The organism is bacterium (genome assembly GCA_022763185.1).
Taxonomy (GTDB): Bacteria; Bdellovibrionota_G; JALEGL01; order JALEGL01; family JALEGL01; genus JALEGL01.
Genome location: JALEGL010000015.1, coordinates 173,014 through 230,684, shown reverse-complemented (window position 1 = coordinate 230,684; position 57,671 = coordinate 173,014). Strand labels below are relative to the sequence as shown.

51 protein-coding genes and 2 pseudogenes (2 of these 53 only partly in view) are annotated in these 57,671 nt (G+C 39.8%); 21 read left to right on the top strand and 32 right to left on the bottom strand.

The genetic code is table 11. The annotated features are described in order from the left end of the window. Together MRY82_10585 and MRY82_10580 are read right to left on the bottom strand one after the other, a co-directional pair. On the bottom strand, positions 1-252 hold the beginning of the coding sequence (locus MRY82_10585) for a ParB/RepB/Spo0J family partition protein (protein ID MCI5073366.1). Its footprint begins 672 nt before the window's first position; 252 of the gene's 924 nt are visible here — the first part of the coding sequence; it begins with the start codon at positions 250-252; its stop codon lies off the left edge, out of view. A gap of 37 nt (positions 253-289) precedes the next feature. Then, a complete protein-coding gene (locus tag MRY82_10580; GenBank protein ID MCI5073365.1) occupies positions 290-1,111 on the bottom strand; it encodes an AAA family ATPase in 822 nt (273 codons plus the stop codon). A 539-nt stretch (positions 1,112-1,650) separates the two neighbouring features. On the opposite strand from MRY82_10580, the gene MRY82_10575 reads away from it, so the two are divergent. After that, complete coding sequence (locus MRY82_10575; GenBank protein MCI5073364.1) at positions 1,651-3,057, top strand: hypothetical protein; 1,407 nt, start codon at positions 1,651-1,653, stop codon at positions 3,055-3,057. 78 nt (positions 3,058-3,135) lie between these two features. Then, the gene (locus MRY82_10570; GenBank protein MCI5073363.1) at positions 3,136-3,435 is read left to right on the top strand and encodes a hypothetical protein; all 300 of its coding nucleotides are present in this window, start codon (positions 3,136-3,138) and stop codon (positions 3,433-3,435) included. 3 nt (positions 3,436-3,438) lie between these two features. Here MRY82_10570 and mnmG read toward each other — a convergent pair whose 3' ends face one another. From mnmG to dnaA, 10 genes are all read right to left on the bottom strand, one after another. Further along, complete coding sequence (gene mnmG, locus MRY82_10565) at positions 3,439-5,307, bottom strand: tRNA uridine-5-carboxymethylaminomethyl(34) synthesis enzyme MnmG (GenBank protein ID MCI5073362.1); 1,869 nt, start codon at positions 5,305-5,307, stop codon at positions 3,439-3,441. Positions 5,308-5,314: 7 nt separating this feature from the next. Beyond that, the gene (locus MRY82_10560; protein MCI5073361.1) at positions 5,315-6,070 is read right to left on the bottom strand and encodes a hypothetical protein; all 756 of its coding nucleotides are present in this window, start codon (positions 6,068-6,070) and stop codon (positions 5,315-5,317) included. Positions 6,071-6,177: 107 nt separating this feature from the next. After that, complete coding sequence (gene mnmE, locus MRY82_10555) at positions 6,178-7,557, bottom strand: tRNA uridine-5-carboxymethylaminomethyl(34) synthesis GTPase MnmE (GenBank protein ID MCI5073360.1); 1,380 nt, start codon at positions 7,555-7,557, stop codon at positions 6,178-6,180. Between the two features lie 56 nt (positions 7,558-7,613). Beyond that, positions 7,614-8,663, bottom strand: coding sequence for a KH domain-containing protein (locus MRY82_10550; GenBank protein ID MCI5073359.1), 1,050 nt, complete (start codon positions 8,661-8,663; stop codon positions 7,614-7,616). Between the two features lie 407 nt (positions 8,664-9,070). Next, complete coding sequence (yidC, locus tag MRY82_10545) at positions 9,071-10,777, bottom strand: membrane protein insertase YidC (protein ID MCI5073358.1); 1,707 nt, start codon at positions 10,775-10,777, stop codon at positions 9,071-9,073. A gap of 43 nt (positions 10,778-10,820) precedes the next feature. After that, positions 10,821-11,045, bottom strand: a complete 225-nt coding sequence (gene yidD / locus MRY82_10540) for a membrane protein insertion efficiency factor YidD (protein ID MCI5073357.1) — start codon at positions 11,043-11,045, stop codon at positions 10,821-10,823. Continuing rightward, positions 11,035-11,403, bottom strand: coding sequence for a ribonuclease P protein component (rnpA, locus tag MRY82_10535; GenBank protein MCI5073356.1), 369 nt, complete (start codon positions 11,401-11,403; stop codon positions 11,035-11,037). Before rnpA ends, yidD begins: the two co-directional genes overlap by 11 nt. Before the next feature lie 17 nt (positions 11,404-11,420). Next, positions 11,421-11,573 carry a 50S ribosomal protein L34 gene (rpmH, locus tag MRY82_10530; GenBank protein ID MCI5073355.1) on the bottom strand — a complete coding sequence of 51 codons (153 nt, stop codon included), beginning with the start codon at positions 11,571-11,573 and terminating at the stop codon, positions 11,421-11,423. Between the two features lie 197 nt (positions 11,574-11,770). Next, positions 11,771-13,117 carry a hypothetical protein gene (locus MRY82_10525; GenBank protein MCI5073354.1) on the bottom strand — a complete coding sequence of 449 codons (1,347 nt, stop codon included), beginning with the start codon at positions 13,115-13,117 and terminating at the stop codon, positions 11,771-11,773. A gap of 140 nt (positions 13,118-13,257) precedes the next feature. Continuing rightward, positions 13,258-14,613, bottom strand: a complete 1,356-nt coding sequence (dnaA, locus tag MRY82_10520; protein MCI5073353.1) for a chromosomal replication initiator protein DnaA — start codon at positions 14,611-14,613, stop codon at positions 13,258-13,260. 746 nt (positions 14,614-15,359) lie between these two features. On the opposite strand from dnaA, the gene dnaN reads away from it, so the two are divergent. Continuing rightward, positions 15,360-16,472: a DNA polymerase III subunit beta gene (gene dnaN / locus MRY82_10515; GenBank protein MCI5073352.1), complete on the top strand. Its 1,113-nt coding sequence runs from the start codon at positions 15,360-15,362 to the stop codon at positions 16,470-16,472. A gap of 272 nt (positions 16,473-16,744) precedes the next feature. Next, positions 16,745-17,089 (top strand): hypothetical protein, encoded by a 345-nt coding sequence (locus MRY82_10510; protein MCI5073351.1) that lies wholly within the window; start codon positions 16,745-16,747, stop codon positions 17,087-17,089. 801 nt (positions 17,090-17,890) lie between these two features. Here the strand turns inward: MRY82_10510 and MRY82_10505 are convergent. After that, a pseudogene (locus tag MRY82_10505) lies at positions 17,891-18,025 on the bottom strand (prepilin-type N-terminal cleavage/methylation domain-containing protein). Between the two features lie 356 nt (positions 18,026-18,381). On the opposite strand from MRY82_10505, the gene MRY82_10500 reads away from it, so the two are divergent. Together MRY82_10500 and MRY82_10495 are read left to right on the top strand one after the other, a co-directional pair. Next, positions 18,382-19,434 carry a lytic murein transglycosylase gene (locus MRY82_10500; GenBank protein MCI5073350.1) on the top strand — a complete coding sequence of 351 codons (1,053 nt, stop codon included), beginning with the start codon at positions 18,382-18,384 and terminating at the stop codon, positions 19,432-19,434. A gap of 88 nt (positions 19,435-19,522) precedes the next feature. After that, positions 19,523-20,014 carry an HIT domain-containing protein gene (locus MRY82_10495; GenBank protein ID MCI5073349.1) on the top strand — a complete coding sequence of 164 codons (492 nt, stop codon included), beginning with the start codon at positions 19,523-19,525 and terminating at the stop codon, positions 20,012-20,014. Here MRY82_10495 and MRY82_10490 read toward each other — a convergent pair. Next, positions 20,011-20,574: a hypothetical protein gene (locus MRY82_10490; GenBank protein MCI5073348.1), complete on the bottom strand. Its 564-nt coding sequence runs from the start codon at positions 20,572-20,574 to the stop codon at positions 20,011-20,013. The genes MRY82_10495 and MRY82_10490 overlap by 4 nt on opposite strands. A gap of 51 nt (positions 20,575-20,625) precedes the next feature. Beyond that, complete coding sequence (locus tag MRY82_10485) at positions 20,626-21,231, bottom strand: biotin transporter BioY (protein ID MCI5073347.1); 606 nt, start codon at positions 21,229-21,231, stop codon at positions 20,626-20,628. A gap of 283 nt (positions 21,232-21,514) precedes the next feature. On the opposite strand from MRY82_10485, the gene MRY82_10480 reads away from it, so the two are divergent. Next, a complete protein-coding gene (locus MRY82_10480; protein MCI5073346.1) occupies positions 21,515-22,141 on the top strand; it encodes a hypothetical protein in 627 nt (208 codons plus the stop codon). 9 nt (positions 22,142-22,150) lie between these two features. On the opposite strand, the gene priA is transcribed toward MRY82_10480, so the two are convergent. The 5 genes from priA to dksA all read right to left on the bottom strand — a co-directional run bounded on the left by priA (position 22,151) and on the right by dksA (position 27,462). Further along, positions 22,151-24,577, bottom strand: a complete 2,427-nt coding sequence (gene priA / locus MRY82_10475; protein MCI5073345.1) for a primosomal protein N' — start codon at positions 24,575-24,577, stop codon at positions 22,151-22,153. Between the two features lie 71 nt (positions 24,578-24,648). Then, a complete protein-coding gene (locus MRY82_10470) occupies positions 24,649-25,221 on the bottom strand; it encodes a hypothetical protein (protein ID MCI5073344.1) in 573 nt (190 codons plus the stop codon). A gap of 104 nt (positions 25,222-25,325) precedes the next feature. Further along, positions 25,326-25,892 (bottom strand): hypothetical protein, encoded by a 567-nt coding sequence (locus tag MRY82_10465; protein ID MCI5073343.1) that lies wholly within the window; start codon positions 25,890-25,892, stop codon positions 25,326-25,328. Positions 25,893-26,077: 185 nt separating this feature from the next. Then, complete coding sequence (locus MRY82_10460) at positions 26,078-26,953, bottom strand: UTP--glucose-1-phosphate uridylyltransferase (protein MCI5073342.1); 876 nt, start codon at positions 26,951-26,953, stop codon at positions 26,078-26,080. A 128-nt stretch (positions 26,954-27,081) separates the two neighbouring features. Further along, entirely contained in the window at positions 27,082-27,462 is a 381-nt protein-coding gene (gene dksA, locus MRY82_10455; protein MCI5073341.1) for an RNA polymerase-binding protein DksA, read from the bottom strand. A 257-nt stretch (positions 27,463-27,719) separates the two neighbouring features. Here dksA and bcp point away from each other — a divergent pair, with 257 nt between their 5' ends. Together bcp and MRY82_10445 are read left to right on the top strand one after the other, a co-directional pair. After that, positions 27,720-28,178 (top strand): thioredoxin-dependent thiol peroxidase, encoded by a 459-nt coding sequence (bcp, locus tag MRY82_10450; GenBank protein ID MCI5073340.1) that lies wholly within the window; start codon positions 27,720-27,722, stop codon positions 28,176-28,178. 11 nt (positions 28,179-28,189) lie between these two features. Continuing rightward, positions 28,190-28,699 (top strand): DUF2628 domain-containing protein, encoded by a 510-nt coding sequence (locus tag MRY82_10445; protein MCI5073339.1) that lies wholly within the window; start codon positions 28,190-28,192, stop codon positions 28,697-28,699. Between the two features lie 14 nt (positions 28,700-28,713). Here the strand turns inward: MRY82_10445 and MRY82_10440 are convergent, their stop codons facing one another. Then, positions 28,714-29,616: a hypothetical protein gene (locus tag MRY82_10440; protein MCI5073338.1), complete on the bottom strand. Its 903-nt coding sequence runs from the start codon at positions 29,614-29,616 to the stop codon at positions 28,714-28,716. A gap of 272 nt (positions 29,617-29,888) precedes the next feature. Here MRY82_10440 and MRY82_10435 point away from each other — a divergent pair, with 272 nt between their 5' ends. After that, positions 29,889-31,052, top strand: a complete 1,164-nt coding sequence (locus tag MRY82_10435; protein ID MCI5073337.1) for a metallophosphoesterase — start codon at positions 29,889-29,891, stop codon at positions 31,050-31,052. A 28-nt stretch (positions 31,053-31,080) separates the two neighbouring features. Here the strand turns inward: MRY82_10435 and MRY82_10430 are convergent, their stop codons facing one another. Beyond that, complete coding sequence (locus MRY82_10430; protein MCI5073336.1) at positions 31,081-31,737, bottom strand: hypothetical protein; 657 nt, start codon at positions 31,735-31,737, stop codon at positions 31,081-31,083. Positions 31,738-31,990: 253 nt separating this feature from the next. On the opposite strand from MRY82_10430, the gene MRY82_10425 reads away from it, so the two are divergent. Both MRY82_10425 and MRY82_10420 read left to right on the top strand, forming a co-directional pair. Beyond that, a complete protein-coding gene (locus MRY82_10425; protein ID MCI5073335.1) occupies positions 31,991-32,515 on the top strand; it encodes a hypothetical protein in 525 nt (174 codons plus the stop codon). Positions 32,516-32,554: 39 nt separating this feature from the next. Further along, positions 32,555-33,046 (top strand): DUF2391 family protein, encoded by a 492-nt coding sequence (locus MRY82_10420; GenBank protein ID MCI5073334.1) that lies wholly within the window; start codon positions 32,555-32,557, stop codon positions 33,044-33,046. Between the two features lie 169 nt (positions 33,047-33,215). On the opposite strand, the gene MRY82_10415 is transcribed toward MRY82_10420, so the two are convergent. From MRY82_10415 to MRY82_10405, 3 genes are all read right to left on the bottom strand, one after another. Then, a complete protein-coding gene (locus tag MRY82_10415; protein MCI5073333.1) occupies positions 33,216-33,650 on the bottom strand; it encodes a hypothetical protein in 435 nt (144 codons plus the stop codon). Between the two features lie 127 nt (positions 33,651-33,777). Further along, positions 33,778-33,948 (bottom strand): hypothetical protein, encoded by a 171-nt coding sequence (locus MRY82_10410; protein MCI5073332.1) that lies wholly within the window; start codon positions 33,946-33,948, stop codon positions 33,778-33,780. A 163-nt stretch (positions 33,949-34,111) separates the two neighbouring features. Beyond that, the gene (locus MRY82_10405; GenBank protein ID MCI5073331.1) at positions 34,112-34,309 is read right to left on the bottom strand and encodes a hypothetical protein; all 198 of its coding nucleotides are present in this window, start codon (positions 34,307-34,309) and stop codon (positions 34,112-34,114) included. A 297-nt stretch (positions 34,310-34,606) separates the two neighbouring features. Here MRY82_10405 and MRY82_10400 point away from each other — a divergent pair, with 297 nt between their 5' ends. From MRY82_10400 to MRY82_10380, 5 genes are all read left to right on the top strand, one after another. After that, a complete protein-coding gene (locus MRY82_10400) occupies positions 34,607-35,131 on the top strand; it encodes a hypothetical protein (GenBank protein MCI5073330.1) in 525 nt (174 codons plus the stop codon). Positions 35,132-35,368: 237 nt separating this feature from the next. Further along, a complete protein-coding gene (locus MRY82_10395) occupies positions 35,369-35,509 on the top strand; it encodes a hypothetical protein (GenBank protein ID MCI5073329.1) in 141 nt (46 codons plus the stop codon). Between the two features lie 52 nt (positions 35,510-35,561). Then, the gene (locus tag MRY82_10390; protein MCI5073328.1) at positions 35,562-35,990 is read left to right on the top strand and encodes a hypothetical protein; all 429 of its coding nucleotides are present in this window, start codon (positions 35,562-35,564) and stop codon (positions 35,988-35,990) included. Positions 35,991-36,008: 18 nt separating this feature from the next. Then, positions 36,009-37,352 (top strand): MFS transporter, encoded by a 1,344-nt coding sequence (locus MRY82_10385; GenBank protein ID MCI5073327.1) that lies wholly within the window; start codon positions 36,009-36,011, stop codon positions 37,350-37,352. 47 nt (positions 37,353-37,399) lie between these two features. Further along, positions 37,400-39,538 carry an AMP-binding protein gene (locus MRY82_10380; GenBank protein ID MCI5073326.1) on the top strand — a complete coding sequence of 713 codons (2,139 nt, stop codon included), beginning with the start codon at positions 37,400-37,402 and terminating at the stop codon, positions 39,536-39,538. A gap of 239 nt (positions 39,539-39,777) precedes the next feature. Here the strand turns inward: MRY82_10380 and MRY82_10375 are convergent, their stop codons facing one another. After that, positions 39,778-40,404: a hypothetical protein gene (locus MRY82_10375; GenBank protein MCI5073325.1), complete on the bottom strand. Its 627-nt coding sequence runs from the start codon at positions 40,402-40,404 to the stop codon at positions 39,778-39,780. A 105-nt stretch (positions 40,405-40,509) separates the two neighbouring features. Further along, entirely contained in the window at positions 40,510-40,995 is a 486-nt protein-coding gene (locus MRY82_10370; GenBank protein ID MCI5073324.1) for a hypothetical protein, read from the bottom strand. Between the two features lie 289 nt (positions 40,996-41,284). On the opposite strand from MRY82_10370, the gene MRY82_10365 reads away from it, so the two are divergent. Further along, positions 41,285-44,401 (top strand): efflux RND transporter permease subunit, encoded by a 3,117-nt coding sequence (locus MRY82_10365; GenBank protein ID MCI5073323.1) that lies wholly within the window; start codon positions 41,285-41,287, stop codon positions 44,399-44,401. Next, positions 44,398-45,789: a TolC family protein gene (locus MRY82_10360; protein ID MCI5073322.1), complete on the top strand. Its 1,392-nt coding sequence runs from the start codon at positions 44,398-44,400 to the stop codon at positions 45,787-45,789. Before MRY82_10365 ends, MRY82_10360 begins: the two co-directional genes overlap by 4 nt. Before the next feature lie 728 nt (positions 45,790-46,517). Here the strand turns inward: MRY82_10360 and MRY82_10355 are convergent. From MRY82_10355 to MRY82_10340, 4 genes and pseudogenes are all read right to left on the bottom strand, one after another. After that, positions 46,518-46,643: pseudogene (locus tag MRY82_10355) on the bottom strand (prepilin-type N-terminal cleavage/methylation domain-containing protein). Positions 46,644-46,719: 76 nt separating this feature from the next. Beyond that, the gene (locus MRY82_10350) at positions 46,720-47,568 is read right to left on the bottom strand and encodes an ABC transporter permease (GenBank protein ID MCI5073321.1); all 849 of its coding nucleotides are present in this window, start codon (positions 47,566-47,568) and stop codon (positions 46,720-46,722) included. Further along, on the bottom strand, positions 47,568-48,494 hold the full coding sequence (locus MRY82_10345; GenBank protein ID MCI5073320.1) for an ABC transporter permease: 927 nt from the start codon (positions 48,492-48,494) through the stop codon (positions 47,568-47,570). Before MRY82_10345 ends, MRY82_10350 begins: the two co-directional genes overlap by 1 nt. Positions 48,495-48,554: 60 nt before the next feature. Then, complete coding sequence (locus MRY82_10340) at positions 48,555-50,360, bottom strand: ABC transporter substrate-binding protein (protein MCI5073319.1); 1,806 nt, start codon at positions 50,358-50,360, stop codon at positions 48,555-48,557. A gap of 136 nt (positions 50,361-50,496) precedes the next feature. Here MRY82_10340 and MRY82_10335 point away from each other — a divergent pair, with 136 nt between their 5' ends. After that, the gene (locus tag MRY82_10335) at positions 50,497-51,066 is read left to right on the top strand and encodes a hypothetical protein (GenBank protein MCI5073318.1); all 570 of its coding nucleotides are present in this window, start codon (positions 50,497-50,499) and stop codon (positions 51,064-51,066) included. A 111-nt stretch (positions 51,067-51,177) separates the two neighbouring features. On the opposite strand, the gene MRY82_10330 is transcribed toward MRY82_10335, so the two are convergent. Beyond that, a complete protein-coding gene (locus MRY82_10330) occupies positions 51,178-53,229 on the bottom strand; it encodes a hypothetical protein (protein ID MCI5073317.1) in 2,052 nt (683 codons plus the stop codon). Positions 53,230-53,662: 433 nt separating this feature from the next. On the opposite strand from MRY82_10330, the gene MRY82_10325 reads away from it, so the two are divergent. After that, positions 53,663-57,671, top strand: the 5' portion of a protein-coding gene (locus MRY82_10325) for an OmpA family protein (protein ID MCI5073316.1). The gene runs 5,978 nt beyond the window's last position; 4,009 of the gene's 9,987 nt are visible here — the first part of the coding sequence; the start codon lies at positions 53,663-53,665; the stop codon falls past the right edge of the window.

Here is a 57,671-nt window from a genome sequence, read left to right as displayed (position 1 = left end):
GGATTGTTCAATGGACTGCTTAAGCTCTTCTAAGGCTTGACTGTTGAAATGCCGTCTGGGCTGACGTGGATTGACCTGAATGTCTTTGATGTTAAGTTCAACAAAACCTTTATTATTTTTTATTTCCCCTGTTTGTGCTTTTGCGTTTTTTTGTGTGCTCTCTTTATCTTGGTTTTCCGGAGTAATAACACCAGGATTTTTCCGTATCAATGATGATATGCCTCTACCTAAAGCTTTACGTTGTTGTGCCATACAATGCTCTCCTTAACTTTCAACTGATTCAATTGCTTTAAACACGCTGTGTGTTTATTTTATCGCTTGTTGTTGGTGTTTCTATTTCTTTGCTTTTATACTGTTCAATGCACTCCGCTGCTAGCGCCAAATAACTTTGCGAGCCCACAGAGGTAATATCGTATTGAATGATAGGCTGACCAAAACTAGGGGCCTCACTCAAACGCACATTGCGTGGGATTTTGGTTTCCCAAACCAAGTTGGGAAAGTGGGTATTAATTTCTGTTTCCACCTGGTGGCACAGGTTGTTGCGCTTATCAAACATGGTTAAAACAATGCCTTTGATGTTCAAGCGCGGATTTAAATTCTCTTGTACCAGTTCAATGGTTTCTGTTAATCGACTCAATCCCTCTAGAGCATAATACTCGGCTTGCAAGGGCACCAAAACATCTTTGGCTGCGACCAAAGCATTGATGGTAATCAAACTCAAAGACGGCGGGCAATCAATTAAAATATAATCAAAGTCTTTGTCTAAATTTTGTAAGGCCTTATGCAATAAAAACTCTCGGTCTTGCAGGTCTACGGCTTCAACTTCAAAGCCGGCCAAGTCGGATGTGGCGGGCAATGCCCAAACAAATGGGGTTTTGGCTTTTAAAATACAAGCATTGATATTTTGTTCACCCAACAATACTTCATAGACCGTTTTTTGTTCAGATACTGTTTCGGTTAAGCCAATTCCGCTGGTAGCATTGGCTTGTGGGTCCATGTCAATCAACAAAACTTTTTTTTCTGCGGCTCCCAAAGACGCTGCCAAGTTCACGGACGTTGTGGTTTTTCCCACTCCCCCTTTTTGATTGGCCATGGCAATAATCTGTGTCATAAGCCAACGCTTTTACCACGAACTTCATTGTTTTTAAAGTAATATTATTTTGTTATTTATGTTAAGTGCCTAGAATAATTGAATTAGTTTTTATTTTTTGTCTTGTTTTAGAAAAACTTTCTATGCTTTTCCATTCTGTTTATATTGGTGACGCTTCTGAGATAACATTGTTTTTATGTCTTTGTTTTGATGGCCAAAAAAAGTGCAAGGCAACAAGAAAAAGCCTTGCAGGTATCTAAGCCATCAACCGGCTTGGTTTTTTTTATAAATCTATGATATTATTAATAAATGTGGGGAAAATCTAAGCCATGGTCTTCGTTGCAATGGATGCACGCTCACCATATGAACAAAAAGTTACCGCTTTTACTGCATCTTAGCTACCTAGCCTATGAGAAAGCAAAAAAAATTTTCTTCCTTATTTACCCTATCGTTTTACACAGTCAGGCTTTGCGACCCCAATGACTCTAAAAATCTATATCTTTTCTTATTTTTTGTTTAGCTTTAGCCTTTGTGCTCAACATAAAGCAACAAACCTTAGCTTGATGCCAGAGTACTCGCCGCTTAAACGTCTGGTTCTTCCTTTAAAAAATAGTGTTAGAAGCGGTTCTGACTTTCCTGGTGAAGCCATTTGGCAACAGTTTTTAAGTCGTATTGCTTTTGTCGCGCACAAAAAAAATATTGAGCTCAGTCTCTTGCTTAAAGTTGATACCATGGAGCACTGCCATCCTGAAAACCAAGAGCTTGAATCCGAGTACAAGGCACTTTACCCTCTCGTTCAAGGTTTTGAGCAAAGCCTAAACAAGACCTGCTCTTTAAATGAACAAGACAACTGCTTGGCTACCGTTCGTTACCGATGCGTCAGCAAAAACTATGCTTGGCTGCGTAACAACAGCTATTTAGAAGCTAAAGACCGGCAACAAAACAAAATTTATGTTCAGATGCAAGGTCAAAACCCCATTCTCAAACACGATCTACTGAGCAACACAGACTCTCTTGTCTCCATTCCTTTGCGTTGGAACGGACCGGCGGATATCCTCACCGATAAAGAACAAGGCCACCTTTACATCACCCAACGCATGTTGGACAGCAATAAAAAAACACCTGCAGAGCTTGAAACACACTTAAGGTCTTATCTCAACTTTGATCGCTTGGTCGTTCTCAAAGCCAATCCCTGGGAATTTACTCAAGACACCGATACCATCGTCATGTTTGCCAAACATCCAAAAACACGCAAAGTACACGCTTTTTTAAGCAAGCAGCCTGACATATTTATTAGAAGAGCTTTTCATAACAACGAACCCATCACCACAGACTTTTTGACCTTGGCTACAGCGCTAAGGAGTGAGATTAACGACTGCATCAAAAGTAAAGACCATAAGTACATTGCTTTATTTGCTTTTGGTCAGTGGAATGACCCCTTTGAGTTTATCAACCAAAACAATTGGGTCTCCAATCTTAGCGGGCATGATTCACAACAAGCATTTTTAAATCAAGCCCATGAACTTTTTCCCAACTTTCCCCAAATCATGCGCTGTTTACAAGACTTTGCCAATAAAAAGCATCAACAAGCACAGGCGGCTGACGCCTTTAACTTCGAAGCCTTGAAACAAGCAGGTTATCCAGAATCAAGAATACATTGGCTTGAGGCTGCTGGCATGTACAGTAACTTTTACGATAATGCTGGCTCCTACATGGCCAGCTATATCAATGGAATTGTTCTAGATGACACTTATCTCATGCCCAGTTTTCCAAGCTTTGACCAACCCGACACCTACAGCAACAGAACATCGCTTGAAATAGTAAAAGCCTTTGAGCAGCTGGGACAGCAAGACCTTAAGGCGATAGAACATTTAAAGCCATGGTTTAAAGAAGTTGTTCCCGTGCGCAGCGACTTTCTCCCAGGAGGCGCCCTTCACTGCAGCTCAACCTGTTTTTTTAACCCATAGGCCCTCTTTCTCACCATAGCCTGCAACAGAATTTTTCAACCCTTGACCTTTAATCATGCGTTTGATATTCGCTTGTTCATGTTCAAAAAGACCTTGCTTGCCCTCATAGTATGTTTATCTAGCAGCGCTTTTGCTCAAATTCACCCCTTTGAATTATACAATCTTAATGCCTCCTGGATGCTTAGACCCTACGAAGGCTTTAATGGCAGCTTAATGCCTATGAGCTCAAGTATTGCTGACTATATCTCTGAACTTGATAAAAACGCAGTTTATTCTGGATGTGAGTCCAATATCAAAGCTCTTAGATTAAGCCTTGATGGCAGAATAGTTACCGTCTACCAAATCTTTAGACTCAGTAACTGCAAGAAACAAAATTAACCATTACTTTAATGTTTGTACTTGCATGCTTTTCTTAAGAAAAACATGCAAGATTGATACAGCCGCCGGTGTCATGCCAGATATTCTTGATGCTTGCCCCAAAGTGCTAGGACGAATGTTGTTGAGTTTTTCTCGTACTTCATTGGATAAGCTTGGGACCTGACTGTAATCAAAATCTTCTGGGATTTTGGCATTATCCTCTTTCTCAGCCAAACTCACTTCATTTTGCGCCCGTTTGATATAGCCAGCATATTTAATGCGGATACAGGTCTGAGCAAATGTTTCACGTGAAACATCTTTGAGGCTAGGATCAAGGATTAAAATATCTTCCCAAGACACCTCCGGTCGCCGCAGCAGCTCGGTTAAATCACTTTGTTTTTTTAAGCCTGTGGTCCCTAGATCTTTTAGTTGTTCTTGCATCTGAGGTGTGGGTGATATTTTATGGTTTTTGAGTTTTTGTTCACAGCTTTCAATGGCCTGCATTTTTTGTTCAAACAAGGCAAATGTTTCACGTGAAACAAGTCCTTGCTCAAAAGCCAGAGGCATCAATCGCTCATCTGCGTTATCCTCACGTAGGTGCAAACGGTGCTCTGCCCTGGAAGTGAACATTCGGTATGGCTCTTTCACACCTTTGGTAATCAGATCATCAACCATCACCCCAATATAAGAATTGCTGCGGTTAAGATCTAAACTGTCCTGACCAAGTATGCTTGCAGCTGCGTTAGCACCGGCCAATAATCCTTGGCCCGCTGCTTCTTCATAACCCGTGGTACCGTTGATCTGCCCAGCCAAATACAAATTGGGGACTTGTTTGGTTTCTAAACTGCTTTTAAGCTGGGTTGGATCGGCATAATCATACTCAATGGCATAGCCTGGACGCATCATCTCTACATTTTCCAAACCCTCAATGCTGCGCAAAAACTTGAGCTGTACCGGCAAAGGTAAAGAATTAGATAAACCGTTGGGGTAGATCTCTTGTGTACTTAGGCCTTCGGGTTCAAGAAAAATTTGATGGCGGTCTTTGTCAGCAAAACGCACTACTTTATCTTCTATGCACGGACAGTAGCGGGGACCGGCACCTTGGATATTGCCGCTGTACATCGCCGATTCATGCAAATGGTCTTCAATAATTTTATGGGTTTCTAGATTGGTGTAGGTGATGTGACAGGGCACTTGCTTAACCTGTGTACTTTGTCCATAAAAAGAAAATAGGGGCAAAGGCGTATCGCCTGGCTGCTCTTCTAACTTGCTGTAATCAATGCTTCGTGCATCCAGTCTGGGTACAGTCCCCGTTTTTAAACGACCCAAGCTAAAGCCGGCTTTGATCAACGCATCACTTAAGCCTAAAGCCGGTAAGTCGCCATGACGGCCAGCTGCTTGTTGAAACTGACCAATATGAATCAAACCATTGAGAAAGGTTCCGGTGGTGATGATGGTTTTTTTTGCGCTAAGCGCTTCACCCATTTCAGTGATCACACCCGTACAGGCTTGATCATTGAAACATAAATCCACGGCCATACCCTGTTTAACATGTAGGTTGGGCGTGTTTTCAACCACGTTTTTCATGTAAGCTGCGTACAAGTATTTATCAGCCTGAGCCCTGCTGGCTCGCACTGCCGGTCCTTTTTTGGTGTTCAAGGTTCTAAACTGTATGCCCGTATGATCAATGGCTTTGGCCATTTCACCGCCCAAAGCATCCACTTCCTTTACAATATGACCTTTGCCCACGCCGCCAATGGCTGGATTACAGGACATATGCCCTATTCTATCCAAATTACCCGTCAGCAGGCAGGTTTTAACACCCTTGCGTGCTGCAGCCAAAGCTGCCTCTATGCCGGCATGTCCTGCACCTATGACCAATACATCAAACATTCGTTCTCTACTTAATGAAACTTTTAGCTTTATACAAGCCCTTTTTTACAGCCACGCAGGGATAAACCAAACTTTGCTTGCCCAAAACCACACCGGGATTAAGCACTGTATTACACCCAGTCTGAGAAGTATCTCCCAAAATGGCCCCAAATTTCCTTAAGCCGGTATCCACGGTTTTATCCTCAAACTTAAGTTTGATGTTGCCTGCAATTATTTTTAAATTGGAAAGTTTGGTTCCTGCTCCCAAATTAACCGCATGCCCCAAAACACTATCACCGACGTAGGCAAAGTGTGCTGCTTTGGCATCGTTGGCAAAAATGGAACTTTTTACTTCTGTGCTATGTCCAATCACACAACCCTCACCTGTAATCACGCCACCGCGAACATAGGCTGCATGCCTAACAGTGGTCTTGGGGCCTAAAACGCTTGGGCCCGCTACATAAGCCCCAGCCTCAATCAAGCAACCCGGCATCAGCACAACACCGTCACTGGCAATGATCGCCCCAGCTTTGATGATACTTTTCTCACCTTGTGGATGCTCTAAAACCCTATCTTTTTGCAGCAAACCTGTTGCATCCAGCTCAATACCGCCCAGTTGATGATGGTTTTCATTGGCAATATAGTTTTTTAGCCAAGCCTCTTTGTGTTTGGCGATCAAGACAGCCCACGGATCAGCGTCAGGAAAAACATCCTTAAACCATAAATTTTTTATATTGATATAACTGTTTATATCCAGCGATGTTTCACGTGAAACATGATTCATAACGTCACCCTCTTTTCTCTTCAGTTAAGTTTGCTTTTTTCCTATGTGAAGGCCTTGAGGGCAAAGCCCGATCAGCCGAACATGGAAAAAACAAACCTTCACCCACTTTACTTTCCAACACAAAACTTGGAAAACACCGTATCCAAGATTTCTTCGGTCAAATCCTCTTTTCCCAACAAAACCATCAAAGCCCGCATTCCCTCTCTAAGCTCCAAAGCCACAAATTCCTCTGCCTGACCCCTTAGCCAATTTTTTTTGGCGCTTAAAAACGATTCTAGAGATCGATCGATTAGCCTTTTCTGACGTAGGTTTCCAAGCAAGACTTTTTCATCACTCAGTTCATTTTGGATCAAAGTCTCCAAAGCCTGCAGCAATGTATCCAGCCCTTGCTTGGTTTTTGCTGACACGACAAAAACATTGTCTTGCGGCGCATGTAAGTTCTGTAAGCTGGGATCAAGATCAACCTTATTGATCAAGGTCCAAAGCTTAAAGTTATAAATTTTCTGGGCCGCAAGAATAGCTGCAAACTCAACGGACTCCGCCGAATCCATCAAAACACAAACCAAATCTGCTTTTTCCAGACTTTTCAAACTTAACTTCATCCCGGCTTGTTCAATTTGATCCTCTGTATTTTCACGTAGACCGGCCGTATCGATTAACTTTACAGGACAACCAGAAATAAGCAATTGTTCTTCAATGCGATCACGGGTTGTACCCGCTATATCTGACACCAAAGCCCTGTCTTCTTGCAACAGAGCATTGAATAAAGACGACTTGCCCACATTGGGTTGGCCCAACAAAGCCACATGAAACCCCTCATGCATTTTATGCGTTGCATTATATCCGTGCAGTAGTTTTTGCAAACGGTCAATAACCTGTTCCAGTTTTTTTATAATGTGCGGTTTATCTTCTATGGGTAAGTTTTCATCTGGAAAGTCAATGTCTGCTTCACACTCTGCCAAAACTTCCAAAGCCTGCATGTAAAGTTCTTCTATCTGTTGAGCCAACTGGCCCTGCAGACGAACGCGGGCATAGTGCGACGCCTCAACTGAAGAAGCGTGGATGAACTCTGCCACCGCTTCAGCTTGAGTCAAACTCATTTTTTCATTGAGAAAAGCGCGTTGGGTAAACTCACCAGGTTCAGCCATGCGAGCCTGACCATACTGGCATATTAAATCTGTAATATGGCTTAAGGTCACGGGATTGCCGTGCAAAGAAAATTCAACCGTATCTTCACCGGTGTAGGAATGTGGCGATTTAAAAAACACAAGGTAACCATCGTCTATGGCTTGACCCTCTTGATCAACAACATCGCCATAATACATGCGGTGACTGTGCATCTTTTCTGGTTCTGATCTGAATTTAAAAAATTTTTGGGCTATTTCTAAAGCCTTGTCACCCGATAAACGCAAGACACCCAAACCGCCGCGTGCAGGTCCGGTTGCAGGGGCAACAATGCACTGGCGATGCTTTATTTTTATAGACATATCAATCTAAAACACTAAGCCTTATCCAACATAAAGACAAGGCTTATCCATGTGTATTACTCTTTGTCTTGGCGTGTTACCAATTTTGCTTTGGGCTTATTTTCTTTGTTAGCCACTGCCTCAGTTGGAGTGGAATCCAAATGCGCTTCTAGCTCATGCTCTGGCAATTCTGCAAGCTCATCTATATTGTCTGGAAAGACATCCATATTGGGGGCATGCGGCACATCATAAGAATCATGCATGCGACTTGAACCACTGGCCAAACGCGGTGATTTTTCTCTATCACTTTTGTAGTTACCGTTGTTGTTGCTTCTACGATTGCCATTTCTATCATTGGAGCGACTGTTGCCACTTTTTCTAGCATTTTTAGGAACAATCATCACTTTGCGGCCCAAACCTTCACCCACACTTTTGGTATTGATCTGGCGATTATTGGCCAAAGCCATATGCACAACCCGTCTATCCATGGCACTCATCGGCTCAAGGCTAATAGAGCGACGTTCGCGACTTGCCTTGGACGCCATTTTATAAGCCAAGGATTTTAAACTTTCCTGACGACGCTCTCTGTAACCTTCCGCATCAAGAACCAAACGCTTGTCAGAACTTCTATCAAGGCCGATGCCCTTGGCCACAACATGTTGCAAAGCTTCCAAAGTTTGCCCACGCTTACCAATCACCAAACCTGTGCCTTCACCCAAAACATCCAAGTAAATTTTATTTTCAGTTTCTTTTAGATCTACCTCCACACTGTCATCAATGTAGGATAATATTTTTTCTAAAATAGCCTTGGCATTGTTTCCCATATCCGTTGGGTCAACATATACTTCTTCTACTGCTTGTTCTTCTTCATTGGATTTAGCATGGGTGGTTTTGTCTTGCCGTTTGTTGCCATTTTTGCCCGGCTTGGTTTTTTTCTCATGATGTTGTTGCTCTTCTTCACTTTTGCGTGCGCGCAACTTGGTTTGTTTATCATTTAAAAACTCAAAGTCTAAATAGGCTTTGGTTGTGTTCAGCGCCACACACGCTCTTTCCAAAGCATCCTCTCTATTTTTACCTTCAATTTCCAACCACTCATGGTCTATGTCATGTTCAATTGCTTGATTCATTTATCCTCCTTGTTTTAAGGGGGGATCATCCCCCTCCCGCTTCGCTCTCTTTGTAGACAGTCTCACGACCCTCTCAAAAACAAAAAACGCGGTTTTTGTTTTTTCACTCCCGTGCTTTCAGCCATACTCAATGACTTCACGAAATAATTATTCAGTCCACCCGAGGTCGACATCGATATAAAATCTCGTCTCCTGTGCATTCTATTATTTTTCACTTTCATGCGCTCAGTCATGTAAAATAACTTTGCGGAAATTTTCTCTTTATGCCTGCTCCTTATCTCAAATGAGATTATTCTTTATGATAAGCGATGCCTTGAGGGCTCTTGCCCAATCAGCAGAGGGTTCATCCCACTTCGCTCTCTTTTATAATCTCGACAATCTCTCTCTTTTTCTCTCCTTTTAACAGCTTAGGCTGTTACTGCCGTTGTGCCTTTTTGAATCCAGTACTGCTGAGCTACGCCCCATAAGGTACTGACCAAAATGTATAAATTCAAACCAGCGGGTAAAAAGATCATGAACACGGTAAACATCAATGGAATAAACTTCATCATCTGTTGTTGTGCAGGATCAACACCGGCAGTTGGCGTTAATTTTTGTTGGAAGAACATGCTTATTCCCAACAATACCGGCAAAACAAAGTATGGATCATGCGCAGACAAGTCGGTGATCCAGCCAAAAAACGGGGCATGCCTTAACTCAATAGAGTTGTACAATACACGATACAAGGCAAAAAAGACCGGCATTTGTAAAATCAATAAAAAACATCCAGAAGCTGGGTTAATCCGATGTTCGCGCATATAGCTCATCAATTCTCTGGAGTAAGCTTCTCGATCATCTTTGTACTGTTCTTTTAGAGCATCCATTTGCGGCTTGTGCAAAGACATTTTCTTCATGCTCTTGGCTTGAATTTGCGTTAAAGGGAACATCAACAAACGCACCAACACCGTCAAAACAATAATAGCCACTCCATAATTGGATACAAAATTATGCAAAAATTTTAAAAAACGTAAAATGGGTCTAGCAATAGGCCCCAACCATGAACCCAAATCAATCGCTCGCTCAAGACCGGGTTTGGTTTGCTCTAAAACTTTAATATCTTTGGGCCCAGCATAGATATCTACTGCATAACTTTTTTGCTGACCTGCCGCCAAATTCCATGTGGGATAATAGGCAGAGACCACGCCCTCTTTAACTCCTTCAGCTTGTTCTAGGTTAAGCTTTTCCCAACGGCCTTCTTTGGGTAAGGCAGAAAACAAAAAGTACTGTTTATCAAAACCAATCCACTCTATGCCCCCGGTTGGTATTTTTGCAGGCTCTTCTTGGGTGCCAAATTTATCAATGGTCCAGCGTTCTACATCATCGCCAATATAGGCCACACCACTAAGCTTATTCAATTGCGGTGCAAAAAAGAAGCTGCGTTTTTTCTCAGCTTTTACCGCTTCTTGAGCTGCAAGTTCTATGACTGGCTTAACCGTATACGCCATCTCTCCACTGTTGTTCAACTTTACCGTGTGAGCAATCACGTATCCGTCTTCTTGCCAGGAAAAACTTTTTGTTAAAGACAGACCTTTGGCCAATTCTTGATTGAATTCAACCCGATTCTCACTGGCATTGAAGACCATGTTAAATGGCAGGGTACTGGTATCAATGCTTTGACCGTTGACTTCAAACAGCCAAGACAAGGGTAAAGTCTTATGTTTTGTAGAAGCTAAAAGCACAACACCGTCTTGGCCATCTTTTACTTTCATGTGATCTTTAGACACCGCTTTAAGCAAACCCCCACCTTGGTTGGTAAAGCTTAAGGCAAAGTGCTGGTTTTCAATCTTTTTTTGTTCGGGTTTAATCTGTGGCTTCTGCGGCAAAACTTGCGCAGGTGTTTGAAAAGCTGTGGCTGTTTGAGCTTCGGCTAAGGCACTTTCATCGCTCGTTGCTTGTTGTTGTTTAGACTCTGTTATTTTATCTCTTGTAGAGGCGGACTGCTGCTTAGAAACTTTTTCTTTTGTTGTTGGGCTTGGTTTGGGTGCTAAATAATTGTACCACACAAACAAGAAACCAAAAGTCATGGCCATGGCCAGAAAAAAACGGCCTTCGGGTTTATTTTCTGAATTTTGCATTTTTTATCTATCCTTCTCTTTAATTCTTTTTAAACAAACATCGTTATTCTAAAACATGGTCTTTGCCGCTGTACCAAGGATTGCAACGAACAATGCGCTTAAGCGCTAAAAACGTGCCGTAAACTAGACCTTTTTTTTCTATGGCTTCTAAACAATACTCTGAACAACTGGGATGAAATCGACAGCGGGTTCCCAAAAAAGGGGACACAAAGAGTTTGTAAGCTTTCAAAACAAACTTAAGAGCACTTATAATTAAGCTATGCAACATTGCTTTTATTATCTTTCTCCATCAGATGTTGCTTGAACAACTGTTTAACTTGTAAAGCAACGCTAGTTTTATTCTGCTCTTTGATACTGGGCTTAAGAACAACAACATAATCACTGGCTTGTAGTTTGCTGTGTCTAAACACTTCCCTAACCTGTCTTTTCCACTGATTTCTTAAAACCGCATTGCCGGTTTTTCTGCTGGCAACCACCGCCAGACGTGCAAAGCCACAGGTGTTCTTGGATTTGGCTAAAAACAGATCATGTTGATAAAAACGTTTCCCTGTGGCTTTGGATAAAGCAAAATCTTTTTTATCTGCTATCCGCTGCTTTTTTGGAAAATCATGCTTTTGGGCAAACATGACCAGTGCTCATCCAATTACTTGCTAGCAATACTGACAACCAGTCTTTTTCTGCCTTTGCGACGACGTGCATTCAAAATAGCGCGTCCAGCTTTGGTGCTCATGCGCTCACGAAAACCGTGTTTTCTTTTACGCTTTAAGTTACTTGGTTGATAGGTTCTTTTAGACATACTAATTTCCTTGTTTCCTCTGCCTTAAAGTTTATTTATACCTTTAAGGGCCTAAAATTAATCTGTTTTTTCTTCAGTTTTTTCAAAACTGCAAATTTCAAATACGAAACAGGCCCACAAAAAACCACATTCGCTAAGGCCTGTCAACTGTTTTTAATTGAATTGGACGCTTTAGCCCGCAACACGCATTTTGCTATTTATTCTACAGGAGCTAAAACTTGCACCCAGGTTGTGGAAAAAAGTTGATCAAAATACTCTTGTTGATACTGCTCTGATTTTAAAGGTTTCAATTGAATTTTTACTTCAGAGGCCTTGACCTGTTTTTTTTCCAAGTCTATGTTGTTTAGACTGCTTTCTAGCAATACATTGGTAATGCCTCCATCGCTCAGAAAAACCAGCCAGTCGGGTTTTTTTTCTTGACCAGAAAACTGTTCACTGCGCAGTATGTTTCTCATGCCTTCGTCATGCACCAAATCCTCAGGGTCACTGTGATCCAACTCCATGGTTTGCGCAAAAATCTTTTTTCGAATAGCTCGCCCAATTGATATGGGACAGGCTTTTACAATTTGCTCTATGCTTAAAGAGTTCATGTTGGCTTTCACTTCTTGAACACCGTTGTATTCCTTCTTAATGAACTCCAAGCTAGCTTGAGCTTGTTCTTTAGCTGCTTTTGTTTTTGGATTTTGCGTGTTCGCAAATTCCTCTGTCCAATATTGAAATGATCTTTTTTCCCCTTCATACCTTTGTTCTAACCAAGGTTCATATTCTTCAAAAAAATCCAAAAAAACTTGTTTATCGGTGGTGTATTCACTCAACCTCTCATCCAACCATTGACGAAAAACCGCTATATTTTGATACGATGGGTAAAGGTATTTATCTTTGTTGAGCTCAATGTATTTGCTTTCAACTGAAATTCGGGTCAAGGCAAAGTTAACCTTACTTTGTTTAGGAAGAAATTTTAAATTATCGCGTATAGACTTTAAAGCCCAAAAAAAGTGAGTTTGATCTAAACTGTTTGTTGCTAGCGGCGAGTTGCTGCCATCAACCACAAAAAGAATATTGGCGTCAGGTTTTTGAATTGGGCGAGGATCTATAATTTGCTGATCAATAAATTTTTGTTCAATTTTATCTAAAAAAACCAAGTCTTCAACATAAACCGTCAATTGATCATGAAACATATCGCAACTGTTTACTCTTTTTGAACGTTCGTCGCTGGTTCTTACCGTTTGTATAGACCGGTTTTGTGCGTAACTCGATTTCAATTGAGGAAAATAATGCAGAAAGGATACCAAACGCAACAATGCTTTTCGACTTTCTTGTTCGTTTTTACTCAACACCCGTAAATTGATGTTGTTAAGAATAGAGTAATGATAAAGCGACGCTACCTCCACGTCATCTATAAAACCTTGCTGATTGAGAAAACAACGGCAAACATCTTGCGGACTTTGATAGAGCGAAGCACAGTCAAGCTTCTGTGACAAAACCGGATTAACACCAAGAATGCTGGCCAAGGCCAGCATTGCCAACACTCTTTTTATGAACATACAGATCCAATCCCCCAAAATTTTTTATACACACTTGCCTTCATTCTATTAAACTTAGAGCAAGAAACATACCACATAAAAACACATATAATTCAGATACTTGTGCTTTTGTTGTTGGGCCAGTTTTGGCTATTATGACTTTATTTCAAGGTTTTTTCTATTGCTGCCAAGGTGTGGGCCGTATCGTCTTGCTTGTCTTTTAGCTCTTCAATTTTTTTAACCGCATGCATGATGGTGGTGTGATCCTTGCCGCCAAATTTTTGACCAATCTCAGGAAACGAGTGACGGGTATGTTTGCGGCATAAGTACATGGCCATTTGCCTTGGAAAAGCTATGTTTTTCTTACGACTACTGGATTTTAAATCCGCCACAGACAACATGAAAAAATTAGCCACTTTCTCCATAATGGTTTCTAGCGTAAGCACACTGGCACTGACCTGATCAGAAAACACCCTTTGCGCAAAGGCTTTATCAATATTCAAGTTGGACAAAGTAGCTTGCGCGCTTAAACGAGTTAAAGCCCCTTCTAAAGCCCGTATGTTATTTTGAAATTTTTCTGCCAAGTAAACCAAAACCTCTTGATCAACATCCAAATGAAGATCACTGATTTTTTTCTCTAAAATGGCCACCCGGGTTTCTAAATCTGGCGCTTGAATATCACACATCAATCCCCACTCAAAGCGTGAGCGCAAGCGGTCATCAATGTCCGGAATGTTTTTGGGCAGTTCATCTGAGGTCACCACAATTTGAATGTTTTGTTGGTGTAAAACATTGAAGGTATGAAAAAATTCTTCTTGTGTGCGTTCTTTTTTGGATAAAAATTGAATATCATCCAAAAGCAGCAAGTCGCAGTTTTTACGGTAGCGGTTTCTAAACTGTTCGGTCTTTTGATAGCGAATAGCATTAATCATGCCGTTGGTAAATTGCTCACAGGTCTCATAAATAATTTTAGCGCCCGGATTGATTTGTTTGATTTGATGACCAATGGCACACAAAAGGTGGGTTTTCCCCAAACCTACACCGCCGTATAAAAATAAGGGATTGTATTGTTGCCCCGGTTGACTGGCCACCGATTGAGCGGCAGCATGGGCAAACTGATTACCGGTACCCACCACAAATTGTTCAAAAGTGTATTGGGGGTAAAGGGTGTGGTTTTGCTGAATCTTTTCTTCTTGTTGCTTGCTTTGCGCCAATTTTTGCCTGGTTTTTTCTTGAGATATTTTTTGCAATTGATCATGACTGAACACCGGTGTGTTGCTAGAGACCACAAAAGCCACGTCCATGTTTAAATCTTGACTCAACTCACGCAAGGTTTTTTTAATCATACTAGAATAGGTACTTTGCAAGCGATCACGATAATAGGTATTGGGAACTTCAACAAAAATCTGATTATCCTGTGTATCTTTATAACTTAAGGGTTTAATCCACGTGTTAAAGGCATGCGCAGGTAAACGCTCTTGCAAGTGATGAATCGTTTTTTGCCAAGTTTTCTCCATAGGGACTTTTCAATAAGCCAGAAAAGGGTCTGTGCCGTCAAGCTTATCGGCCAATAAAAATTTACTTTTTTTTAACCTGTGGATAAGTCCCTGGTTTTTCAAGACTTTTAAGTTTTCTTATTTTTTACATTAAGTCTTTGCTTTTGTTATTTTTTTTTGACGCGTTTTATTATTTTTCATCTTTTCAGTATCTTACAAATCACCTACTTTATAAACCTTTATATATAATGGTTTAAAAATAATAGTTAATTTATTAACTTATATTTAATATTTTTTGAGAAGTATATTTTTAACATCTGGCCTAAACTTATCCCCAGAAGAAATAAAACTTTTTTCCAATAAAAAACCAACAATATCAATACAGTAGTTCATGAATCGCATTTTACTGTGGATAAGATGTTTAAAAGCTATGGATAAGTTTGGGATAAATAGGGGATAAGATAGTCATCAAGTTACTTATCCCTTCATTAGGCACAATAATCACATCTTTATTCACAGTAAAATTAGTTAAAAATAAACTTAATTTTAAATACTTAGCAAGAAGAATGAACTTATCCACAAGACTTACTATGATGATGATCTTTTATTTTATATCTATACTATTTAATCATTCACTTGAAACTCTGAAAACAAACTTAAAAAATTCTTAAGCTGAAAGTAAAATAAAACTACAAAAAGCCAAACAAATCATATAAGCAAAATGAATTAGAGCAAATTAATATCAATCAAGTTGAAGGATAACGCTTATGAAATGGACCTGTGAACAACAAAATCTAATGAAAGTCTTGCAATCTGTGGTCAGTGTCACCGAGAAAAAGACCACCATGCCTATTTTATCCAACATCATGTTGGATATCAAAGACAACAGCTTAACCGCTTATGGCACAGATTTAGAAATTTCTGTTGAAAGTTCATGTTCGGTTGACAATGATGTTCCAGGAAAAATCTGCACCTCAGCTCATACTCTAATTGATATTATTAAACAGCTGCCCAACAATACTGTTGAATTAGAAAAAGACGAAAAAGGTTGGTTGAATATTAAAAGCGGCAAAGCTCATTTTAGAGTGGCCAGCGTCGATGCTGCCGAGTTTCCTGAGATGCCGCGCAAAACAGATTTTACCTTTTATAAAGTCAATAAAGATACGTTGCTCAAAGGCATTGAATATACCTCTTACGCCATGAGTACTGATGAAGTGCGTGCCAATCTTAACGGTATTTTATTGGAAATCGGTAGCGACAAAAATTTAAACATGGTGGCCACCGATGGTCATCGACTGTCTTTGTACAAAAGCCCTTTAAGCAGTGAAGAAACCATGCAAATGGAAAAGAAAATTATTCTGCCACGCAAAGGCATTATGGAATTAAAAAAGCTTTTAGCTGAAGGTGAAGGCAGTGCTATCAATGTTTCTATTTCTCCAGCCACATGTGTGTTTAGCAATGACAGCAACACCATTTTTATGAAATTGGTGGTGGGTGATTTTCCGGAATATAACAAAGTCATTCCACAAGGTGACCGTAAGACTGTTATGGTACAAAAGAATGACTTAAAAGAATCGTTGAAACGCGTTTCCTTGTTATCTGAAGGCAAATCCAAATGCGTTAAGATGCAATTTAAAGCCAATGAACTGCATTTGTCTGCCAACTCTCCAGAACTGGGTGAAGCAGAAGAAGACATTGCCGCTGAATTTAACGGCGATGAAATGACCATTGGTTTTAATGCCAAGTATTTATTGGATGCATTATCTGTGGTCCAAACCGATAAGGTTAAACTAGAATTGGATCACAATCAAAGCCCCGGCGTGGTTAAACTTCCAGACACAGACAACTACGTCAGCGTCATCATGCCAATGCGGATTTGATGATATTTTAACATCGACTAGAATGATTTTTGTTTAAAGTATTATTAATGTGTTTTTTTAAAACTAAACCATATGAAAAAAAATATTAATACGAGCTTGGTTGACTCATGGGTCAATGTTATTCATTCTAATCGTCAATTTGAAGCGCTTCATGCTGAAGAAATTCCTGGTCTTCTTAAATCAGGAGATGGGAGTTTAAAAAAATAGATAACCCAAGGCATTATAGTTTTGAAAGTAATCTTTTTTCAAAATTACCCCCACTTTTTTCATACTTGTATTCATCGTATTCTTTTTTAAGTTTTGAAATCAATGAAATATGCTTTTGGGGAAATAGTTTAAATAACCAAGAGTATGATTTAGAAAATAAAATTTTTTCGGATACAATTTTGTATGAATCTTTGAAAAAAAAAGGAATGATTCAAATTGGTAGTTCAAAACATTCTTTTTATAATCCAATATGTTTTGATTTAAAGAACAAAAATAAAAATGGCGATGCGCAAATTATAGAAATAGACCACGAAAGAATTTTGATAAACGACGAGGTTCACATTACAAAAAAGCATTTTAAATCTTTTGAGGATTTACTTGTAAGTACCAACCCGCAAAACAACTTATAACAAAGGAAGTTATTTTTGGGGTTGCAAAGAACTGCAAAATTTTTGTAGAATGAGTAAAATATAGATGTTCTTTATTGGAACATGCCACAATTCTTCACACTGCCCTGGTGTTATAAAAGTTATTGGTGTGTTACTGAAATATTTATTTCATTCTCCCAAATTTTCAGTGTAAATTCCATCGGTACCTTTTATATCGCCGCTAACAGTATCAATATAAATGCCTCGAGTCAGATAGGTAAGTTTATTGCTTCTTGAAAGAGGATCAATAAAATCTGAAATTGCAACTGAATCATCGTTATCCATATTAAAATCTCCATCTAAATCGGAGATTGCCCAAATTGAAGAAGTGGTATGAACACTTCTAATGGATGATGATGCATTTTTTCCTTCAGCGGATAGATCTGCTAACAGCTGATAATCATTAGGGATTAAATGATAAACAAAGGACATCTCACTATTTGTTCTGTAGCGGTAATAATCTTGAAAATAATTACTTAATAAAGAAACACCTATACCATAATCTGAAGGTAAAGGATCCTTTGTAGTTCCACAATTGAATCCAGCATTACTAAAACTAGGACTAGAGCTTACACCCTGGCTGGGCAATAAAACACTATAATCAACATAAGCTTTTACTTTTCCCGGCATGTTTGGATCATTACTGGGCCATCCTGAAATCTTTCCAAATTTGTTTGCTTTGACACATTCTTTAAGTTCACCTGTATCTGAATCTTTAACCATAATGGCAGATGTTTGAGCGTATGTTGCAGCTCCATCAAAAATTTTTCGCACCATTCCATAAGCCTCAGAAACTTTAGAATTTATGATGTATTTTTGATAAGCAGTGATGGATACTGCAGCTAAAATACCAATAATAGCAACTGAAATCATCAGCTCAACAAGCGTAAAACCAATTGTTTTTTTAGGAGAATTTATCATATCTTCTCTCAATTATAACATAGGCTTTTTTGTTCTAAAAATTTTAGAATAAATATCAATAGTTAACCTATAGTATTCCGAAGACAGCTACTTTAATCTAAACCTAATTTGCATAAATTAAATTCAGTCGACTGTCCCCGGAATAAAAAAGAAAAAGAATTTCGTGCCACGAGTTTGGGCCGTTTACGGCCCGCTGTTTGAGTGGGTGGGTAAAAATCTTTTTTTAACTTTTTTAATTATAGTTTTAAAGATAGCTTATTTAAAAATACTATAAAAACTAATTATAGCTATATAAACGTTTTTGCTTTGTTGATTTTGACGACTTGCGCTAAGGATTCTTTATGACGGTGGTGATGAGATTCTTTTTAGGTTTGTGGGTTTGTTTATTTCATGTTCAAGCTGCTTGGTCGCAAGATAGGTCTTCAGACAAGCCAGCCTTTATGCAGTGGACGGAAAATATTCAGATAGATCCAGACTTATGGGCCGAGGCATTAGAAAAAGTTCGTGAAAAACTCAGCAAGAAACGCTCTGGCAACAAGCATGCAAACAACAATGATATTTATGATTTAAGCTGGTTGAATGACATCAATGCTGAAAACTTAGAGTTTCAAAGCTACGCCATTTGGATTGATTTAAGCATTGGGGCTAAGTTTAAAGATAGAAACAGAGGTTTGGACAATGTCTTGGCCCGTTTGCAGTCGGATACGTCGATTCAAGCCACCGAAGCTTTTTTAGAACAGCATTGCTATACTTTATCAGACATGGAGAAAAACTGCGGCGTTGAAGCACCCTTCATTGGCGGAATTGTATCCATTGAGTCTTTTTTTGGCAGTTATGAAGGTGTGGTTAAGTTTCCAACCGTAGCCACCTTAGCCAGCTGGATTGCTCTGCTGGACCAAGATTTTAGAAATCATGTATTGCAGCAGTATTACACCGCAATTGATTTAAATCATGGTTTTGCCAACAACCTGACCGATAAAACCTTTGTTAAAGGCTCTAAGTTTGTAAGCAAAAGCATATGGATTTCACGCGCCAAACGTAGAGGAGAAAAGTCGATTGTTCAGCTGCGTGACTTAATGAACATTGCGCAAGATAAGGACTGGTCTACCACAACCTTCATAACCATAGAGGGTTCATGGGTGGGCGCCTTTACCCCCGTTCAATTCATGCCCTCCACCTTGCGTGGCATCCTTACAGAAGATGATGCCTTTGACCCCAACAACTTAGACGATATGATTCCCTTAGCTGGGCGCTATTTATCCAAGTCCTGGGGAGAAAGCGAAGCAAGAAAAGACTTTGCCATCAAAACCTACAACAGCCCAACCTGGTATCGAGAACACGTGATGACCATAGCCAAAGCGGTGTATGAGCGCTGGCAAGAATTGTCAAAAGAAGATCAAAACTAGCCTGTGCACATTCAGTTTTAGCATTAAAGGTCTTACTCTCTTCAAAAAGCTTATTTATTAAACGCTTAAGATAAGATATAGGCAAACAATGCAACGTTTATTCACCCCTTGGCGTTTGGATTTTATTAAGAACAATCCACACAAACGAAAAAATCATAGCTGTATTTTTTGTGGCATCATTGAAGATGATTCAAAAAACGATGCACAAAACTTGGTCTTGCATCGGGGTGAACACAGTCTTATTATTCTTAATAAATTCCCTTACAGTTGCGGACACACCATGGTTATTCCCTATCAGCATGGCGATGATTATTTAGCTTTATCGCAAGATTGTCATTATGAAATGCAGGATTTTATTGCCCAAAGTATCAAAGCTTTAAAAAATAAAAGCAGCATGGATGGCTGCAATATGGGCATGAACATGGGCAAAGCCGGTGGCGCCGGCATTCCGCAACATTTGCATTATCATGTGGTTCCGCGCTGGGTGGGGGACAGCAACTTTATGCCCATCATTGGCGAAACAAGGGTATTGCCAGAAACCCTAGAGCAGACCTATCAAAAATTAAAGCCAGAATTTTAAACGTTTTGTAAAGGTATGCCATGGCTTTGAGGAACAGGTGCCAAACAGTTGGATTGAAATAAACCCATAGGATGTGTTCCTAAAGCGCCTTCTGGAATAGCTTTTCCAAGTTTATCAAAATGCTCAAGCCAATGCGGGTGAAAGGTTTGTGTGTTTTTATCTTTAAAGGTCATCGGCTGTTGCTTAAAGTACTGTGGAAATAAATATTGGATCAGGCTGCTGCAATAAAAAGCTTTGTCTGTATTTCCTGAAAAATCAAAATCATAGCGTTTTCCAAGTTGTGTGAGAGCTTTTTTTAAAGCCAAGGTCTTTGACCGTGAATTTAAATGCTTTATACGCATCACTTGAACGTTTTGACCAGAACTTAACAAAGCAGACAAAGCAATTTTTTCCACACCGTGTGGGTCTACAGCATGGATCAAATGAGCATCAGATATAAAAAACGCAACATGGTTGAACTCGGCTTCATTTAATACTGAGCGTGAAGCCACAATGGCCTCACCTGTGAGGCCCAAACGTTTTTGAAAAAGCAAGTCAGCAGTTTGAAATACAAGGTTCATGCTACAAAAAAAGTACCCAAAGGTAGCCGGTACCTTTGGGTACTTTAGGGTTTATTTAAAACGTTTGACCAAAGCCCATGTGGGTGACAGTACTGCTAAAATGGCCAAAGTTTTTACGCATAGACCAGGAATAAAAGGAATCAAGCCCCAGCTTAACAAAGGTTGATCAAAACCAAAATACAAGCCCAAGCCCATTAAACCAAAGGCAAAAATGACTGCATGCCCCAAGGTGATGGCCAAGGCCAATTTGATGGGGTGCTTGTCATAGCCTTTTTCTGCAAATAAGCCACTGAGCAAAGAAGCCGCTAAAAATCCAAACAAATAACCACCAGAGGGGGAAAACAAGTGGATAAAGCCACCGGCACCGCCGGCAAAGACGGGTAAACCCAAAGCGCCTTCTGCCAAATAAGTCAAGGTGCTTAAAAATGCCAGACGGCTGCCAAAGCATAAGGAAATTAAAATCACAGCAAAGGTTTGGCCGGTGATGGGCACGGGATAAAAAGGAATTTCAACATAAGCACTGGCAGCCATTAACAAAGATCCCACAACAATCAAAGTCAGCTGACGCAACAAACGCTCGCCTTGAGTAAAGGCATCTGTGTGCCACAGGACATCAATTAAGGGGGTTGACGGTGAAATCGTGGAAGGTTTGTGCATAAAAAAACTCCTTGTTAAAAAGAATGGTTGTTTGCTTGTGTGGCCTATTTTAAAACAGACTTTGTACAAACATGTCAAAAAATTAACTCTATTTTATTAAAGGGACAGCTACCTTTATTCAAAGGAGAGGTGCCTATATTTTCAACGCAATTAAGGTAGCTGTCCCCGTATTAGAGCATTGATCAAGATGTCAGGCCTGAAATAATAAGACAAAATATGTTTTTGACAAAAATTGCTGTTTTGCGTAAATAATAAAAATAAAGTTTTTTAGGGGAGAATACAAATGAAGCATTTAAAATTAAAACTAAGTATTTTGGCTATCTTATGCGCTGTAAGCAATTCTTGGGCGCAGTTGGTTAATCCAAGGTCTGTTGAAAAAATAGAGATCAACGATGTGGATGTTAATTTTTGGACCTTGTTTCATGATGGTCATATTTTTATGCAGCGTCATGATTCACGTCATATTCTTCCAATAAAAGCAGATGGAAAACAAAAACACTCAGAGGAAGTTGTTAAGGTCAGCAACAATGATTATTACATTGATGAAGTGGTTTATTACCGCAGGCGAGCAGCTTATCAAATTAAATATCTAGAGAATATGAGTAAAAAAGCTTTGAATATAGATCTAGATAACTTTTTAAAAGAAGAGATCATTCCTAACACAGAAGCATGTCCAAAAGCTTACGCAAGAGTTTTTGTTTTACCAACGGAGATGATGATGTCCGGTACAGCAGAAAGAGATTTTCCTAGTCGCTTGGTGTTTGAACCGCTTTCTTTTCAGTACAACAGCCAATACGGCTTGATTTTTAAATACAAAAACTATGAGTTACCTTTACAATCCTTTGTTCAAGGACTGAATCAAAACAACATTGTCTTTATTGAATATTATTGTAAAGCCAGAATTAGCTAAGCAGCTTATTTATAAAAAATGATAAGGGTCAATGTCCATATGGAGATTGACCTTTTTATTTTGAGCCAAAGCCAACTTAGCGGCATGGTGCAGTTTTAAAGCAAAGTCGTGCAGGGTGTTCTTGTTTTTGGCTTTGAGCAAAAATTGAAAGCGGTAAACCTTGTTTATTTTTTTTAAAGGGGATGGTGCCGGTCCCAAAAAAGAAAGATCTACGTTTAAATTGCTTTGCCACTGTTGAGCCTGTTTGCCCAACCACTGCGCTGTGTGTTGGCAGAGCTGCTCTTCTTTACTACTGATGTTAAACAATACCATGTGCTCAAAAGGTGGATAAGCCAACTCTTGTCTAAATTGAATTTCTTGTTGATAAAAACCAGGGTAATCTTGTTGCACAGCATGTTTAATGGCGTAATGATCAGGCTGCATGGTTTGAATTAAGGCTTTGCCTTTAAACTGCCCTCTTCCACTGCGGCCAATGACCTGGGTTAACAAAGCAAAGGTGGTTTCTGCCGCTCTAAAATCTGGAAAGTGCAAACTTTGATCGGCCAACAAAACCCCAACCAGCGTTACGTTTTCTATATCCAAACCTTTGGTCACCATTTGTGTGCCCACCAAAATATCAATTTGACCGTAGGCCAATTGTTGCAACAAGTCTTTATGGGCATTTTTCTTTTTTAAAATATCTCGATCCATGCGCGCTATGTTGGCATCTGGAAAGTAGCGCTGCAATTCCAGCTCCACCGCTTCGGTTCCTAGGCCCAAGTGAATGACTTTGCCCTGTTGGCATTGGCCACAGCGGCTTTGTTTGGGTTTGCTAAAGCCACAGTAATGACACTCGTAGCTTTGGCTTTTTTTATGGTAGGTTAAGGCCACACTGCAATGCTGGCATTTTTGGCTTTCACCGCAACTGGTGCATAGAATGATGGGAGCAAAGCCACGCCGGTTAAGAAAAACAACCGACTGCTGACCTTTTTCCAAAGTTTCTTGCAGAGCCGTTTTAAGTTTTTCAGAAATCAAGCCTTTTTCACCAAAAGTTTTAAATTCATGTTTGATGTTAATGATTTCGGTGTCAGCCAGTTGGCTGTTTTGATGGGCACGGTTTTTTAACTCTATGTATTGTACTTGTTCCGATGTACTGGCATAAAAACTTTCCATGCTGGGCGTGGCAGAGCCCATCAGCAAAACGGCATCATGGTCTTTGCCACGCTTTTGCGCCAAATGTTTGCAGTGGTATTTTAAACCTTCGTGCTGTTTGTAAGAGCTGTCATGCTCTTCATCTAAGATAATAAGGCCAATGTTGTCCAAAGGTGAAAACACAGCACTGCGTGCCCCAATGACAACGGTTGCTTCTTTGCGAACAATTCTTTGCCACTGGGTCAAACGTTCACTGGCGTTTAAAGCGCTGTGCAATACGGCGACTTGATCAGCAAAGCGGGCTCTGAATCTTCCAATAAACTGCGGTGTCAACGCGATTTCTGGAACCAAAGCCAATACTGTTTTGCCTTGGGCTAAGGCCGCTTGAGCACAGTTTAAATACACTTCGGTTTTGCCGCTGCCTGTTGGACCATAAAGTAAAAACTCTTCATGAGTATTATTTTTGATCGCTGCGTTGACCTGATCCACGGCTTGCTGCTGATCTTGATTGAGCTGATGCTTGGGGGCATGCATAAAGATATCGTGACTCTTTAAATTCTTAAGCGTTTTTTCTTCATGCAGAATACCTTTTTGAACCAGGTCTTTTGCCGTTTGCATAAGTTTTTTATCCACCTGTGCAAGATCTGTTTTGCTGATGATCACGCTTTCATTTAAAAAAAGGTCCAAGAGTTTTTTTTGATTCTTACCCAAGCGGGGAAAGGCTTTGACCGTTTTGGATAGAGAATAAAAACTTTCATAATGCTCTTTGGCTTTATCGTTTTGCAAAGTTTGCTCAATGCGAATCCAAGCTTCTTTGACCAAGGTATTTAAAGCTTTTTGACTTTTGGGATGTTGACGCAAAAAGTAAGAGTAGTCTAGGTTTTGTCTTCCATAAAGATGCTGCCACACGTTCTGAACATCTGTTTGTGGGTGCACGACGTCCGTATGAAGAACCGTAATTTTACGCTTGCTTTGTTTGAGCAATCCTGGGGGTAAAACGCAGTTTAAACTGTCTCCCAAAGAAGCACCATAGTGCTGACTCAGAAAGTGAACCAACTCTATTTGTTCGGCGCTGAGCATGGCTTCAGGGTCAAGAAAAGAATGAATGCTTTTATAGCGACGCTTGCTCTCTTGATCTTTTTTAGACAGAGCTCGCGCACTGGAAAAGACAAAGCCGGTCAAGGTTCTATTGTGAAAAGGAACCAGCACCCTTTGCCCAAGCTTGGGCTCCAAACCTTCAGGCACGGTATAAGTGTAGGTCTGATCCAAAGGTAGCGTCAGCGCTATGTCAACCAGCTGTGGCACAGTAGGTGTTATATACTAAAAAAGCCCTGCTGTGCAGGGCTTAATGAAGTTTATCAATCAAAAAATTTTGCTTATTGTTTTTCAAAAACGCATGAGATCGTAGGCGCAGTTCTGGAACTGTAAGTGACTTTTAAAGTATCGCTATCTGTAAAGTATTGATACTCTTCTTTGATCTCATCTCCAAACTCATTGATGACACGGGTTAAAATTAAATCTGCTTGATTGAATGATCCCGTGACTTTGTATTTTCCCGTTGTGGTTGCACCGGTCCTACCATCTCTTAAAGGAGGATTATATGTTTCCACCAAAGTCGCGTCGTACTCAACGCTACCCAAGATAGTCTCATCAAGATTAGTACTGTTGTTTTTAGTTAAATCAATTCCTACAATGCGGGTTCCGATATTGGTTTGGCCTACATAGGGTGAAGAGAACACGAAGGTCCTAAACAAAATTTCATTGCAGTCACTTTGAGCTTGATACGTACCGTAGAAATTATTCAAAGCTTGAAGAATGTTTGTGATTGCCGATGAACTGTACATCATTGTAGTTGACGTATATTTTGGATTTTCCAAGTTAAGTGTAGACGTATTCTGTGCAAACACGCTAAAGCTGATCAATATTAATATTAAAACTATTTTTTTCATTTCTTCCCTTTCTACATCGTTGATGTGTTGCAAGCATAACTAAGAGATTAAAATGAAAAAGTCAAGGCTATATAGCGCGACGCATTGACCTTGATGATTTTAAATTAAGGCTGGACAAATCGTTCATAACGGCAGTCAATGCTGCCCAGTTGATTGGAATCATAGACCACGTAAAGGCCTTGATCGGTTAACTTATAGGTTTCTTCAATAAGATGGCCCATCATATCAATGCTCTGCTTCAATGTTGACGCGCTTTGATCATAGCTTCCCTTTGTTGAAAATAAAACCTTACTTGTTGTGGGAATTCCATCTTTATATTCGGTTTTGGTCATATGCTTGGTCACCGTTCCGATGATGGTATTTTCTGAACTGGCCTCAGAGCCTTTGCTTATGCCTATGCTGATAAAAGATTCATTTTTTTCATTGCATTCAATCAAGGCTTTGCTGAAAGTGAGCTGTTGAAAAGCAGCGTTGCACTCGTTGCTGGGTGAATAGGTCCCATGAAAAAGGTTGAGAAACTGCGCCAAGCTGCCTAAGGCGTCATCGCTGAGATTTAGAGTATCTGATGTATAAGTGACGGAGTTAACCTTTAGCTGATAGGGTGCTTGCGGCGCCTGCTGTGCAAAGCACATGCTCCAAGCCAACATCACGGCGATTCCTAAAGCTTTCATGCCCGCTCCTTACTGTAAATTCAACTCGCTTAAAAACTATTCAATTCTTGGCTTAAAGTCAACTGCAAATAAAGTCTTTGTTTTATACAGCTTTACGTTGAATAGAGAATTTAGTTTTTTTTATACTGATGCAGAATTGTCATGTGCTAAAAAATATGTCGTCCTATAACAAGGTATAGATATATTCAAAGCGCGTTCCGAAGATTTTGAATGATATCTTTGACTTGAGCGCTGTAGCCAGAATTTTCTTCTAAAGCATACATGATGTTGGCTTCAATAAAACCATGCGGTTGACCGGTATCCAAGCGTTTGCCAGTAAAACTATAGCCATACAAACCTTGTTCTTTGGCTAGAGTTAATAAAGCATCTGTCAGTTGAATTTCTCCCAAGGCACCTTTGGGCTGGTTTTGGATGTAAGTAAAAATGCGCTTATCCAAAATGTAGCGACCAATGATAGACTCTTGGCTGGGAGCCTCCTCGGCTTTGGGTTTTTCAACCATCTCTTCCACTTTAAAAGTCTTTTCTTCCACCTGTGGCCCAGCAATGATGCCGTATTGATGAACTTTCTCCATGGGCACATGCTCTAAAGCTAAAACCGAGGCTTCATACTTTTCAAAGCAAGCTAACATTTGTCTAAGACATGGTGTGGAATGCAAAACCAAATCATCGGGTAAGGCCACGACAAAATAGTCTTCATTTATTTTTTCCTGGGCACATAAAATAGCATGGCCTAGTCCTTTGGCCTCATGTTGAAACACATGGTCAAAATTGACTTTGCCCTGATAGGCGGTGACAGCCTGCAAGATGTGTTGTTTGTCAGGGCTTTGCAAAGCCTGTTCAATGCGTTCGTTGGCTTTAAAATGATCTAAAATCGCCATTTTGCTTGGGTGTAAAACAAAGATGATTGTTTCTATACCACTGGCCACCAGCTCATCTACGACGTATTCAATGGCGGGTCGATTAACAATGGGCAACAGTTCTTTGGGGGTTTGTTTGGTGGCGGGTAGAAACCGGGTGCCAAGACCCGCAGCAGGAATAACTGCCGTTTTAATCTTTGTCATAGCTAAAGCTTTTACAATGAAAAATGACAATGGTCAAAAGCCTGCTTTAAATTAAGGGAAACAACAGGTTTTAAAGAATTTAGAGAGCCGTTGTAAAGACTCTCTAAAAGGCTTGAATACTTAATGGATTAGCCAACCATTTTGGCTTTGCGTTCCATTTCTTCCATATCGGTTTTGCACTCAATGCATTGTGTGGTTTCTGGACGGGCTAAAAGACGGGCTTCAGCAATAAGGTCACCGCAAAGGTCACACACGCCATAGCTGCCGTCATCTATTTTGGCAATAACCGAGTTGATTTTCATGATCAATTTTCTTTCACGATCACGCACACGCAGCAAAAAATTTCTGTCCATTTCAGCTGAGGCTTGGTCAGTCATATCCGCATAATGTTCCTGCGATTCTGTTAAATCTCCCATGGTCTCAACCGCTTCATTCACCAAAGTCTTCTTTTTTTCTAAAAGTACTTTACGAAACTCTTCTAATTTTTTTTTGCTTAATTTTTTTGCCATTGTTCTTCTCCTCGGACAAATTTACTTGCGGTCTATACATGTACTGCTAAAGCAAGGCAAACATAAAGGGTTTATCTTATGTTTTATCAACCAAATCAGCAATACATCTTAGCATAGAAAGCTCAAACTGTGAGAAAAAAATTGAAAAAAATTATGGTCGCCTGTTATAGTTGAACCAAGTTTCCTTGGACCATGCTTGACCTTAGAAGAAAGAGGAAAATATAGAACTTTAACGGAACAATGAAGAGGTGAAAATCATGCTAGAGGTCGGAAAAAAAGCCCCCAATTTTAAATTACCCAATGAACAGGGAGAAGTGATTGCTTTAAGCCAATATAAAGGTAAAAAAGTTTTATTGTATTTTTATCCCAAAGACAGCACGCCTGGCTGTACCAAAGAAGCGCAAGGCTTTACTCAATTGTACAAGGAGTATCAAAAACTGGGTTACACCATTTTAGGGGTGAGCAAAGATTCACAAGCGTCTCATCAAAAATTTATTGATAAATACGATATTGGCTTTCATTTGTTGGTGGACAAGGACAATGAGTTGGCCAAGAGCTTTGGTGCCTTTGGCGAAAAAAACATGTACGGTAAAAAAGTCATGGGAGTAATTCGCAGCACATTTTTAATTGATGAACAGGGAAAAATAGAAAAAGCCGTTAAAGTCACCCGCGCAGCGGAACATCCGCAAAAATTATTGGATGAACTCAAACAGTAAAGGAAGCAACTATGAAATTTAACTCTAAAGACACCAGCCTATGGATTGACCGTGAGACTTTTGCTTTGTACTGTGGTGAAGGATCAGACAAGTTGCTAGACTTTTATGATAAGGCCAAAGACAATGAGAACATCATGACTTTCAGCGCCAACTGGGGAGCCTTCTTTTTCTTACCCTTCTGGTTAGGTTTTAGAAGACAATGGACCATGTATTTTTCACTACTGGCCGTTTTTTCACTTTTGCCTTTTATTGAGGCCTATTTTGCTTTACGTTCCATTAAAGCAACGGGTGTAACCATAGCTTTGGCTTTTTTTTGCAACGGTTTTTTGTTGAACAGGGCCTGTATACAGTTTTATAAACTTAAAGAAAAACAGTTGAATATTGAAGAAATCCGAGCCCAGCTTAAAAACAAAGCTGCTAAGTCTTGGCCTTTGTCGTTGTTGGCTGGCTTTGGAATGATGGTGGTTATTGTGTTTATGTACGCAGTGGCAGAAAGTTTATTTGGACCCATTCCAGAATAAAGCTTAAAAAATTACTAAAAATCAGCAATATCAATATAGATATCTGGCTTGGTAACTTCTAAATCTTCATCAAAGCTATGGCTTGTGCCTGTAGAGGGCTTTGTTTGAGAAGCTGGTTTATCTCGCTTGCCAAAGTTGTTGCGCATGCTTTGCGCGCCTGTAGGTAAACAGTGGTATACATGGGCCAATTTTTTCATCTCCATCATGCTTTGAGCGCTGATACCGCTAAGCGAGATCAGTTCATCACTTTTGGTTTTACGCACCCAAGTGATGGAGGGAACCCCAATGCCAAAAAATTTTCGGATGTCTTCAGCATGAATACTCGGAGTCCGTTTCATGGCTCGATAAAACTCAACAATGTTTTCAATGGCTTTTCTGTAGCCTCTGTAATCCAGTTGAAAAGTTGTTTGAATATCTTTATAGGCTTCCAAAATAACATTTTTAAGCTGATCAATGGCGTGTTGATCAGACTCACCTAAAATCAAAAACATGAGCGATCTAAAAAAAATCAGCTCTTCAGCGTGTTTGGTCAACTGCGCTTCTTCTAATTTAGGAATCAATGAAGAAATCATCATTTCTATGATTTCAAACACTTCAGCCGATTCTTCACCTTTAGACAAGGCTTTCATGTAACGGGCTAGTGGGTTTAGGTGCACGGATAAAGCCGCCAATAAAGTCTCTTGCATGGCCAGCATGGCTGGAGAAACTGGCGCTTCCATGTTGGCAAAGGTTGGGTGGTAGGTGTCGTGGGGAGGGACCAAGAGCTCTTCATCAAATGTGGTTGGGGACAGTTCATCGGCGAGAGCCTGATCGATGTCATCCCAGAACGCATCTTCTAATTGATCCAATTCTTTAAGTTTGTGATTGTGCTCCATGACCTGATAGGCGTCTTGAGTTGGAATTTTATCTTTAGGCATAAGCACACTCCTTGAAAGGTTTGTTGGGTTTATGCGACATACGGTCTGAGGTGGACTTAGAAAAAGGGCAAAAAAACAGAGCCATGCACAATAAGGTAAAAGCCGCAACAACCACCAGTGTCATTCTAAATTCAACAACTTATATTTGTCAAATAATTATAATCAAGTTTTATGATTTATTATGCATGTGAGGCCTGTAAAGCAGATCATGTTGAATAATTAATTTGCACATAAAGATCGACGAATGCAACATAATGTGAAAATGAACGGCTATGAAACTAAGACTCCCAGCAATTGTATGGGTTTTTATCAGTGTCTTGTTGGCGATTCATGCTTATTTGGCCTGGAAAATTATTTTTGCCCCTAAATTAGGGACTGTTTGGCAATGGACTTTAAGTCTGGCTTTATTGTTCCTGTTTTTGACCATGTTGAGCAGGCTCAGTTTGTACCGGCGTATTCCCAAAAGTTTACACCGTATCCATGCATACCTGGCTTATTGCTGGATGGGCCTGATGTTTTTTTTGTTGGTGGGTTTTATTTTGTGTGATCTGGTTTTTATCTTACCGGTATGGGCAGCAGAAGGAGTTTTTTTAACCGGCTCTGACCAAGCTTATTTTAAAATGATGATTGTGGTCAGTTTGGCTAGTGTGATTAGTCTCTATGCCTATGGGCAAGCCAAGCGGGGCCCAAAAGTTAAACAGCAAAACATTATTTTATCCAAACTGCCCAAAGCTTTGTGTGGCTTTAAGGTTGTACAAATTTCAGATCTGCACATAGGGGATATCATTCAAGAAGCCTATATCAAGCAAACTGTTTCTCTGTGCAATGCACAAAAGCCTGATCTAATCGTAATTACGGGTGACTTGGTGGATGCGCCTGTTGAACAACTTGCACCGCTCGCACAAGAACTAAAACACCTGTCTGCCAAACATGGGGTTTATTTTGTGACCGGCAACCATGAGTATTATGCTGGGGCTCAGGCTTGGATTGATTATTTAAAGACACTGAACATTCACACCTTGCGCAATACGGCTGTTGAAATTGCTGATGGAAAGCATAGTTTTAACTTGGTGGGGATTGATGATGTTTCTGGCGGTAAGTTTATTCCCGGTCATGGACCACAGCTTGCTAAAGCTGTTGAGCATTGTCAAAAAGATAAAGTTAGCATCCTTTTAGCGCATCAGCCTAAATCGATTGTGGATGCGGAGAAACATGGCATTGACTTACAGCTCTCAGGGCATACGCACAATGGTCAAATTTGGCCTTTTCAAATGTTGGTGGCTTTAGATCAACCTTATCTTAAAGGGCTTTACCAGCACGGCAACATGCAAATTTATGTCAATCCGGGTACTGGCTTTTGGGGGCCGCCCATGCGCTTTTATGGCCGTTCAGAGATAACCAGCATTGAGCTCTTGAATAAAACCAGTGCCTATTAGATACGGTTTTTTACTATTGAAAGATCACTTATTCTGAAGCATGCACACTGCTGAAAGCTAGTTTTTTGCCTAGACAATAAAAAGGTGGGGGAATATCAATATCCCCTACTTCAATAAACTCACAGCTGTCTGGCAGTTTTTCCGAGCTCCCACCGTTCCATACCGGAAGATCATCTTCAAAGGAGTTGCATTGGGCTGAGCTTTGACGAACCTGTAAGTATGTCCCAGGCGCATAAGAAAAATCAAAGCTTAAGTGAGTTTTGGTCCAGCTCTGCGTATTTGCTGAATAGCGTGCGACTACACGCGACATGCGTTTAGCATCTTCATCGATGGAACTTTTAACACCGGTCCATACCCGTTGATCAGCATTGTCTTGAGGCAGGTTTTTTTGACCCAAGTAAAAACGGTCTTCGGATGTGGTATCGGTATGAATCTTAAAGACCCCCACTGATTGATTACCCATATGAAATTGCGTGGTATAGGTAATAACAAAAGTATCTCCCAAACTTAAAGGGCAATGCTTATTGGTGTCCGTGTCTATAACTTCATAAGAGCCTGTCAATTGTTTGATAAATTGTTCAGTGGGTACATCCCCTTTAACAAAAGAGGCACGATTTTGGGCAAAGCCTACAAAAGCAAGAGTGCTTAAAGCAAAAAAACAGTTTCTAAAAAGCGTTAAATTCATAAGCTATGACATACTAAGTCATGTTTAGTCTGTCAAAGACAAAAACATAGACTTAAAAATGCTGCTTAGAATTGAACAAACAAAAAAGTATAAACATTTTATTTGCTTCATGCATGTGCTAGCCTAGCATGAATGAATCAACACAAAACCACAGTCTTAAAACAAGAAAGGCTTAAAAAAGTTCAAACGCTCAGTAGCGTAAAAAAAGAAACTGAAGATAAAGAGGCTTCTCAATAATGCATGAAGGTAGACCATGATTGTTTATCAAACTTTATTTTTAGGGCTGACAGTGTTGGTTGCATTGACCAGTTTACTACTGTTTGAAACTGAACTTGGCTTGTCTTTAGACTGGTCATTGAAAAATCTTGCTGGACTTTTAATCATAATCAACTTTATTCTTTTACTTGTGGGTCTTTTTAAAGACGTTAAACAAAACAAACGCAGCCTGGGCCGTGCTTTTTTATTGAGCATGGTCACAGGTTTCATATTTAGTGTAGCTCAGGCCATGTTGGCTTTGGGCTATGCAAGCTTGTACAATGGGTTTTTTTCTTTGGGTCAACAAACACCTTTGATTGGAAAAATTATTAAAAAAGAAAGATCCTTGGTGAGTAATAAAAATGGTGAAAACTATCAGTATACAATGAGCATAAAAACAGATGAAAGAATTGTACAATTCAATGTAAGCAGTCAACAGTGGAACAGGGTTAAGCTTTCTAAGCGATACAACAGCAAGATGTACAAAGGTGCTTTAGGGTTCTATTACAAAAAAAACTTTTAAATGTGTAATGAGCAAGCATAACAGCAAAAGGTTTTTTATATGTCTAAACATAAAACAGAAGTAAAACGCATCAATGGCTATTTAAAAGAAGTGACGACTTTTTTTGATGCCAGTGGCAAACCCATATCGCATGTGATTAATCCTCTCATGGTTGAGCTTAAGCCTCGGGATATTTTACAGCTCTTTGTGGGCTCTTTGTTAATTTCCTCTTCTCTATGTTTTACTGAGGAAGTATGGACTTTAAGCATTGAGTTAAGTCAAGAAAAAGTCATGAGTTTATTTTTGGTCTCGGTGCTGGTGATTACCACCTTTATTTATTACAATTTTTATCGTTTACGTTTGAGAGGCCATATCATTGAATTTTTTAAACGAGTGCTTGCCACCTATTTGATTTGCTTAAGTTCAGTGACTTTTGTTTTGTTTTTGATTGATAAACTGCCCCTAGACCAACCCATCATAGCACTTAAAAGAGTCATCATCATTGCCTTTCCCAGTTTATTTGGTGCGGTTATTTCAGATCAACTCAAGTAATAAGTAATATACGTGTATCAAAACTTTATCTAAATGATAGAACAAGCCAAACACAGTTGAACGTTTAAACAATCTCGCTCAGTTTACTTTAGATTATGGCATCAGCACTGAAGCAGGTGTTTTTAAAAATCAATGTTTGGCTGATGCCCATGCGCAAATTCAATAAATTTTATATTAAACGCTGTTGCTTAAATTTATCAGGGCTTTTAGATTTGATACCCTTGACCATAAGCTTAGTGACTAAAAATACACTTACAATTATAGTTTCGACCATGGTTAGCATATACAAAGCTTTTATGGCCTCATAATGACCTGAGCTGTACTGCACAAGGCTGGTGATATAAAAATAAGCATGAATCAACAAGACTGCAAGAGCAAAACTATTGGCTATTTTTATAGAAGGCTCGCGGCGGATAAACTCATATGAGACCAGTCCTACAGTGCCAATGCAATACAGCCAATACATGGAGAGTGAGAGTCCTAAACTGCTTTTTAAAATATCTTCTGCGTAAAAATTACTCAATAAAAATAAAACTGCCCAAGCGATGAGCCATTGAGTAAAACTTATTTTCTTTTCTTTATATATAGGGATTAAATGTCTCATGCCTAAAGGTTTAACAACCCAGGATGAATAGAAGCTGAATAAAAAAATTAAATGTAGAATAAATATTGGAACACTGGCTTTAAATGTTGCTCAGAAAATCAGGTCGTATAGAACAAGGTATTAAAGCTTAACAACGGTCTCTAGGAGCATAGCCTTTTCTTTTTTCAATTTCTTTATCGGTTTTGCTGTTTCCTAGATTTTCACGCTGCTGTTCATCAACAATGCCCGGCTTTTCATTGGGCAGTTGATCTTCTTCATCGTTATTGTCAGTGTAAGGTTTTTGTGAATGTTCATTCATATATAACTCCTTGTCTGGATTAAAAGTGCAAAAGCTTGCAATAATATAGGCTTGATTTGAACTTAAGATAGATTGTTTTATGAAAGCTTGTCCAATCGGGCTTAAGCGCTCAGTTCTTTAGTTTTATATAAAAAAACCTGTCTTTATACAATGCTAAGCACCATCAATTCAGACGATTTTTTTCTTTTAAAACCGTTAAATAAAAGCGCTGTATTTGGGTGGGTTTTTTAAAGGCAGCACTCTTTTTTATATCAAGAGAATCAGTCTCCTTAGCCTCTGAGTGTTGTGAATTGTTTTCCAGTTTATGGGCTAGTTTTAATTGTCTGTTGTAACGGTATTTTAGTTCATTGCATGCTTTCATTATAAACCTCCTTGTTTATTTAATAAACAACGTACGCAGGATAAGACAATTAAAATACAAACTTTAGTTAGGCCTAAAAAAGCTTAGGCTACTATTTTATATCGATGACAAACGGTCTAACCGGTCACATTCAGATTCAAAAGCACGTAAGGACCGTAATTTTAATGCAGCGTTAAAACTAAGTTATTTTAAATTCTCAAAAAATCATAAAAAATATTTATTTTATAATAACTATTATTAACTTTTATAATGTTTGGTTGTGGTGTATGAAAAATTTCTAAACTTGAAAGGGGTTTTATGAAAACATTAAAATTATTAATTGTTATGGGAGTTTGTTTCGGTTCTTTAAATCTATACGCGCAGATTGCGGCTAAAATGGACGTATTGTATCCTGTTGACGGGCGTGAAGCTTCTAAAACTACTAAATTTTCAGAAGAGTCAACAAACAGCTCTATGCTTGAAACAAGTCTCCAATTGGCGTCTGATACTGTCAATGTAGATTTAACTGTTTTTACCGACCAAGGTTTTTTGTACAACGACTACTATTTGTCGGGCACTATAAATTTCAATCAAATCAGTAGCAGTATTGAACAAACATACATTGAAAATGGTACTGAAATTGAAATGCCAAATGGTCTTGTGATGTACGTTGAAATATTAGATAATTTCAAAGGTACAGCAAAAATAACTCGTGATAGACGAGAGTTAGACAGGACAATCCCTGCAGGCTACCATAAAGACGGCAAGAAAATTTCAATTAAGATTATTGATAGCATTGAAAGAATTGTTTTAACTGGAAGTAAAAAAATCAACGGTTCTTGATATTTAAAACCAAAGAGTTCCAATAAAAAGGTAAGCAGGAATACCTTTTATTTAGAAGTGACTTGAAATAAACACAAAAGGCCCACGTTTAACCGTGGGCCTTTTTTTTGCTAGAATTTAAAAGATATTAAACGTTTGAAAAGCAAAACAATACCTTGACTTAAATTATCCTCAGCTCCATAATTTGACATTGTTCAATTAATTTTGAATGCGAAGAATGTTTCATAATGAGAAGAAATGATCATACATGGCATTTGTCAACTGGGACTTACTGGCAAACTCGAAGCCGTGGGGGCTGAATCCATTGGTCAAATGACCGATCTATTGATCAATCAAATCTTGCTTGGTCTTAAACATTTAAATGAGGAGAAGTGCTAAAAGGCAGCCGCTACCTTTTAGTGTAGCATTAAAAATTTGATGCTGAATTATTATGATTAAAAATACATGGATCAAAATTATGCCTTTTATACGGTGGGTCAGCCTTTGGCTTATTCCTACCCTTGGAGTCATCTTATACGCAAAAATATCTCTTGGAGAAGAGTGGGCAAATATTTTTATTGTAAATGTATTATTTTCAATTGTTACGCTTGGAGTGATGTCTTATGTATGGATCATTAAAGAATCATCGAAGCTTATAAGAGTCACTTTTTCATGTCTGATTATCACCATTCACTACGTATTATGTATGCTGAGCTTTGCAGGCTATTGGTACTCATTGAATGATGCAATCATTGGGCTTTATATTTATACATTTATAGAGGGTTTAATTTTAGCAATTTTAATAGTAGCCAAGCTATTCAAGCCATGGGTAGAAAGAAATATAATTAACGAGTATAAACGGAGTACCTTTTCTTTTTGATTAATTCAAGGACCAAGAATGAAAAACTTAAATCATCTTTTGTATACCAAGCGATTTTTACCCTTGTTCATCACCCAGTTTTTTGGTGCCTTCAATGACAATGCCTTTAAAAATGCCTTTTTGATTTGGTTCACCTATGACATGGCCAGCAAAAGTAGCATGCAACCGGCAACACTGGTGAGCCTGGCGGCGGGTTTGTTTATTCTCCCATTTTTTTTGTTTTCTGCCATGGCCGGACAGATTGCCGATAAATATGAAAGAAGCAAGTTAACCCAAATTATAAAGATGATTGAAATCGCTTTGATGTGCGCCTGTGCGCTTTGTTTTTATGTGCAAAGTGTTGAGGGCTTGCTGATTGTTTTATTTTTTATGGGAATGCAGTCCACTTTTTTTGGCCCCATCAAATACAGCTTATTGCCAGAACATTTGCATAAAGATGAGTTGTTGGCTGGCAATGGCTTGATAGAAATGGGTACCTTTTTAGCCATTTTGTTGGGCACCCTGTTTGGCGGTTTGGTGGTAAGGACTGACAATGGTTTGATCTGGATTTCTATTTTTGTCATTGTGTTTGCAGTAACAGGCTGGTGGTCAAGTAGGAGCATTCCAAAAGCTCCAGTGGGCGATGAAAAACTAAACATTAACATCAACATCATCAAAGCCACCTGGTCCATCATGCAGTACGCCAAGCATGAGCGCACGGTGTGGCTGTCTGTTTTAGGTGTGTCTTGGTTTTGGTTTATTGGCTCTGTGGTGTTAACGCAATTGCCCACCTATGCCAAAGATGTGATTGGTGGCAATGAGCATACGGTCACCTTGTTTTTAACTTTGTTTTCAATTGGCATTGGCTTAGGGTCAGCCTGGTGCAACAAACTGCTCAAAGGAGAAGTCGATGGTAAGCTGGTTCCTTATGGTTCTGTGGGCTTGAGTTTGTCTATTGTGGCTTTTGTCATCAGCTCTTTGTTTTTTGCTGTAGAGCGCATGCATTACTTGGAGCGGGTGCTTGAGTATCAAGATAAACTGTTGAGTTTGTCAGAGTTTTTTGCTGTCGGTTTAAGCAGCTGGGGTATTGTATTGAGTTTGTTGAGTTTGGCGATATGCGCTGGCCTGTACATTGTTCCCTTGTATGCGATTATGCAGGACAGAACAGAAGAAACGTTCATGGCCAGAGTCATTGCCGCTAATAATGTGGTCAACGCTTTGTTTATGGTCATGGCCAGCGTGTTGATGCTGATTTTGTTTGCGTTGAAGGTTAGTTTACTTCAGCTGTTTTTAATTTTGGCTGTGACCAACATTCCAGTGTACTTTTTGATTAGAGACATCGTTAAAAAAAGACTGAAACAAGAAGGTGATAGCAAAAAATAAGCCACACAAAAGGTAGGCCGTAGCTTTTGGACAACAAAGGAGACTTTATGTTGAAATTATTTTTAAAAACCCTGTTTAAATTGATTTATCGGGTGGAAGTCACGGGGATAGAAAATTTTCATAGGGCAGGTTCGCGAGTATTGATTGTGGCCAACCATCTATCTTTCCTCGATGCCATGTTGATCGCTTTGTATTTACCAGAAAAACCCATGTTTGCCATCAACAGTCAGGTGGCCAATGTTTGGTATTTTAAACCCTTAATCAACCTGGTTAAAGTTTTTCCCATTGATCCCAGCAGTGCCATGGCCACACGCAGTATGATTAAGGAACTTAAGAAAGATGAAAAGTGTGTTATTTTTCCAGAAGGAAGAATCACAGTCACCGGCTCTTTGATGAAAATTTACAATGGACCCGGCATGATTGCCGATAAATCTGGGGCCATGATTTTACCGATCAGAATCAACGGTGCGCAGTACACCCTATTTTCTAAACTTAAAGGCAAAGTTCGCAGACGATGGTTTCAAAAAATCACATTGAATATTCTTGAACCTTGCACCCTAGACATTGATGAAAATATCAGAGGTAGAAAACGCCGACAATTTGCAGCCATCAAATTGTACGACATCATGAGCAGAATGGTCTTTGAAACATCCGATTATGAAAAAACTTTGTTTGAATCCTTGATTGATCAAGTTAAATTGCATGGCCGTAAAAAAATTATAGCAGAAGACATCAATCGAAAACCCATGAGCAACGGCAGTTTTTTAGCAAGAAGTTTTATTTTGGCTGAGGCTCTAGAACAACCCTTACACAATGATATTTATGTGGGTTTGATGATGCCCAACATGGTGGCTACAGCGGTGAGCTTTTTTGCCATGCAGGTCAACAACAAAATTCCAGCCATGATTAATTTTTCTACCGGTGTTCATAACGTACTATCCACCTGTGATACCGCGCAAATAAAAACCGTCATCAGCTCTCGCAAGTTCATAGAGCAAGCCAAACTTAGCTCATTAATAGAAGCCATAGAAGAGCACGGTATCAAGATGCTTTACTTGGAAGATGTAGCTCAAAGCATTGGCATGATTAAAAAATTAAAAGGCTTGTTAAAAAGCTTTTTTGCAGCATCTTTTTACCATTGGAACAATGTTCACCATGCGGATGATGCTGCCGTGGTTTTATTCACCTCTGGTTCAGAAGGAACGCCCAAAGGCGTTGTTTTGTCGCATAAGAACATTCAGGCCAATCGTTTTCAAATGTCTTCACGGGTAGATTTTGGTCCGGATGATTTGGTGTTCAATGCCCTGCCCATGTTTCACTCTTTTGGTTTGACTGGAGGTACCTTGATGACCATGCTCAGTGGCGTAAGAATTTTTTTCTATCCTTCGCCTTTACATTACAGAATTATACCCGAGTTGGTCTATGACACCAATGCAACCTTGATGTTTGGTACCGATACATTTTTATCTGGCTATGCGCGTTTTGCCAATCCCTATGATTTTTATGCCGTAAGGTATGTGTTTGCTGGAGCAGAAAAACTTAAAAAAGAAACCCGCAAGCTGTGGTCAGAAAAATATGGAGTACGAATTTTAGAAGGCTATGGTGCCACAGAAACCTCGCCGGTGTTGTCTGCCAATACGCCCATGCACAATAAATCTGGAACGGTGGGAAGAATATTGCCGGGCATTGATTATCGTTTGGAAGATGTACCTGGTATAGAAGACGGCGGAAAACTTTTGGTTAAAGGTCCCAACATCATGAAAGGTTATTTGCTGGCCAATAAACCAGGTGTTATTCAAGCACCCAAAGATGGTGAGTACGATACCGGGGATATTGTCAGTTTTGATGAAGAAGGCTATGTCAGCATAGAAGGCAGGGCCAAACGTTTTGCTAAAATTGCTGGAGAAATGGTGTCGCTAACGGCGGTAGAAACCTTTGTCAATCAACTTTGGCCCAAACATCAGCATGCCGTGTTATCCATACCGGATATCAAGAAAGGAGAAGCTCTATTGTTGGTGACCAATCATAAAAAAGCCAACAAAGAAGACTTGCGCAATTATGCCAAACAACAAGGTTTAGCAGATTTATCCATTCCCAAAAAAATCATGCACCTGGATAAACTCCCTTTACTGGCCACCGGCAAAACCGACTACGTTCTGTTGCAAAAACAGCTTTTGGAAAAGTAGTTAAAGATAGAAATATTGTATAGTTTGAATAAAATAAATATCATGTAGCCCATGCATATTCATCAAGTTAGGTTTGGTTAGGGTATGGGTATATTAGATGTTTTTATCATTACATTAATTTATATCATGGCGATACATTCAAGCGTATCAGAAAATTACATCAAAATGCTTTTGACGCTAAAAAACTTAATTCAGATTATTAAAGTAACCATGGTTTGTATGAGCCTAGAGCACTTACTTTATGGTCTGTTTATTGAAGGGCAAACCTGCGGAGCATACTCAAGCAAAGCATCCATAAAAGCAACACCGTATTTGTGTTTATTGCTTGTCCTCCAAAGAAAGGAAGTATAGTTATCCGGATAATGAAACCTTGTCTTGCTATTTTGTCTAATTATTGCAACGGGTTCACTGATTTCACCAGGAATATAATCTATAGTTGTAGAGGCAAGGGGCAACTCAGCATTTTGCAAAAACAAGCCATTGGGCAGCTCTGAATAAGTTTTTTTTTCAAGGGTATAACAAGTATAAAAATGGCGTTCAAAAATCACGATGTCGTTATACTGGTTCAATTGACAAGTGATAAAATTGACACTGGATAGTCTTGCGGAAGAACTTTCACACATTTGTGCAACAACATTTTCAAGAGTAACATTGAAAGTAATTGAAAAAACATTTTCATTGGTGTTTAAAGTGCTATCAACACTTGTAGGATAATAGGCATTCAGGTCTTTGTCCAACACTGCAAAGGTCTCAGTATTACTTTGATAGTAATCTGAGTATTGATCGGTTTTATCAAAAATCTGCGGTTGACTTTGTGAAAAAGATAGTCCCACAAATAACAATAAACTATAAAGTGCACACCTCATAACGATCACGTAGCAGATAAAAAAACGCATTGCAACATTTTTTTGATGGTAAAAAAAGCTTAAAAAAACTTGGGCTCGTTTAAGAGCCCAAGAAGGATGCTTAGGTTACATGTTACCTCTAGGGTAAAAGTAATCATTGTTTTTTTTGACAGGCGGCTTTGCAAGGGTCGATTGTTTTTTTGGAATTTTAATCCAATGTTCCCATGACACGGGCTCTGAACTTTCCTGGTCTACTGCATTGACCACAGTATTTTGCAAAGCGGTAATGCTATAATCTTGAGTAACAATAACTTCACCGCCTCTATTGAAAAGTTGTTTTGTATACTTTTTGCTCTCACCTTGAGTCTGACCATAGACTTTGTAAGTCTGACACAATGTATTGTTAGTGTTATGTTGACTTCCCTCTTCTTGTTTTAAAGATTCAAAGTAAAACATACACTGAGTGCCATTGTGTAAAAGCAGCAGAACATTGTAGCCATGCCCATTCTCTTTAACAGCCAACCAGTTAGGATCAGAAAAAAAATACTTTTGTGCTTTAGCTTGTGTGCAAAAGCATCCTAATAATAATGATAAACTTATAAGTTTTTTCATAATAAACTCCATAAAAATAAATTAATTGAATTAAAAAAATAATGTGAATGTGTGGGGTAAAATAATATCTGGCGTTTAAGCCAGACGGATAAAACGAGCGTTACGGAAACTGTTTAGGCAAGAAAATATGCTTTGTGAAGTTTCCATAAAATTCACAATAAGAGCTTTAATTAAAAAAGCAAGCTTTTTTATCAAAAATTTTTTATGGATACACTACTAAAATAAGTAACTTTGACTTAAGCTTATATTTGTTTATTTTTTGTAAAGCCTTGGGTATGACATAGGCTGCATGCACAATCTTATCCACTATTTTTTAAAACGGCCGGCTTTGGTCAATGCCATGATGTTGGCTGTCTTGTTTGGCAGTGTCTTGGCATGGCAAAAAATTGGTAAAGAAGAAATGCCAGAGTTTGCCTTCAACTCACTGCGTATCACAGTGACCTATCCTGGAGCTTCGGCAGATGATATAGAGCTATTTATCACCAAGCCCATTGAAGAAAAACTCAAAGGGGTTTCTGCTTTAGAAGAAGTCAATGCCAGTTCATCCTATGCTGTAAGCAGTATCAGAGTATACTTTGATGCTAATATTCCAGACCTAAGAGAAAAAGTTCAGGAAGTAAAAGATGCAGTGGAAACGGTAGAGTTTCCCAGAGAAGCACGAGATCCAGTCTATAGGCAGTTTAAAAGCTCAGAAAAAGCCATCATTGATATTGGGATTTACTTAAAAGATGTTGAAATTCTAAGTGTCAAAGACAGGCAAAAACTTCAAGCCTATGTACTCAGTTTTAAAAACCGCCTATTATCTCTTGCTCAGGTCAGCGGTGTTGACAGCTCGGGTTATTTACGCCCGGAGATACAGATTAAAATTGATCCCAAAAAACTGCAACGCTATGAAATTTCTTTAGAGCAAGTCAGACAACAAATTCTTAATCAACATGTGCGTTATCCCATTGGCAGCTTAATGGATAAAAAAGAAACAGAAATCAATTTAGATGCACAGTTGATGGACATTGATTCGCTGTCCAATGCGGTTATCAATGTTGGTTTTGAAGGCCAGCGCTTAAAATTAAAAGACATTGCCCACGTAGAAGAACAGTTTGAAAAAAGCAACAGTGTGCATAAAGTGCAAGGCAAGGAAGGCATTATTCTCAATGTCCAAAAGACGACAACATCAGATATTTTATCAGCACAAAAAGCCATCGATACTTTTGTTAAACAATACATTAAGAACAACCCTAACTTACCGGTAGACTTTGTATTTATTGATGATGAATCCTATGACGTAAAAAATAGGATTGACCTGATCAGCACCAACGGTCTTATTGGTTTTATCTTGATTGTTTTTTTCTTATTTATCTTTTTGGATTTAAGGTCTGGGATTTGGGTAGCCATGGGCATTCCCTTTTCTTTAGGTTTCACCCTGATTGCAGCTTTGGTTCTTGGCTTTACCATCAACAACATGACGCTGGCGTCCATTATTATTGTGCTGGGAATTGTGGTGGATGATGCCATTATTGTCGCTGAAAATATTGTTCGGCATAAAGGAAAAAACTATAAAGACGGCACGGTTGTAAGCAGCACCTTGCAAGTGGCTTCACCGGTGCTTGCCAGTGTCTTAACCACCTGCGCAGCCTTTTTGCCTCTGTATTTTTTTCAAGGTCGTTTTGGTATGTTTGTTAAATACATTCCCACCATCATTATTTTAATGCTGACTGCCAGTTTGATTGAATCATTTTTTATTTTGCCCGGCCATATTGCTCACAAGAGTAAACTTGGGAGTGTATTAAAAAAATTAAAACCGGCTAAGGCCAAACATTGGCGGCAAATTTTTTTAAAACGCATAGAATCCAGTTACACAAAAATTTTGTACACAGCCTTGAAGTTTCGGTTTTTGCTTTTGCTTGTCTTTTTGGGATTGTTGTTTTTATCCGGCTATATTTTTAAGCAGCATTTACGTTATGTGATGTTTCCAAGAGAAGAGTCCAAGGATTTTAGGGTTAAGGTTGTAGCCAGTGAACCGCTCAAGCGCATGCAAATGGCCAAGCATGTGACGCAAGTTGAAAAGATTTTTTTGGATGAACCTGACAACGGTGTGACTTCGGTCAGAACATACATTGGCCAAAGTTGGCGAGGTGGCGAGGTCAGAGAAAATGAAGCAACCGTCATTGTAGAAATTGTGCCCCCTTCAGAAAGAAATGTGTCGCTCAATGCCATGATTGATCAATGGCAACAGCAAACGGATAAACTTAAGGGCTTTAAAGAAATTAGATTTATGAAATCCAGGTTTGGTTTTGACAGTGGCAGCCCCATTGCACTTGAAATTCAGGAAAACAATGATGAACTGCGAGAAAAGGTAGCGCAAGAACTGAAAAAAGCCATGCAAGAATTGCCTGCCATTGAAAACGTAGAGATAGAAGAACCATTGCAAAAAGATCGATATCAACTGCTCTTAAATAAAAAACGCATTGATCGCTTGGGGATTGCCTATCAAGACATAGCCAGTACGTTAAGAACCTATGTTGAAGGTGATATTTTATACACCTTAAACAATGGTGATGAAGAGGTGGATGTCCGCTTAACAGGACAAGACAAAAGTAAAGATGATATTAAAAAAATTTCACGCTTAACCGTGGCCAACCGGGAAAACTATCTGGTGCCCATAGCCAGTATTTTAGATTTTAAAGCAGAAAAAAAACCCTCTTCCATTGAAAGGGTAAATTACAAAAGAGCAAGCAAGATTTATGCAGACATCAAAGCACAAAGCACGGTAACGCCTTTAGAAATAGCAAGGCAGATTGAAACAAAGTTAATCCCTAAAGTTCTTAACAACAATCCCTCAACAAACATTGTTTTTAGGGGAGAAGTAGAAGAATCCAGAGAGTCACAAGCTGATTTTTTAATTTCAGTTTTGATGGCACTCACCTTGATTTACTTATTGTTGATTTGGCTGTTTGATTCGTTTTTAACACCAATAGTGATTGCCATGATTATTCCTTTTGGTATCGTGGGCACAACCCTGGCCTTTTATTTACATGGTTATGCCCAGTATGGTTTTTTTGCCATTGTTGGAACCTTGGGGATGATGGGCGTGGTGATCAATGATGCCATTGTTTTGATTGATAAACTCAAGCAAGCAAAGATAGCCAAGCAAAAAAAACTGCTTAACATCGCCATCATTTCATCCTCACGCTTAAGAGCGATTGTCATGACCACCATTACAACAGTTGCTGGCCTTTTTCCTACCGCCTATGGCTTGGGAGGCTATGACTCCATGTTGGCAGAGATGATGTTGGCCATGGGCTGGGGTTTGTTGTTTGGTATGTTGATTACTTTATTTTTAGTGCCCTGCTTGTATTCCTACTATCAAGATTTTCGTTATATCGTTACAGGAGAAAGTAAAGCATGAGCTTTTATACCAAGGATATAGACAAGAGACTTTTAAAGTCATTGTGCATACTGTTGACTGTTTTTTTATGGCCAAAGTTAAAAGCACAAGGTTTTGAACAGCTTTTAGAGCAAGCAAAACAACATGACCCCAATTATAAACTGATAGAACATGAAAAAAGTAAGGTAAGCCATTATTTTGACCAGGAAATGTTATCCAATGCAATCAACCTAGATGTGTCCGCACAAAAAGGTTTTAGCTCAGAAAGCAATCAAGATACTTTAAGTGTTACTGGAGAGCTGAGCAAGTCTTTTGTAGAAAGTGGTACATCGGCATCAGTGTCTTACACGCAAACACAAAGACCGGATAGAGAAGAAAAGGTAACCAGTATTAGGGTTCAACAGGCTTTGTTAAGAAATATTTTTGGTCGCAATGCCAGATTAAAAAAATCATCCTTGCAAGATGAAGTGAAATTACAATTGTTGCAATTGCAAGAGAGCTATGAACAATACGTTGAGCAAGTGCTCAATGACTTTTTTAATTATCACCTTGCCAAAGAAAGTTTTGCTTTATCACAAGAGCTTTACCAAGCCACACAAAACCTGGAGCAACAGGTCAAAGCCAAGTATGATTTACGCATTGCAAGCAAAACAGATTTATCTCGAGCTAAATTGGCCAGCCTCTTAAGCTACGAAGATTACATTGCAAAACAAAATACCTTAGATCAAATGCGAGCCATCTTAAGCAATCGTCTGGGGACGCAAGATATTGCCATGAATGATCAAGAAAGAGCCCGTTTGTTTGCAAAGCTTGAGCAAAAAGTTCTTGCCTTAAGTACAAAAGACAGCGACGACTTAGACAATTTAAGGCAAGTGCAAATAGCCTTGTTGCAACAGCAGGCAGCTAAAAAAAATGCTCGCTTGTTCAAAAATCAGCTCCTTCCAGATTTGCAGTTTGTTTTAGGCTATACCATTGATGATTCGGTTAGGTTTAACACAGCCATTGAACGGCAAGAAACCGTTTTTGGTTTAAATTTATCTGTTCCCATCGGAGACAGACAAGCTAAAGCTGCAGCAGCTTTGGCCAGGATTGATTTTTTAAAATCTATGGAAGACAAAAGAAAAATCATCCTGGATTTAAAAAACAATAGAGACAGCTTGTATATTGAGCTTAAGCAAGCACAACAAGCCAAAGACATCAGTCAGCAGAAAGTAGATTTGCAACAAGATATTATTAAAGATGAAGAGAAACGTTACAAAATAGGCTCGCGCAGTTTAACGGACTTGATTGAGTTAAGAAAAGACTTTTCTCAATACAACAACGACAACCAACAAGCGCAATTAACCTATGCTCAGCAGATGATTGCCTGGCTCAGTTTGCATGATAAATTGGTAGATAAGGTTTTTTAAATCGGTGCATGCTATTCATTGGGATTAATCACAAAAATATTTGGCGTTCCTTCAATTTCACCATTGTCTAAATTTTTGTATATGCCACGCATTAAGTAAGTCAAAGTTGAATAAAAAATTCCCTCAGAGGCAAAATAAGCGGGACCTTCAGGGTCGCCATCAAAAAAAGGCGGAAGTTCTCCATTAGGACTTCCATGATTATCAGGACTAAAGTCACCATCCAAATCAGCAACAGCATAAATACCGTTGACCAGCATGATATTATTGTCATTTTCATAAACTACGTTTTTGCCTTCTGCAATAAGAGTATTGGCCAAAGGTTGGCTGGGTAAGCTTGCATAGGAAAAATAATACTGCCCCGTTAATGGGTATGCCCAAGTCATAGGATCACGAGCGCCTTGAACAGAAAAACCAAAAATAGAATAAGCGCTGACCGGATAAACAGCTGTTGTGCAGGTTCCATCTGGGTTAAGACTTCCAAGTCTTTCTTGTGGGTCGCTATCAATATTAGCAGCGATTGCTGAACTGCCTTTGCGTCTTCCAGCAATGGCATGTCTATCACTATCAGTGTTGATGGTATAGAACCAACCAAAGGGATCTCTTTTTTTACAACTGACATGGGTGAGTGAACTGTCTTGCACGCTGTTGACCACAATATCTTCATTTTGGGCAAAAACGAGGGCGCCATCATAAATTTTGCGAATTTGTGTATATCCCTCAGACTTCATCGATTTTTTAATATAGTTTTGATAGGCAACACTGGCTACAGCGGCCAATAAACCAATGATGGCAATAGAAATCATCAATTCCAGTAAGGTAAAGCCCGGTTGAGACTTATGTTTTTTAATTTTCATCAGTAAGTCAATTATAGCAAAGTCGAAATAGGAAAACTACTAAACACTAAAGTTAAAAAAACAATTAAAGGGCAACTTAATCAGACTCGGTTTTGGGATCTAAGACATCTCTTAGATGATCGGCCAAAATGTTCAGGGCCAAAACCAAGAAAAACATGGCAGCGGTGGCGGCGGCCAATTGCCACCAGTAACCGTTGAGCAGTTCGTTTTTGGAGTCAGCAATCATGATCCCCCAACTGGGTTGACCTTGCACACCCAAGCCCAAATAACTGAGAATGGCTTCAGACTTGATGGCATAAATAAAGCGAAGTGAAAAATCAATCACCACCAAGTGAAACACATTGGGTAAGATATGCTTAAAAATGACGTTAAATTGAGAAACACCCAAGCTTGTAGCCGCCGTTACATACGGCATGCGTTTGATTTTAAAGGTTTCTGCTCTAACCAAACGGCATATACTGGTCCAGGAGGTCAAAGCTACTGCCAAATAAATTGAGCTGAGTCCCCTGCCCATGACAAAGCTGATGGCCAAGAGCAACAAAATAGAGGGAATAGAATTGACCGTGGAATACAACCACACCACAACATCATCCACACGTTTACCAAAGTAGCCGGCTGCTAAGCCTAGCGCAGCCCCAAAAGGAATGGCAATAGAAGAAGCAATAAAGCCAACAGACAGAGCAATGTAAGTTCCATGCAGTACTTTAGCAGCTATACTGCGGCCTAGATAATCGGTACCAAAAATAAAGTCCTTACCCGGAGGCATAAAGGCTTGGCCGTCTCTTGCAAAAGGATCTGCAGGCATCAGTCCAGCCAAAACCAAAACAGCAATCATAATATAAATAATAATGGTGATGAACGCTGCCAAAGCCCAAGGCTTACGCTTAAGACTACTTAAAAAAGTTTGTACATGTTGGGCAAACATCAATTCAACCTCACGCGTGGATCTACTTTGGCGTAGAGTAAGTCAGATAAAATATTACCGGCAATATAAAGCAGTGAACCCAAAACGGTCATGGCTTTAATCACAGGCCAATCGGCATTGTTAAAGGCATCCACGGTCATACTGCCCAGACCTGGGATACTGAAAAAGTTTTCCAACAACAGTGAACCTAAAAATAAAAATGGAATATTGATCACCACACGGGTGATGATGGGCAATAAAGCATTGGGCAAAGCATGCTTAATCAACACTCTGCTTGTAGAGGCGCCTTTGTAGTAAGCAGTACGGATATAATCTTTGGACAGCTCTTCTAAAAACACGGTTCTAAAAAACCGCACATCAGCGCCGCTACTTACAATAATCCAAATCAACCAAGGTAAAAGCAAATATTTAATTTCTCCAGGCTCATAACCCGAGACGGGAAACCAGTTCATTTGAAAGGCGAGGATGTATTGGCCAAATAAAATAAAGGCCAAGATACTGATGCTCATGCCAGCAATGCTAAAAATAACCAAAGCCCTATCCAGCCAAGTATCACGATAAAATGCGCTGAGCATAGAAAAAACAATGGCCACGATCAAACTCATGAAAAAAGCGGGCAAAGTTAAACTTAAAGACACCAAAGCCCCTTGCTTGATCATGGTGGAAATCATTTGATGGCTTTGAAAAGAACGACCAAAATCAAAGGTAATGATTTCTTTGAGGTATCTAAAAAACTGAATGTAAATCGGATCATTGAGTCCATACTGTTCACGCAAACGGGCTATTTCACTGGCAGTTGCATGCGGTCCAAGAAGTTGAATAATAGGGTCTCCGCCAACAAAATGAAACAAGGTAAAGGTAATAAGGGCCACCCCAAAAACAATGGGGATGGTTTGTAACAAACGTCTAAAAAAATAATTCCACATGCAGTGTTTCCCAAAAAATACAAGGCGCAAAATTTAGATTTTTGCGCCTTATACGGTAGTTTATAAAGTAGACAAGGTTTTGTTTTTGGCCTCTAAATCAATGTCCAAGTATTTCATGGGTGCCGTATTCATGGCATGGGCTTTGTAGTTTTTTAGCCAGCCTTGCGCCAGCATACCTCTTTTGCGGTGAATAAAGAAAACCCAAGGGCATTCTTCATGAATAATTTTCACCATTTTGCCAATGATGGCATTGCGTTCTTGCCCATCAGGCATGTTTTTCATTTCCAGATACAGCTTGTCATACTCGGCATTTTCAAAGTTGGCAGAATTAGGACCGGGCGCTTTGTTGCCTCCGTATAATAATTGTAGGAAGTTTTCTGGATCAGGATAGTCGGCATTCCAGGCATAAGGATAAAACTGACCCTGGCTTTTTTTCATGCGCTCAGAAAACTGTGGCCAAGTGCCCACACGCGTGGTGCTGCTGTAGCCAATTTCTTTGAGTTCATAGTCCATAGCTTCTGCCATTTGTCGGCTAAAAGAGCGAGCTGTGATGTCTTGCAATAAAGGGGGGATGTTCTCGGTACCATGATTTTTTTTATGCAATGCCTGCGCTTCTTTGAACCATTTTTTTGCATTTTCTACATTGTAGCCGTTGGGGTCTTTCAAATCAGGGTCATAGCCTTCAAGACCATTGGGAATGGGGCCATGAGAAACATAGGCTCTGCCATTGTAAAACAGATCAATTTTTTCTTCACGGTTCATTGAGGCACTGATGGCTTTGCGCAACGGTTTATTTTTACCAATGACTGGATCAGCCATGTTAAAGACTTTCATGACTATATCTAAGTTGTCACCGGTTTTTAAAACCATGTTTTTATCGACATACTCTTGTTTTAATGAACCATCTTTATTGACCACACTTTGATAAGCGTCTTTTGAAATCACAGAAAAATCCAACTTACCTTTTCTAAAATTCAGCCACATCGGCTGACGCTCAGTATAAACCCAAAACACCAGTTCATCTACCAAGGGCAGTTTTTGATTGGCGGTTTTGAGCAAACCTTGTGCTTCATCTGTAGGTTCACCATATTTGGGATAAAATACGTTGCGATACGTAGGATTTTTAACAAACTCAAACTTTTGATTGCGAACCCAGTTTTTTAAAACAAAGGGGCCGGTCCCCACCGGATGATTGATAAAGTCTTCTTTGTATTGATTGACCACTTCATGCGCCACAATTCCGGTGTTGGGCATGGCCAAGAGGTACAAAAATTGTTTGTTTTTGCGTTTGAGTTTGATTTGCACGGTTCGGTCATCCAAAGCTGTTAAACCAGCAACCTTTATTTTTTTATAGTCAATGGGAGGCGTCATGGTTTTCATTTTTTCATGGGCTTCATCCAAACCTTCAATTTGATCTTGCAAAATCCACCAGCTGGTGTGTTTTAAATGCGGGTCAGCAAAACGTGTATAGGTGTAAACCACATCATGGGCATTGAATTTGCGTTGGCTCTGCGCTTCACCTTGGCCAAAAGCAGGGTCTTTTTGGAAGTAAACATCCTTGCGCAACTTGATGGTGTAGGTTAAACCATCGTCAGAGATTTCAGGCATTTTTTTGGCCAGCATAGGTTGAAGCTGGTAGGGGCGTTTAAGGTAATGGTATTCAAACAATTTTTCAAAGATTTGCGATTGGACTTCATGGGTGTATTTGTCATCACAAAACAAAGGATCAAAGCCTTTGATTTCTGACTCTAAAGCATGATTGAGCACTTTTTTTTGACTGACCGGTGCTTTATTCTTTTTGATACACGCGGTCTGGAGTAAACTAAGCGTTATGGTAAGACTTAAACATACATACAATTTTTTCATCACGCTGTTTCATAACGTAAAGTTCTTTAAAACTGTAGGCATTTTTATTTTTTCAAGTATAATTTTTTTTAATAATCATCACTTAGCGCATGCAAATACGGCCACCCTCATTTTAAAAAATGGCAAAGCGCCCATTGTGGGTAAAATTGTTGCCATGGATGCACAAACCGTCAGCATAGAAAACGACAAAGGTGAAAAAAGCCAAGTATTAAAGCAGCACATCAGTCAAATTCTGTTTAATGATCATACTGATCAACCATCAAAAACAAAAAAAGCCGTAGATAAACCAGCTGTTGAACAACAAACAGAAGGCTTGTTAAGTCCACCCAGCCCACAGGATAAGGAGTTGTTTGAACAACTGTTCAATGGTCCAAGTGATCAAGACATGCAGCAAGGTCCCTATGTAACCCCCAAGCACACTTTTGAAACCTGGCGCCGGGCCTCCGTCAAGGGTGATATCAAAGCCATGGTCAAGTGTTATGCCAAATTTAGACAGAGTCAGGTGCGCCGGCAACTTAAAAAAATCCCCAAAAACAAACGCAAAGAAATGCAGGAAGTGAGCAAAAACACTTTGTTCACTTTGGGGGAGGTTTATTATCAAGGTACGCAGGCAAGTTTAGAAGCCACCTGGAATCATGGCTTAAAATCAGACACACAGGTCCTCAAGTTTACTTTGGAAGGCAAAGATTGGAAATTGATTCAGTAGTAGCTTTTCCTCTAGGCACGCCATACCCTAGGAGAACCAAAATAAAAAAGGACACGCACTTTAGTTACATGTCCTTTTTCAAAATTAAGCATTAGGTTTATGTTTTTGGGTTTAAACGTCCCCCAAACCTCGTCTTTCCTCTTCTAACCAGTCAGTTTCTTCCGGGTCCACATAATCGGCTTCACGCATTGGTTCTCCTGCCATTGAATTATCATGACCACCATCACCGATTTCCACAGAGTTTTCTACCAATCCTTCATAAGAGTCAATGCCATCAGGGTTTAAGAGGTTATCCAAAGCTGCAATAGGAGGAAAAGTTAGTGTATCACTTGGACTGATGGATACAGGGTCAGTCAACAAATCCGGCCATTTTTTACCACTAGTTTTATATTTTTGCCAATACTCATTGCCTGAATATTCACTATGTTTAGCAATATTACGCAGTTCAGATTTCTTTGGGTAGAAAGGCATCAACACTCTATTACTGTGTTTAGCTGGGTCGCGATCTCCCCAGTTTGGTTGTGTATCGGTTAAAGTGGCAATGTTTTGTGGCATAAATTCAAAGGTTGATTCAGCCAGGTTTTTCATGGATTTAGCCGCAGCGGTTTCTTGGTCTGTATATTTTTCATACTCTTGCATACGACCATGATAGCTTTCTTCATCGGATGGGCCTTCTTTACTGGTGCTGTAGTGTTCTGGCTTCATGTATTGCACCATCAAATTATCTCTAAAAAACGTGTCTTTACTGTGTTTACCCAAGAAGAAAGAAGCCAACATAAAGTGAACCGGTTTGCTACTGGCTGGAATAACGGTTTGGGTATTACCGGTTTTTTTATTAAATACACATTCTTGTTGAATTTTGTGAATATCCGCCGTTACACCAAGATTTTTTAAGCGAATTTTGTTATTTAAAAAATCAAAACTGCCTTTGACATTCACAGAAGAAATTTCTGTATCACCATCATAGGTCATCAAAAACGCAGATTTTACTTCACCGGTGGTGGGTTGGTTAAGGTTATTCAAGTGTACAAGTTGAGCTTTTAGGGGTTTTTTAGGATTAATCAAAGCTTCAGCAACATACATCATGTCTACGTCTTCACGCGTATAATCATCAGCCGGTCCATTTAAAAACTTGTCACTGCCATCAGAAAAAGCATTGTGAATCAAAGCTTGGGTAATGCCACCTGAAATAATTGCAAAAGGTTCTTCGTCTGGGTGACCAGGAACACCTAAAATTTTACTGCTAAAGGTTTTAGAGGGTTCCATCTGCTGATGCAAGGATTCATCTTTCATGTGTTCACGGTAAATCATGCCTACAACACCACCGGAGTCAGAAGTGTTTTTGCGATCATTTGCATTAACTTTGCCAGAAACATTCAAGGCGCACATGGCTCTACCGAGCCATAAACGGACATTTTCTGAGCGGCTGGTAATATTATTGATAAAACCAGTACCTTTGGCTTGATCAGCCCAATCTGTGGCCAACTGTTTCCAAGCTTCTTTGTATTTTGGTGCTTCACTACCATTGATGGTTGCAGCACTGATAGCCGTTGCACTTAAAACGGAGGCGCTTAGTCTTACCACACCAACACCATAGCCGTTGTATAACTGAGGGTTCATGCTTTCAAAAGCTTTATGGTTCGATAGATACAGTTCACAGTTGTCAGAAATACCGTCATTATCCGTATCAGGTTCTCCTCTAGGGTCAATGGCTCTTGGATCAGGAATTTGTTTTGGTTTGTGATTTGGGTCAGAAATTTGTTTTGAAGGGTCAGCTGGGTCAGGAATTTGTCTTGCTACGTGATTTGGGTCAGGAATTGTCATGCCAAGATCACCTAAAGTTGCTTGGCTACAGGCAATCTCCCATAATTCTTCTGTTCTTTTGGTAAAACGTAAACCATTGTTTTTATCTTTATCTTTATCTTTATCTTCAGGTGTTATGGTTGTGTTTCCTGTTGTATTAGGGTCGCCAAGACCTGTAACTCGACCATTACCATCTACGCCGTTTCCACTAATTTCAACGTTACGGCCGCCGTTGTAGGTGCCGTTGCCGATAAGCCCTTGTTGAGGACGGCTATCAGGAAAACAGGCTGTCAAGCCTACACTGAGAGCTGTCAGTAAAAGCAAGAGAGATGTTTGTTTGTATGTTTGCATATATTTCATAAACCTAACCTTTTTATATTCTTCCTAGGTATTTAAAACCTTTGTCCGTGTAATACTTTAAAGCAAAGCCCGTACCAAGTTTCCAAATTTTTTAGTTCAATAAAATTAATAACTTAAACATATCGACCTTTGGAACACTCCAGCCAAGCGCGGCATACATGCCACACACTGTATACGGTATATAACAAAAATAACGCATTGTGCAAGGTGAAAAAATAAAAAAATGAGTAATGATTTTAAACAATTACTGGATAAAAAGTAAACGCTGTTTTCTTAAAGAGACAATATTGCTTCTTTGGTAAAAAAACTTGCCATTACAAAGCTTTTCATTCACGATTTCAAGTTGTTGCACGTTTTTAAAGCCTCGTGACAAAAAACATCAATCTCAAAGATGAGATGATTACATTAAAATTTAAGCTTAAGAGAGTTTGTTATGAAACATAAATTGATTCAAGTCGTCTTTTTACTGTTTGTTGGTCTATGGGCTTTGTCAGCCTATGCAGCGCCAGTTCCAACTTTAACATTTAATGCCCCAAGCAATAATGCAGATCCATTGTTAAACCAATCATTTGATGTCAGGATGATATTGGATAATACCGACGCCACAGACTCTGGTTTTTTTCCGGCCTTCCACTTCATTGCTCCAAAAGAGTTTACCTACAATGGCAGTAATGCTTGTCAAAATCTGGGTGTATCCAGTATTGATGTACAAAACAATCCCTCAGCAGTGGATACGCTGGATGTAGAAAATCCGTTCACTGGAGAAATTTTTACCCTGCAAGCAGGAGAAACCTTTGTTGCGATAAAGCCCAACTTGGGTTCGCATGCTCCAGATCAACCTGAAATACGATGCACCGTAGGCTTTGATTTTACCTTAGATGGCATGAGCCAACCCATTGCCGTTGCAGGAACACCTTACACATTCAGACAAGCCCAAGCCATGTACGTGCTTGGTGGTTTGGTCAATGGTGCACCTGGAGATTGCGGCGCTTCGGATACCCTTTGTTCTTTGGCGCAAACCGATGATGTTACCGCCCAAGCTTTAAAAATAAATAAAACCGTGACAAGTACCAATGGCAGTTTAAGTGCCAACATTGCCTTGGGAGCAGGACCAACATACCCAGAAACGGTGAATATTGCCGGTTCAATTTCAAATGTTGTCACTTTAAATAACGTCACCATTGAGGAGACTATTCCAGAAATTTTAGAAGTAAGCGATCCAGGAGATTGTAGTTCATTTAGCATTACACCAGCACCAACGAGCTGTGTCTACACGCCAGATATTTCTTCTGCCACCGGAGGGACCATTGGCATCAGCTACGCCAGCATCAATGCAAATTTTAATATCAGTTATATGGGGGTATACAAACAGTTTAGAGATGATGCTTCAGAGATTGTTGACCCCAATACACTTAGTGCTACAGCAGAAACAACCGGTGTGGTTGCCAATGCTGATGAACTAAGCTCACCTGTTTTAGATACCGCAACGTATAGAGCCTATGGCTTGGATATAGAGAAAAGCTGGAGTCTTGCAACAGACATGGGGGGATCTGGTTTAACGCCTTTAGACAGCCTTGAGTTTACAGTGGATGTGGCTCTTAGCGACTATTATGAAGTGAATAATTTGGTGATAGGGGATGCTTTACCAGATGGACTGAGTTATGCAACCAGTAGCATGATGGTGGTGGTTAACGAAGGCGGTGTTATCACCAACATCAATGAAGCAGATTTACTGGCTTTTGGTCATTTGACACAAAATACGTACCCTGATGGCAGCAGTGATTTTTCTTTAGATATAGGTAGCCTTATGGCCGATACGGTCAATTTTTCTTTTGCGGACACTACGCTCTCAGGGGATGGTGTGTTCAGCTCAGGATCAAGCACAGGTATACAGATCATCTACCAAGCCATCGTTGATGAAGACTTTGAGACTCTACCTCCTACCACAGATGTATCCATTGATGCCGGTGATGTCTTTCCGTTACCCAACGCCACCCTAACAAATTACGATGTTGTTGGTGGAAATATGGGGGAAAGTGCCAATGATGATACTTATCCTGATAATACTGAGCAAGACAATCCAAGCATTGTATCCTTACAAGATACTCAGGTTGAAATTTCCCATGTTAATGGCAGTCCTGTGGGCATGGGTGCGGTTCATGTTGAGGCCGGTGATGAAGTGACGTATAAAATTACGGTGTTGATTCCAGGGGGAGACGTAGAAGATTTAAATTTAACCAACTACTTGGCCAACCCCTTGTTTGATGAGTCTCCTTGCCTCACCTACGATGGCGCCGCCATCCCAGCCAACAATATGTGGAGTTTTGGTACCAATGATCCGGCTTTGGCCAGTGGGGATATTACGCTTACGTGCAGTAATCCTAACAACAGCATCAACTTTGCTTTTGTAGACTTTGAAATTGCAGGGGGCGGTTCGGGCACAGTGGAGTTGTTTTTTACCAAAACAGTGACCAACGAACCTTTTCTGGATGGGTTGTTGCAAAACAACATGGTGGTGACCCAATACAACAACAGTGCCAACACTGCATTGGTGGGTGCCACAGGAACCTATCTGTTTATTGGCGATGCCCCATTTTTAAATATTGATAAAGGGGTTGAATCTACAGATGACCCCAATGCAAGCATCACCGATGGCAACATCAGTGATGTTGATGCCAATGCGGTCTTATCTTACTTGGTTACTCTAGAAAACAGTGGTCAGCAAGAAGCTTTGGATGTTGTGTTTACAGATGTGATAAACACGGGCTTTGTTGCTCCGAGTACATCGGCAGCCTGTATGGATGTTGCCTGTGGCTATAATATTAGTCTGAGCCCTGAATGCTCCAACAGCAGTGTGCCTGACATCACCAGCAATGTTGATGAAACCACAATTGAAATCATTGACATGAGTATTGCATCTGGCGATACCTGTGAAATTCGCTTTGATTTACGCTTGGTGCCTGATGCCATTTGGGGTAACACTTACACCAACAGTGCTCAAGCTGTGTTTGCATCGGTTTTAGGGGGTACCACGTTTTCCCCAGTAGACGATGAAAGCGAAGCCCAAATTGAAGCGCCAAGTCTGGGTACGGTTGGCGTTAGCCCGGTCAGTGGCACCGTAGGCGATTTTGTGACTTTTGATGTTGTGGTCAACTTTCCACAGGGACAAGCAGCATCGACGCGAGCGATCTTAAGAGAGATTTCTGGTAATTTTTGGGGATCAAACACTCCAGGGGATTACACCATTGCGGTCAGTGGCGGTGTGAGTGGCACTGGGCCATACTGCGTTTTGGGAGGAACAGAACTTTGTTTTGGCAATGACCCTGAAAATTCGCTTGATGCCAGTTCAAATACTCAAGCATTCATCGATTTAGGGACAGCCTCCAACACGGCCACCGACCTTAGTGGGAGAACTGCAACCTTTTCTTTTCAAGCGCAAACTCGCAATGTTTCTGCGAATAACAAAAATTTAGAGGGCCAATTCAGATTCAATGACGGTTCGGACGATATCACCGTGGATTCAGACAACGAAACCTTTACCCTCAACAAACCCGACATCACTGTTATTAAATGTGCAGATGCAAGTACAGAAGCTTTAGAGCCGTTTAATTTAAGTGATACGCTTGGCTATAACATTGTTGTTAAAAACAGTGGGTCGTTTTTAAGTACGGCATTTGATTTGTCTGATATCAGTGATGTTTTACCACAAGGTTTGCAATACGCTGCCAATACCGTGAACGCATATTATTGCTCTTCTGGTGCCAGCTCTGTTAATGCGGGTAACTGTTCGGCTTGGGAGCAAAGTGATTGTACGGCCATGCTTACGGATATCAGTGCCAGCGTGAGAAGTGGTGAAAGTGCTGAAAGCTCACCGTTTGGTGGAGACAGCCGTCAAAACTTAACATTTCCTTTTGTTGACCCCGCTGCTGGCGATGACTTAGGGGAAGAGGCCTATGTGGTGTATCAAATTCAAACCGAAGTATCCTGTGAATCCGCCAGTGATAGTGACGGCGTAAACTCACCCATTGGTTCTCATCCGGATGATGATGGTGTAGTCAATGGTTGTACAGATCCAGTCATGCCTTATGTCAGTAGCATCAGCAATACGGCATCTTTGGCCAGTTACAGCAGTTTAGATGGCGTTGTTGCCGGTGAAGCAACCTTTGGTGCAACGGATGATACCTCTCCTGCTTTAGATGTTGACCATGACGGTGACGGCATTGCCAATGGCAATGAAGGCTCTGGCGATGCTGATGGCGATGGTGTCCCCAATTACTTGGATACTGACTCAGATGACAACGGTACCGATGATGCTACTGAAGGCACAGGCGATGCCGATGGTGATGGCACACCAGATTACCAAGATACCGATGATGATAATGATGGCGTAACTGATGCCGATGAAATCACCACCTCAATGGGAACAATGATTGATTCAGATG

What these genes read in the sequence shown, in the direction of transcription:
- MRY82_10430 (MCI5073336.1), bottom strand. Translation starts at nt 31,737, where the DNA reads ATGAATTTAACGCTTTTTAGAAACTGTTTTTTTGCTTTAAGCACTCTT.
- MRY82_10465 (MCI5073343.1), bottom strand. Translation starts at nt 25,892, where the DNA reads ATGAAAGCTTTAGGAATCGCCGTGATGTTGGCTTGGAGCATGTGCTTT.
- MRY82_10425 (MCI5073335.1), top strand. Translation starts at nt 31,991, where the DNA reads ATGATTGTTTATCAAACTTTATTTTTAGGGCTGACAGTGTTGGTTGCA.
- MRY82_10500 (MCI5073350.1), top strand. Translation starts at nt 18,382, where the DNA reads ATGAGATTCTTTTTAGGTTTGTGGGTTTGTTTATTTCATGTTCAAGCT.
- dnaA (MCI5073353.1), bottom strand. Translation starts at nt 14,613, where the DNA reads ATGGAGAAAACTTGGCAAAAAACGATTCATCACTTGCAAGAGCGTTTA.
- MRY82_10435 (MCI5073337.1), top strand. Translation starts at nt 29,889, where the DNA reads ATGAAACTAAGACTCCCAGCAATTGTATGGGTTTTTATCAGTGTCTTG.
- MRY82_10560 (MCI5073361.1), bottom strand. Translation starts at nt 6,070, where the DNA reads ATGAATCATGTTTCACGTGAAACATCGCTGGATATAAACAGTTATATC.
- MRY82_10365 (MCI5073323.1), top strand. Translation starts at nt 41,285, where the DNA reads ATGCACAATCTTATCCACTATTTTTTAAAACGGCCGGCTTTGGTCAAT.
- MRY82_10330 (MCI5073317.1), bottom strand. Translation starts at nt 53,229, where the DNA reads ATGAAATATATGCAAACATACAAACAAACATCTCTCTTGCTTTTACTG.
- MRY82_10570 (MCI5073363.1), top strand. Translation starts at nt 3,136, where the DNA reads ATGTTCAAAAAGACCTTGCTTGCCCTCATAGTATGTTTATCTAGCAGC.
- MRY82_10410 (MCI5073332.1), bottom strand. Translation starts at nt 33,948, where the DNA reads ATGAATGAACATTCACAAAAACCTTACACTGACAATAACGATGAAGAA.
- MRY82_10340 (MCI5073319.1), bottom strand. Translation starts at nt 50,360, where the DNA reads ATGAAAAAATTGTATGTATGTTTAAGTCTTACCATAACGCTTAGTTTA.
- MRY82_10550 (MCI5073359.1), bottom strand. Translation starts at nt 8,663, where the DNA reads ATGAATCAAGCAATTGAACATGACATAGACCATGAGTGGTTGGAAATT.
- MRY82_10415 (MCI5073333.1), bottom strand. Translation starts at nt 33,650, where the DNA reads ATGAGACATTTAATCCCTATATATAAAGAAAAGAAAATAAGTTTTACT.
- MRY82_10390 (MCI5073328.1), top strand. Translation starts at nt 35,562, where the DNA reads ATGATTAAAAATACATGGATCAAAATTATGCCTTTTATACGGTGGGTC.
- MRY82_10360 (MCI5073322.1), top strand. Translation starts at nt 44,398, where the DNA reads ATGAGCTTTTATACCAAGGATATAGACAAGAGACTTTTAAAGTCATTG.
- MRY82_10470 (MCI5073344.1), bottom strand. Translation starts at nt 25,221, where the DNA reads ATGAAAAAAATAGTTTTAATATTAATATTGATCAGCTTTAGCGTGTTT.
- MRY82_10345 (MCI5073320.1), bottom strand. Translation starts at nt 48,494, where the DNA reads ATGTGGAATTATTTTTTTAGACGTTTGTTACAAACCATCCCCATTGTT.
- yidD (MCI5073357.1), bottom strand. Translation starts at nt 11,045, where the DNA reads ATGTTGCATAGCTTAATTATAAGTGCTCTTAAGTTTGTTTTGAAAGCT.
- MRY82_10480 (MCI5073346.1), top strand. Translation starts at nt 21,515, where the DNA reads ATGAAGCATTTAAAATTAAAACTAAGTATTTTGGCTATCTTATGCGCT.
- MRY82_10485 (MCI5073347.1), bottom strand. Translation starts at nt 21,231, where the DNA reads ATGCACAAACCTTCCACGATTTCACCGTCAACCCCCTTAATTGATGTC.
- MRY82_10370 (MCI5073324.1), bottom strand. Translation starts at nt 40,995, where the DNA reads ATGAAAAAACTTATAAGTTTATCATTATTATTAGGATGCTTTTGCACA.
- MRY82_10375 (MCI5073325.1), bottom strand. Translation starts at nt 40,404, where the DNA reads ATGAGGTGTGCACTTTATAGTTTATTGTTATTTGTGGGACTATCTTTT.
- bcp (MCI5073340.1), top strand. Translation starts at nt 27,720, where the DNA reads ATGCTAGAGGTCGGAAAAAAAGCCCCCAATTTTAAATTACCCAATGAA.
- rnpA (MCI5073356.1), bottom strand. Translation starts at nt 11,403, where the DNA reads ATGTTTGCCCAAAAGCATGATTTTCCAAAAAAGCAGCGGATAGCAGAT.
- MRY82_10350 (MCI5073321.1), bottom strand. Translation starts at nt 47,568, where the DNA reads ATGTTTGCCCAACATGTACAAACTTTTTTAAGTAGTCTTAAGCGTAAG.
- MRY82_10405 (MCI5073331.1), bottom strand. Translation starts at nt 34,309, where the DNA reads ATGAAAGCATGCAATGAACTAAAATACCGTTACAACAGACAATTAAAA.
- yidC (MCI5073358.1), bottom strand. Translation starts at nt 10,777, where the DNA reads ATGCAAAATTCAGAAAATAAACCCGAAGGCCGTTTTTTTCTGGCCATG.
- MRY82_10490 (MCI5073348.1), bottom strand. Translation starts at nt 20,574, where the DNA reads ATGAACCTTGTATTTCAAACTGCTGACTTGCTTTTTCAAAAACGTTTG.
- MRY82_10385 (MCI5073327.1), top strand. Translation starts at nt 36,009, where the DNA reads ATGAAAAACTTAAATCATCTTTTGTATACCAAGCGATTTTTACCCTTG.
- MRY82_10495 (MCI5073349.1), top strand. Translation starts at nt 19,523, where the DNA reads ATGCAACGTTTATTCACCCCTTGGCGTTTGGATTTTATTAAGAACAAT.
- MRY82_10525 (MCI5073354.1), bottom strand. Translation starts at nt 13,117, where the DNA reads ATGTTCATAAAAAGAGTGTTGGCAATGCTGGCCTTGGCCAGCATTCTT.
- mnmE (MCI5073360.1), bottom strand. Translation starts at nt 7,557, where the DNA reads ATGTCTATAAAAATAAAGCATCGCCAGTGCATTGTTGCCCCTGCAACC.
- MRY82_10445 (MCI5073339.1), top strand. Translation starts at nt 28,190, where the DNA reads ATGAAATTTAACTCTAAAGACACCAGCCTATGGATTGACCGTGAGACT.
- MRY82_10400 (MCI5073330.1), top strand. Translation starts at nt 34,607, where the DNA reads ATGAAAACATTAAAATTATTAATTGTTATGGGAGTTTGTTTCGGTTCT.
- MRY82_10580 (MCI5073365.1), bottom strand. Translation starts at nt 1,111, where the DNA reads ATGACACAGATTATTGCCATGGCCAATCAAAAAGGGGGAGTGGGAAAA.
- MRY82_10440 (MCI5073338.1), bottom strand. Translation starts at nt 29,616, where the DNA reads ATGCCTAAAGATAAAATTCCAACTCAAGACGCCTATCAGGTCATGGAG.
- rpmH (MCI5073355.1), bottom strand. Translation starts at nt 11,573, where the DNA reads ATGTCTAAAAGAACCTATCAACCAAGTAACTTAAAGCGTAAAAGAAAA.
- MRY82_10460 (MCI5073342.1), bottom strand. Translation starts at nt 26,953, where the DNA reads ATGACAAAGATTAAAACGGCAGTTATTCCTGCTGCGGGTCTTGGCACC.
- mnmG (MCI5073362.1), bottom strand. Translation starts at nt 5,307, where the DNA reads ATGTTTGATGTATTGGTCATAGGTGCAGGACATGCCGGCATAGAGGCA.
- dksA (MCI5073341.1), bottom strand. Translation starts at nt 27,462, where the DNA reads ATGGCAAAAAAATTAAGCAAAAAAAAATTAGAAGAGTTTCGTAAAGTA.
- MRY82_10420 (MCI5073334.1), top strand. Translation starts at nt 32,555, where the DNA reads ATGTCTAAACATAAAACAGAAGTAAAACGCATCAATGGCTATTTAAAA.
- dnaN (MCI5073352.1), top strand. Translation starts at nt 15,360, where the DNA reads ATGAAATGGACCTGTGAACAACAAAATCTAATGAAAGTCTTGCAATCT.
- MRY82_10395 (MCI5073329.1), top strand. Translation starts at nt 35,369, where the DNA reads ATGATCATACATGGCATTTGTCAACTGGGACTTACTGGCAAACTCGAA.
- MRY82_10380 (MCI5073326.1), top strand. Translation starts at nt 37,400, where the DNA reads ATGTTGAAATTATTTTTAAAAACCCTGTTTAAATTGATTTATCGGGTG.